The sequence below is a fragment of the Vibrio sp. VP6 genome, assembly GCF_028823755.1.
Classification (GTDB): domain Bacteria; phylum Pseudomonadota; class Gammaproteobacteria; order Enterobacterales; family Vibrionaceae; genus Vibrio; species Vibrio parahaemolyticus.
Window position 1 is genome coordinate 1 of record NZ_JAPEID010000027.1, and the last position, 57,671, is coordinate 57,671.

54 protein-coding genes and 1 pseudogene (1 of these 55 running past the window's edge) are annotated in these 57,671 nt (G+C 46.4%); 9 read left to right on the plus strand and 46 right to left on the minus strand.

The window, feature by feature from the left end; translation table 11 throughout:
* The 4 genes from OU793_RS16465 to fabB form a co-directional block, all read right to left on the minus strand.
* The coding region (locus OU793_RS16465; protein WP_342453744.1) for a FimV/HubP family polar landmark protein at nt 1–2,153 on the minus strand (2,153 nt) is incomplete at its 3' end.
* A gap of 198 nt (nt 2,154–2,351) precedes the next feature.
* Nucleotides 2,352–3,365, minus strand: coding sequence for an aspartate-semialdehyde dehydrogenase (locus OU793_RS16470; protein ID WP_005460137.1), 1,014 nt, complete (start codon nt 3,363–3,365; stop codon nt 2,352–2,354).
* On the minus strand, nt 3,362–4,495 hold the full coding sequence (locus OU793_RS16475; RefSeq protein WP_021453433.1) for a 4-phosphoerythronate dehydrogenase: 1,134 nt from the start codon (nt 4,493–4,495) through the stop codon (nt 3,362–3,364). The genes OU793_RS16470 and OU793_RS16475 overlap by 4 nt, the downstream gene beginning before the upstream one ends.
* 398 nt (nt 4,496–4,893) lie before the next feature.
* Nucleotides 4,894–6,105, minus strand: coding sequence for a beta-ketoacyl-ACP synthase I (fabB, locus tag OU793_RS16480; protein WP_005460738.1), 1,212 nt, complete (start codon nt 6,103–6,105; stop codon nt 4,894–4,896).
* Nucleotides 6,106–6,233: 128 nt separating this feature from the next.
* Between fabB and mnmC the strand changes: the two genes are divergently transcribed.
* On the plus strand, nt 6,234–8,252 hold the full coding sequence (gene mnmC, locus OU793_RS16485) for a bifunctional tRNA (5-methylaminomethyl-2-thiouridine)(34)-methyltransferase MnmD/FAD-dependent 5-carboxymethylaminomethyl-2-thiouridine(34) oxidoreductase MnmC (RefSeq protein WP_140103828.1): 2,019 nt from the start codon (nt 6,234–6,236) through the stop codon (nt 8,250–8,252).
* 103 nt (nt 8,253–8,355) lie between these two features.
* Here mnmC and OU793_RS16490 read toward each other — a convergent pair whose 3' ends face one another.
* From OU793_RS16490 to OU793_RS16500, 3 genes are all read right to left on the minus strand, one after another.
* The gene (locus OU793_RS16490; RefSeq protein ID WP_005494415.1) at nt 8,356–8,880 is read right to left on the minus strand and encodes an NADPH-dependent FMN reductase; all 525 of its coding nucleotides are present in this window, start codon (nt 8,878–8,880) and stop codon (nt 8,356–8,358) included.
* A 278-nt stretch (nt 8,881–9,158) separates the two neighbouring features.
* Nucleotides 9,159–9,422, minus strand: coding sequence for a YfcL family protein (locus OU793_RS16495; RefSeq protein WP_005479532.1), 264 nt, complete (start codon nt 9,420–9,422; stop codon nt 9,159–9,161).
* Between the two features lie 24 nt (nt 9,423–9,446).
* On the minus strand, nt 9,447–9,977 hold the full coding sequence (locus OU793_RS16500; protein WP_005457675.1) for an elongation factor P hydroxylase: 531 nt from the start codon (nt 9,975–9,977) through the stop codon (nt 9,447–9,449).
* A 332-nt stretch (nt 9,978–10,309) separates the two neighbouring features.
* On the opposite strand from OU793_RS16500, the gene OU793_RS16505 reads away from it, so the two are divergent.
* Complete coding sequence (locus OU793_RS16505) at nt 10,310–10,933, plus strand: trimeric intracellular cation channel family protein (RefSeq protein ID WP_005457667.1); 624 nt, start codon at nt 10,310–10,312, stop codon at nt 10,931–10,933.
* A gap of 70 nt (nt 10,934–11,003) precedes the next feature.
* On the opposite strand, the gene aroC is transcribed toward OU793_RS16505, so the two are convergent.
* Nucleotides 11,004–12,089 (minus strand): chorismate synthase, encoded by a 1,086-nt coding sequence (aroC, locus tag OU793_RS16510; protein WP_005479467.1) that lies wholly within the window; start codon nt 12,087–12,089, stop codon nt 11,004–11,006.
* 176 nt (nt 12,090–12,265) lie between these two features.
* Entirely contained in the window at nt 12,266–13,198 is a 933-nt protein-coding gene (gene prmB, locus OU793_RS16515; protein WP_005457652.1) for a 50S ribosomal protein L3 N(5)-glutamine methyltransferase, read from the minus strand.
* A gap of 62 nt (nt 13,199–13,260) precedes the next feature.
* Between prmB and smrB the strand changes: the two genes are divergently transcribed.
* Nucleotides 13,261–13,791 (plus strand): endonuclease SmrB, encoded by a 531-nt coding sequence (gene smrB / locus OU793_RS16520; protein ID WP_005457721.1) that lies wholly within the window; start codon nt 13,261–13,263, stop codon nt 13,789–13,791.
* 136 nt (nt 13,792–13,927) lie between these two features.
* Here the strand turns inward: smrB and sixA are convergent, their stop codons facing one another.
* The gene (gene sixA, locus OU793_RS16525) at nt 13,928–14,392 is read right to left on the minus strand and encodes a phosphohistidine phosphatase SixA (RefSeq protein WP_005457775.1); all 465 of its coding nucleotides are present in this window, start codon (nt 14,390–14,392) and stop codon (nt 13,928–13,930) included.
* 375 nt (nt 14,393–14,767) lie between these two features.
* Between sixA and OU793_RS16530 the strand changes: the two genes are divergently transcribed.
* Both OU793_RS16530 and OU793_RS16535 read left to right on the plus strand, forming a co-directional pair.
* Entirely contained in the window at nt 14,768–17,545 is a 2,778-nt protein-coding gene (locus OU793_RS16530) for an insulinase family protein (protein ID WP_140255445.1), read from the plus strand.
* 165 nt (nt 17,546–17,710) lie between these two features.
* A complete protein-coding gene (locus OU793_RS16535) occupies nt 17,711–17,965 on the plus strand; it encodes a hypothetical protein (RefSeq protein WP_005457697.1) in 255 nt (84 codons plus the stop codon).
* Between the two features lie 64 nt (nt 17,966–18,029).
* On the opposite strand, the gene fadJ is transcribed toward OU793_RS16535, so the two are convergent.
* Nucleotides 18,030–20,141: a fatty acid oxidation complex subunit alpha FadJ gene (fadJ, locus tag OU793_RS16540; protein ID WP_140103830.1), complete on the minus strand. Its 2,112-nt coding sequence runs from the start codon at nt 20,139–20,141 to the stop codon at nt 18,030–18,032.
* A complete protein-coding gene (gene fadI, locus OU793_RS16545; RefSeq protein WP_025626200.1) occupies nt 20,141–21,448 on the minus strand; it encodes an acetyl-CoA C-acyltransferase FadI in 1,308 nt (435 codons plus the stop codon). The genes fadJ and fadI overlap by 1 nt, the downstream gene beginning before the upstream one ends.
* A gap of 716 nt (nt 21,449–22,164) precedes the next feature.
* Here fadI and OU793_RS16550 point away from each other — a divergent pair.
* From OU793_RS16550 to OU793_RS16565, 4 genes are all read left to right on the plus strand, one after another.
* Nucleotides 22,165–22,740, plus strand: coding sequence for a sigma-70 family RNA polymerase sigma factor (locus tag OU793_RS16550; protein ID WP_005479482.1), 576 nt, complete (start codon nt 22,165–22,167; stop codon nt 22,738–22,740).
* Nucleotides 22,733–23,461 (plus strand): DUF3379 domain-containing protein, encoded by a 729-nt coding sequence (locus OU793_RS16555; RefSeq protein ID WP_140102917.1) that lies wholly within the window; start codon nt 22,733–22,735, stop codon nt 23,459–23,461. The genes OU793_RS16550 and OU793_RS16555 overlap by 8 nt, the downstream gene beginning before the upstream one ends.
* A 296-nt stretch (nt 23,462–23,757) precedes the next feature.
* Nucleotides 23,758–25,008: an outer membrane protein transport protein gene (locus tag OU793_RS16560; RefSeq protein WP_005457664.1), complete on the plus strand. Its 1,251-nt coding sequence runs from the start codon at nt 23,758–23,760 to the stop codon at nt 25,006–25,008.
* Between the two features lie 309 nt (nt 25,009–25,317).
* Nucleotides 25,318–26,646, plus strand: coding sequence for an outer membrane protein transport protein (locus OU793_RS16565; RefSeq protein WP_025541609.1), 1,329 nt, complete (start codon nt 25,318–25,320; stop codon nt 26,644–26,646).
* Between the two features lie 86 nt (nt 26,647–26,732).
* On the opposite strand, the gene OU793_RS16570 is transcribed toward OU793_RS16565, so the two are convergent.
* From OU793_RS16570 to fliH, 34 genes and pseudogenes are all read right to left on the minus strand, one after another.
* On the minus strand, nt 26,733–27,509 hold the full coding sequence (locus tag OU793_RS16570) for a VacJ family lipoprotein (RefSeq protein WP_011106038.1): 777 nt from the start codon (nt 27,507–27,509) through the stop codon (nt 26,733–26,735).
* A 250-nt stretch (nt 27,510–27,759) separates the two neighbouring features.
* Complete coding sequence (ccmI, locus tag OU793_RS16575; protein WP_159404045.1) at nt 27,760–28,977, minus strand: c-type cytochrome biogenesis protein CcmI; 1,218 nt, start codon at nt 28,975–28,977, stop codon at nt 27,760–27,762.
* On the minus strand, nt 28,977–29,462 hold the full coding sequence (locus OU793_RS16580) for a cytochrome c-type biogenesis protein (protein ID WP_005457737.1): 486 nt from the start codon (nt 29,460–29,462) through the stop codon (nt 28,977–28,979). The genes ccmI and OU793_RS16580 overlap by 1 nt, the downstream gene beginning before the upstream one ends.
* Nucleotides 29,459–30,013: a DsbE family thiol:disulfide interchange protein gene (locus OU793_RS16585; protein ID WP_005457723.1), complete on the minus strand. Its 555-nt coding sequence runs from the start codon at nt 30,011–30,013 to the stop codon at nt 29,459–29,461. The genes OU793_RS16580 and OU793_RS16585 overlap by 4 nt, the downstream gene beginning before the upstream one ends.
* A gap of 1 nt (nt 30,014) precedes the next feature.
* Complete coding sequence (locus OU793_RS16590; protein ID WP_005484508.1) at nt 30,015–31,991, minus strand: heme lyase CcmF/NrfE family subunit; 1,977 nt, start codon at nt 31,989–31,991, stop codon at nt 30,015–30,017.
* Nucleotides 31,988–32,473 (minus strand): cytochrome c maturation protein CcmE, encoded by a 486-nt coding sequence (ccmE, locus tag OU793_RS16595; RefSeq protein WP_005457727.1) that lies wholly within the window; start codon nt 32,471–32,473, stop codon nt 31,988–31,990. The genes OU793_RS16590 and ccmE overlap by 4 nt, the downstream gene beginning before the upstream one ends.
* Nucleotides 32,470–32,676, minus strand: a complete 207-nt coding sequence (ccmD, locus tag OU793_RS16600; RefSeq protein WP_005457743.1) for a heme exporter protein CcmD — start codon at nt 32,674–32,676, stop codon at nt 32,470–32,472. Before ccmD ends, ccmE begins: the two co-directional genes overlap by 4 nt.
* Before the next feature lie 11 nt (nt 32,677–32,687).
* On the minus strand, nt 32,688–33,431 hold the full coding sequence (locus tag OU793_RS16605) for a heme ABC transporter permease (protein ID WP_005457654.1): 744 nt from the start codon (nt 33,429–33,431) through the stop codon (nt 32,688–32,690).
* A 109-nt stretch (nt 33,432–33,540) separates the two neighbouring features.
* Nucleotides 33,541–34,209: a heme exporter protein CcmB gene (gene ccmB, locus OU793_RS16610; RefSeq protein ID WP_005457672.1), complete on the minus strand. Its 669-nt coding sequence runs from the start codon at nt 34,207–34,209 to the stop codon at nt 33,541–33,543.
* 1 nt (nt 34,210) lies between these two features.
* Entirely contained in the window at nt 34,211–34,828 is a 618-nt protein-coding gene (gene ccmA / locus OU793_RS16615) for a cytochrome c biogenesis heme-transporting ATPase CcmA (RefSeq protein WP_005457758.1), read from the minus strand.
* Nucleotides 34,829–35,027: 199 nt separating this feature from the next.
* On the minus strand, nt 35,028–35,519 hold the full coding sequence (locus OU793_RS16620) for a DUF2802 domain-containing protein (protein WP_025503818.1): 492 nt from the start codon (nt 35,517–35,519) through the stop codon (nt 35,028–35,030).
* A gap of 14 nt (nt 35,520–35,533) precedes the next feature.
* Nucleotides 35,534–36,028: a chemotaxis protein CheW gene (locus OU793_RS16625; protein ID WP_005438733.1), complete on the minus strand. Its 495-nt coding sequence runs from the start codon at nt 36,026–36,028 to the stop codon at nt 35,534–35,536.
* Nucleotides 36,029–36,063: 35 nt separating this feature from the next.
* Entirely contained in the window at nt 36,064–37,188 is a 1,125-nt protein-coding gene (locus tag OU793_RS16630; RefSeq protein WP_274647807.1) for a chemotaxis protein CheW, read from the minus strand.
* Entirely contained in the window at nt 37,178–37,957 is a 780-nt protein-coding gene (locus OU793_RS16635; RefSeq protein WP_005479466.1) for a ParA family protein, read from the minus strand. Before OU793_RS16635 ends, OU793_RS16630 begins: the two co-directional genes overlap by 11 nt.
* Nucleotides 37,958–37,965: 8 nt before the next feature.
* Nucleotides 37,966–39,075: a chemotaxis response regulator protein-glutamate methylesterase gene (locus OU793_RS16640; protein WP_025585844.1), complete on the minus strand. Its 1,110-nt coding sequence runs from the start codon at nt 39,073–39,075 to the stop codon at nt 37,966–37,968.
* Between the two features lie 24 nt (nt 39,076–39,099).
* Nucleotides 39,100–41,303 (minus strand): annotated as a pseudogene (locus OU793_RS16645) (chemotaxis protein CheA).
* A gap of 9 nt (nt 41,304–41,312) precedes the next feature.
* Nucleotides 41,313–42,053, minus strand: coding sequence for a protein phosphatase CheZ (locus OU793_RS16650; RefSeq protein ID WP_005457755.1), 741 nt, complete (start codon nt 42,051–42,053; stop codon nt 41,313–41,315).
* A 118-nt stretch (nt 42,054–42,171) separates the two neighbouring features.
* Nucleotides 42,172–42,540, minus strand: a complete 369-nt coding sequence (cheY, locus tag OU793_RS16655) for a chemotaxis response regulator CheY (RefSeq protein WP_021451399.1) — start codon at nt 42,538–42,540, stop codon at nt 42,172–42,174.
* Between the two features lie 45 nt (nt 42,541–42,585).
* Entirely contained in the window at nt 42,586–43,320 is a 735-nt protein-coding gene (locus tag OU793_RS16660; RefSeq protein ID WP_005457739.1) for an RNA polymerase sigma factor FliA, read from the minus strand.
* The gene (locus tag OU793_RS16665; RefSeq protein WP_005457698.1) at nt 43,313–44,200 is read right to left on the minus strand and encodes a MinD/ParA family protein; all 888 of its coding nucleotides are present in this window, start codon (nt 44,198–44,200) and stop codon (nt 43,313–43,315) included. The genes OU793_RS16660 and OU793_RS16665 overlap by 8 nt, the downstream gene beginning before the upstream one ends.
* 14 nt (nt 44,201–44,214) lie before the next feature.
* Nucleotides 44,215–45,726: a flagellar biosynthesis protein FlhF gene (gene flhF, locus OU793_RS16670; RefSeq protein ID WP_005457694.1), complete on the minus strand. Its 1,512-nt coding sequence runs from the start codon at nt 45,724–45,726 to the stop codon at nt 44,215–44,217.
* A gap of 28 nt (nt 45,727–45,754) precedes the next feature.
* Nucleotides 45,755–47,854, minus strand: a complete 2,100-nt coding sequence (gene flhA / locus OU793_RS16675) for a flagellar biosynthesis protein FlhA (protein WP_005494370.1) — start codon at nt 47,852–47,854, stop codon at nt 45,755–45,757.
* Nucleotides 47,855–48,083: 229 nt separating this feature from the next.
* Nucleotides 48,084–49,214 (minus strand): flagellar biosynthesis protein FlhB, encoded by a 1,131-nt coding sequence (flhB, locus tag OU793_RS16680; RefSeq protein ID WP_005457645.1) that lies wholly within the window; start codon nt 49,212–49,214, stop codon nt 48,084–48,086.
* A gap of 9 nt (nt 49,215–49,223) precedes the next feature.
* A complete protein-coding gene (gene fliR, locus OU793_RS16685) occupies nt 49,224–50,006 on the minus strand; it encodes a flagellar biosynthetic protein FliR (protein WP_005481059.1) in 783 nt (260 codons plus the stop codon).
* 8 nt (nt 50,007–50,014) lie between these two features.
* On the minus strand, nt 50,015–50,284 hold the full coding sequence (fliQ, locus tag OU793_RS16690; RefSeq protein WP_005457784.1) for a flagellar biosynthesis protein FliQ: 270 nt from the start codon (nt 50,282–50,284) through the stop codon (nt 50,015–50,017).
* A gap of 26 nt (nt 50,285–50,310) precedes the next feature.
* A complete protein-coding gene (gene fliP / locus OU793_RS16695; protein WP_025587919.1) occupies nt 50,311–51,180 on the minus strand; it encodes a flagellar type III secretion system pore protein FliP in 870 nt (289 codons plus the stop codon).
* On the minus strand, nt 51,167–51,580 hold the full coding sequence (gene fliO, locus OU793_RS16700; protein WP_005457659.1) for a flagellar biosynthetic protein FliO: 414 nt from the start codon (nt 51,578–51,580) through the stop codon (nt 51,167–51,169). Before fliO ends, fliP begins: the two co-directional genes overlap by 14 nt.
* A gap of 1 nt (nt 51,581) precedes the next feature.
* Entirely contained in the window at nt 51,582–51,992 is a 411-nt protein-coding gene (gene fliN, locus OU793_RS16705; protein WP_005457660.1) for a flagellar motor switch protein FliN, read from the minus strand.
* Between the two features lie 51 nt (nt 51,993–52,043).
* Nucleotides 52,044–53,090 (minus strand): flagellar motor switch protein FliM, encoded by a 1,047-nt coding sequence (fliM, locus tag OU793_RS16710; RefSeq protein ID WP_005457756.1) that lies wholly within the window; start codon nt 53,088–53,090, stop codon nt 52,044–52,046.
* A 7-nt stretch (nt 53,091–53,097) separates the two neighbouring features.
* Complete coding sequence (fliL, locus tag OU793_RS16715; RefSeq protein WP_005457696.1) at nt 53,098–53,601, minus strand: flagellar basal body-associated protein FliL; 504 nt, start codon at nt 53,599–53,601, stop codon at nt 53,098–53,100.
* A gap of 49 nt (nt 53,602–53,650) precedes the next feature.
* Complete coding sequence (locus tag OU793_RS16720; RefSeq protein ID WP_140118579.1) at nt 53,651–55,582, minus strand: flagellar hook-length control protein FliK; 1,932 nt, start codon at nt 55,580–55,582, stop codon at nt 53,651–53,653.
* Between the two features lie 174 nt (nt 55,583–55,756).
* On the minus strand, nt 55,757–56,200 hold the full coding sequence (gene fliJ, locus OU793_RS16725; RefSeq protein ID WP_005457733.1) for a flagellar export protein FliJ: 444 nt from the start codon (nt 56,198–56,200) through the stop codon (nt 55,757–55,759).
* Nucleotides 56,201–56,206: 6 nt separating this feature from the next.
* On the minus strand, nt 56,207–57,526 hold the full coding sequence (fliI, locus tag OU793_RS16730; RefSeq protein WP_020838662.1) for a flagellar protein export ATPase FliI: 1,320 nt from the start codon (nt 57,524–57,526) through the stop codon (nt 56,207–56,209).
* Nucleotides 57,527–57,529: 3 nt separating this feature from the next.
* Nucleotides 57,530–57,671 carry the final stretch of a flagellar assembly protein FliH gene (fliH, locus tag OU793_RS16735; protein ID WP_029856598.1) on the minus strand. 659 nt of this gene lie beyond the right edge of the window, so only the last 142 of its 801 coding nucleotides appear in the window; the start codon falls outside the window, past its right edge — the gene reads right to left on this strand; the stop codon is at nt 57,530–57,532.

Genomic DNA, 57,671 nt, shown 5'->3' on the forward strand with positions numbered 1-57,671 from the left:
TCACTCAGCAGAGCGTCGATATCTAAGCCAGATTCAAATTCTAACTCTGAGGCGTCTTCTTCAACCTGCGCGGTTAGCGGCTTTTCTTCCTCTGGCTCAAGCGCTTTATTTTGTTCCGTTTGAGGCTCAATCTCTTCAAAACCAAAATCAGCCACCAAGTCATCGTCTAACTGACTCTCATCAGCAGTGACTACCTCATCCTCACGAATCAAATCATCGAATGGGTCAAGCTCGCTCGTGGTCTCGTCTTCTAAAACGGGCTCATCATCGTCGTCTTGCAGTAACTCATCGAGTAAATCAACGCTGTTTTCGTCGAGTTCCTCAATTACTTCTTCAGCCTCAAAATCAGATAGCGCTTCCAATTCGTTGAGCGGATCGAACTCTTCCTCGGTTTCGTCTTCATCGAAATCGATCAATTCGTCGAGTAGCTCAGTGCTGTTTTCATCGATATCGGTGTCATCAGTCAAACCCGCCAGACTTTCGAGTTCATCAAGTGGGTCAAGCTCACTTGATGTTTCTTCTGCTGGTTGATCGTATTGAGCTAATAGCTTATCAATATCGTCATCCGACGCCTCTCCTGCCGAGAAATCCTCGTCTGAGACTTGCGGCTCTGGCTTGGTATCTTCAACGTCAAGATCTAAATCATCGTCGCCAAGTTCTGCGAATAAATCGTCCAGCATCGCTTGATCAACTCTGCCACTTGAAAGGTCTTCCGATGGTTCATCATCAGCAAGAAGTTTGGCAAATTCATCATCAGAAATAGCGTTATCGTCGTCGGACAAGTCGAAGCCTGTTTCGTCTTCGTCGAGCACTTCTAGTTCTGGCGTCACTTCATCAAGCGCACGTTCCATCTCTTCAAGGCCCAGCGCTTTCTCGTCGCCATTGACTTGAATGCCGCTCGTTGAAGAATCAAACTCGTCAAATCCAACGTCTAAATCACCATCATCGCCGATACCGGCAAATGGATCTTCGCCGTCATCGCCTTCTAAGTTGAAGTCTAGTTCTTCGTCATCTAGGTTCGCGAAGACATCCTCTTCAAGCTCAGCTTTCTCATCCTGCTCTAACAGCGGTTCAGAGTCATCATCACCAAACAAGTCATCATCTAGGCTGAGCTCATCATCAAGTTGGTCAGCGGCAGCTAAACCAATTGGTGCCGCAAGCGGGTCGATATCTTGTGTCTGCTGCTGCGCTGCTTCCTCTTCTTTCGCTTTCGAGCGACGACCAAGTAGCATGACAACCAACAATGCAAGCAGCGCACCTGGAATCAGGGCAGCGAGTCCGACTAGCCAACCATTGGATAGAATCTTATCCATCGTACTTGGCTGCAAGCGTTGCTGCTCAGCAACACGTTGGCGCTCTTCTGCCAACAGTTTTTCCACTTCCGAACGAATTCGCTCTTCGTCGTTAAGCTCGCTTTTGAGTGTTTCAACTTCGCTCTGAACTTGAGACAGCATGAGGCGCAGACGATGGTTTTTCTCTTCTAGTGATTCAAGCTCACTTTGCGAGCCCTGCAGCTTGTCTTTTAGATCACTAACCTGCTTTTCACCTTGCGGTGACGTCGAAACTGGTGGCACGTTTGCTGTCGTTTCAACAGGTTTAACTGGTTCAGGTTTTGGTGGAGTAACAACTGGCGGTTTTGGCGCAGTCGGTTCTTCAACAGGTTTAGGTTTAACCTCTATCTGTTTAACTGGAGCTGGCTTTTCTGGCTTGGGTTGTTTTAGTCGTAACTCATGCGCCTTCATAATGGCAACAGCTTGCTCAGTCGTCGCACTGCGAACTTGCTCTAATGAAGGAACACGAAGACGGCTGCCTGGGATCAGCTCGTGGATGTTTTGATTGTCAAACGCTTGAGGGTTGATTCGATAAATGGCGAGAAGCGTTTGTTGTACCGAGACATTACGTGACGGTCTTAGCTCAGAAGCAATCGACCACAGTGTTTGGTTTTCACCTGTAGGGCCGAAAAAGCGCGAAGGCTGAGTATTCTCAGGTGGAGTAGGTAATGCTCGTTCGATCTCTTCAGCATAGCTCGGAGATGATTGCACTTCACCAGACGGCCCAACGAGACGAATCCCTTCGGCTTGAACCACTGACGATGTCTGAGTCGCGCTCATCAACACAAGGGCTGCTAACAAACGCTTATAATTTTGACGCATAGAAGGCTCAGTTTTGTGCTAGAAACAATTTGAAATGGTGATCGGTTAAATATATCGGATATACCACGCAAAACTATAGCTTTGGGGGTAAAAAATGTGTGGCTCTCGCCATATTCGTACTAATCTCACACAAATTTACATCGTTCGAACAAAAAAGCCTCGCTTAATGCGAGGCTTTACGGTTCTTATACCACTAACTTAGTAGTAATCGCGGATCAGTACTTCGGCGATTTGTACAGCGTTCGTTGCTGCACCTTTGCGCACGTTGTCAGCTACAACCCATAGGTTTACGCCGCTGTGGTGGCTAATATCGTTGCGAATGCGGCCAACCATTACGTGATCTTTACCGCCCGCATCACGAACTTGTGTTGGGAAATCGTCACCGTGGAATACTTCTACACCTTCGGTTTGCTCAAGAAGGTTAATTACTTCTTGCGCGTCGATTGGTGAACGAGTTTCAACGTGAACCGCTTCTGCGTGGCCGTAGAACACCGGCACACGAACACACGTTGGGTTTACGGTGATTGAAGGATCGTTAAAGATTTTCTGAGTTTCCCACACCATTTTCATTTCTTCTTTGGTGTAGCCGTTTTCCATCATCTGATCGATTTGTGGAATACAGTTAAACGCGATCTGTTGTGAGAACTGCTTCTTGTCAGCTGGCAGACCATTTAGCAACTTAGCGGTTTGACCAGCCAACTCATCAATGCCCGCCTTACCTGCACCTGATACCGATTGATAAGTTGAAACGTTGATACGCTCAATACCGACTGCATCGTGGATTGGTTTAAGTGCGACTAACATTTGGATAGTCGAACAGTTTGGGTTGGCGATGATGTTACGGTTACGGAACTCAGCAATCGCTTCAGGGTTTACTTCAGGCACAACAAGAGGAATGTCGTACTCGTAACGGAAGTGTGACGTGTTGTCGATAACAATCACACCTTCATCAGCTGCGATTGGCGCCCATTTTGCAGATAGATCGCCACCAGCCGAGAACAGAGCGATGTGCGCTTGAGACCAATCAAACTCTTCTACGTTTTGTACGCGTACGGTTTTACCATTGAAACGGTAAGTCTTGCCTTCGCTACGCTCACTTGCCAATAGGAACAGTTCACCGACTGGGAACTTGCGCTCTTGAAGCACTTCTAAAATTGTTTCACCGACCGCACCGGTCGCACCCAAAATGGCAACATTGTATTGCTGGCTCATTGACTTACCTCAATCTGAAAACCTAGTTCTGCTAGTGGTGCAAGGTTGCATGTTTCATTTCCCACTAGCGTGACAGCGCTGTATTCGCGGCGATCCCAGTAGTTTTTACGCATCAGGTCAAACGCACCTGGCTTACTGATTTCACGACGGAAAAGAGCGTCATCTTTACGCACATCATAGATTAACTGTGTGATGTTATGCAGTGTTGCTTCATCCCATGCTCTGTCCAACATCATCGTTGGAACAGGCGCAGTTGGCAGTAAATCGCTGGCATGCGCACGTAATTCGTTATTTAAGAACTCACAGTAGCTATTGAAAATCATTGTCGTACCGCGAGCTTTCCCTTCCAGACCATAGCCTGCAACGTGAGGGGTTGCGAATGCTAGCAGAGGCAGAAGCTCCATATCAACCTCTGGTTCAAATTCGAAGACATCCAATGCTGCAGTGAAACCATCTTGTTTCATTAAACGTTGCTTCAATGCTTGGTTATCAACCACAGGGCCACGCGCCGCATTGATAAGAATTTGATCACCACGAAGACCGTTCAGTACTTTCTCGTCAATCAAATGATGCGTTGGGTACGGCCCGTCTTTAGTGATTGGCGTGTGTAGTGTGATGATGTCTGATTGTTCGATAAGCTCAGCTAACGGGGTAAAGCTGCGAGGATCCCCCGCCTCTTGCTTGAATGGGTCGTTGATAAGGACGTTGATGCCCATGCCTTTCAAGCACTTCTCTAGATAGCTACCCACTTGGCCCGCACCAATAATACCTACGGTTTTATCAAAGACCGAAAAACCTTGTTGCTGCGCGAGTACCATCATGACGCTAAATGCGTACTCTGCAACGCCAACTTTGTTACAACCTGGTGCTGCAGTAAAGAAAATGCCCTTTTCTTTCAAAAGAGCTTGGTCGACGTGATCCATACCCGCTGTCGCCGTACCAACAAACTTGAGCTTGTTCGCTTTGCTGATCAGTTCAGCGTTTACTTTGGTTACCGATCGAATCATCAGAGCATCGATATCAATAAGGTCATCAGCAGTCAGGGTACGACCCGGTTTTAGAATCACTTCACCAAGTTGGCTGAATAGCTCTTCAGCGTACGGCATGTTTTCATCAACAATAATTTTCATAGCGCCAGCGTTTTTAAGATCCATTTTATGAGTTTGTTTATTCGCAAAAAGCGAAGCTATGGCGATTGTGCCCTTTTCGGGAAAAATCTCAAGATATAAACCCAATAAACCTCAAAGCGGAGAATAGCTTGGTTTGTCGAGGTAGCAACAATCGGCATCACGGACTTCCCAACAGGGAAAGTACATGAGTAACACGAAAAAACGGAATGATGAGAAAAGAAAAAGCCCGGCTAAATTAGCCGGGCAAAGTTCCAGAACAAAAGGATCCTATCCCGCTCTCCTTGGGATAGAGTCTGCGTCTGTTCGATCAGTTTGACTGATCAAGCTCTGGAAACTGGTTTATTGGCGTTCACATCACAATAAACAACACCAACAAATTCAGTTAGCTTTGGTGTTGATTACGCTTGGTATTTTTTGATAACCAATGTTGCGTTGGTACCACCGAAGCCAAAGCTGTTTGACATGACTGTCGTTAGCTCTGCGTCGCGAGCTTCTGTCACGATATCCAGACCTTTTGCCGCTTCATCCAAGTTTTCAATATTGATGCTTGGCGCGATGAAGTTGTTGTCTAGCATTAGAGTCGAGTAAATCGCTTCGTGAACACCAGCCGCACCTAGAGCATGACCTGTCATCGCTTTTGTTGCAGAGATTGCTGGGCTGTTGTCGCCAAATAACTCTTGGATTGCGCCTAGCTCTTTCACGTCGCCAACTGGAGTAGACGTACCGTGAGTGTTAACGTAATCAATGCTGTCAACGTCTTGCATTGCCATCTTCATACAACGCACTGCGCCTTCACCTGAAGGTGCTACCATGTCGTAGCCATCAGAAGTCGCACCGTAGCCTACGATTTCGCCGTAGATTTTCGCGCCACGTGCTAGAGCGTGCTCAAGTTCTTCGATAACCAGCATGCCGCCGCCGCCAGAGATAACAAAACCGTCACGGTCTGCATCGTAAGTACGAGACGCTTTTTCTGGCGTATCGTTGTATTTAGTTGATAGTGCGCCCATCGCATCAAACATCATCGTTTGAGACCAGTCTAGCTCTTCACCACCACCTGCAAACACGATGTCTTGTTTGCCAAGTTGGATAAGCTCCATTGCGTGGCCGATACAGTGTGCAGATGTCGCACAAGCTGAACTCATTGAGTAGTTCACACCACGAATTTTAAATGGTGTCGCAAGACATGCTGATACGGTAGAAGACATAGTACGAGGAACCATGTAAGGGCCTACGCGTTTTACGCCTTTCTCGCGCATAATATCGGTTGCTACTGTTTGGTTTAATGCAGAAGCACCACCAGAACCAGCAACGATACCTGTACGATCGTTTGAAACTTGTTCTTCAGTTAGACCTGCGTCTTCAATCGCCTGCTGCATTGATAGGTATGCATAAGCAGCCGCATCACCCATAAAGCGCATCTGTTTACGGTCAATATGCTCCGCAGGGTTGATCTTTAGATCACCCCAAACTTGCGAACGAAGACCGTGTTCTTTGAACTGCTCAGACGCAGTGATGCCAGATTTGCCCGCTTTAAGAGACGCTAGAACTTCTTCGACGTTGTTACCGATACTTGAAACAATACCCATACCGGTGATTACGACTCGTTTCATTATGACATTCCTATAATTCAAAAATCCGCTAGATGATAACTAAGATAGTCAACAAAAGTGGTCAGCTTTCCCATAAATTCGTACAATCGCCCCATTCTTACCGCGCCAAATCACAAATTTGCACCATTATGACTTCAATTAAAAATGCTGAACTTGGTTGGAACGAAGCTGGCACGCCGGTTTCTGACCAATTTGATGATGTTTACTTTTCTAACGTAAACGGTCTTGAAGAGACACGCTACGTTTTCCTCAAACAAAATCATCTCCCAGAAAGATGGCAGGAATTTGACCAAAGACGCTTTGTTATTGGTGAAACCGGATTTGGCACGGGACTGAACTTTCTTGCTGTATGGCAATGGTTTAATGAATTTCGTCGCAACCACCCAGATGCAGCGCTAAAAGAGCTGCACTTCATTAGTTTTGAAAAATACCCGCTAAGCCTAGCGGATTTGAAAAAAGCACACGAAGCTTGGCCGGAGTTGGCTGAGTATGCAGAAAAGCTGCAAAAGCACTACCCTGCTGCCGTACCTGAGTGTCACCGAATTGTGCTTGAAGATGGCGCAATTACACTCGACCTTTGGTTTGGCGACATCAAAGACTGCATGCCGCAAGTCCCATACAACGAACAAGGTTTGATTGACGCTTGGTTTTTAGATGGATTCGCGCCAAGTAAAAACCCAGAAATGTGGAACCAAAATCTGTTCAACAACATGGCTAAGTTGGCCAAGCAAGACTGTACAGTTGCCACTTTTACCGCAGCGGGCTTTGTGCGTCGAGGATTGAACGAAGCTGGCTTTGCAATGAAAAAAGTCAAAGGCTTTGGCACCAAGCGTGAAATGATCGCAGGCTCGATGGAACAACGCGAAAAGCACTCGAACCATCTTGCGTGGTTCAATCGCACGGCCTCCAGCAATCTTGATTCGATTGCCATAATCGGAGGCGGTATTGCCAGCGCGGCGTTAGCGAAAACGTTGGTTCGTCGTGGCCAAAACGTCACGCTTTACTGCAAAGACACTCAACCAGCCGAAGGGGCTTCTGGCAACCGTCAAGGTGCCGTTTATCCTCTGCTTAATGGCCCGCATACAGGTGTATCTCGTGTGTTTGCGCCAGCATTTTTGTTCGCACGTCAATTTGTCGAGCAAGCAGCGCAAGAAATCGATTTTGACCATGATTGGTGTGGTGTAACTCAATTGATGTGGGATGACAAATCCACAGACAAACTAGAGAAAATGCTTGAGGGAAACTTCTCTCCAGAGCTCATTCGTAAATTGTCTGCAGAAGAAACGGCAGAGACAATCGGCTTACCCATCGATATGGCATCGGTTCATTACCCAATGGGAGGTTGGTTGTGCCCTGCTGAATTAACTCGCGGGCTGATTACTCAACTAGAAAAAACCGTTCTTTTTGAAGCGAAGTTCGAGCATCAAGTCGAGTCACTAACTTGGGACGAAGCGCGTGAGCTTTGGACATTAAAAGCGAACGGCCAGAACTTCGAACATTCAACCGTTGTAGTTGCTAACGGCAACGAGTTCCAAACACTAAGCCAAACTGAAGCCTTGCCGATGGGGCAAGTAAAAGGACAAGTGAGTCACGCGCCAGCAACGAAAACCCTATCTAAACTCAAAACTGTACTGTGTTACGACGGTTACATGACGCCTGTTAACCCAAATAACCAACACCTTTGCATTGGTGCCAGTTACGATCGCAGTCATTTAGACTATGAGTTTGATGAAAACGCACAACGAGAAAACGTAGAAAAGTTGGTCAAATGCATTCCAAATCAGGAATGGACCAAAGAAGTGGATACATCGGGCAATTTGTCACGCCAAGGTATTCGTTGCGTGAGTCGAGACCATCTGCCATTTGTTGGGAACGTAGGTGATTTCGAAACAATCAAAACGCAATATGCAGATTTGCAAAATAAACCAGAAGAAGAGGTTGAAGCGATTCACCAATTCCCTAACCTTTTCAGCTTCTTAGGTTTAGGCTCTCGAGGTCTAAGCTCTGCGCCTCTGTTGGCAGAAGTGTTGGCCTCGCAAATCTGTGGGGACCCGCTGCCACTCCCTGTCGATGTGCTGACAGAACTTCACCCAAGCCGTATGTGGGTACGCAAATTACGTAAAGGTAAAGCGATTACCGAGCTTTAAATCGGCACCAAACAGACAACTACATGGATATTAAGTAGATAACGAATAAGAGATTCCCAAGCCCGCGAAATCACGCATCAGGAATCTCTTTTTTAATGGCGTATTACTTGAGCAACGCGACGGCTTGTTTCACTTGCTCTGCAATTTCTTGATTTACAATCTCACCCGACTCCAAGTCAAAGTTCTCGTAAAAACTTGGTACTGAAACCGACGCTTTAACGTCCGATCCAAAAAATGGCGCTGAACCCGTTGCCGCCGCTAGCACGCTTTGTGCACCACCAGGGCCCGGTGACGTAGCAAGGTAAACTACCGGTTTATTTTGGAACACATTGCGCTCGATACGCGTTGCCCAATCGAACAAGTTTTTGTAAGCCGCAGCGTAAGAACCGTTGTGCTCTGCAAATGATACAACGATGGCATCAGCTTGCTCTAGCTCGCGTAAAAAAGCGATTGCGCCTTCCGCTTGGCCGATTTCTTTCTCTTTGTCTTCACTAAACATTGGAACGTTGTAGTTGTTTAAATCCAACACGTTCACTTGCGCGCCTTCTACTTGTTGAGCGGCGTAAGTAGCAAGCGTTTTGTTGATTGAGGTTGAGCTGGTAGATGCACCGAATGCAACAATTTTCATGGTTATATTCCTTTGTTCACGTTTTATGCTTTGCAGAATAAAAGTTAAACAGGCTGGCAACAACCACAAAAATCTTAAGGAGAGATTCGAATATTTCGAAGGAGTTGATTTCAACTAAAAGGCGGGATAACGATAGAAAAGATATGCTCAGAAATAGCCAAGAAGCACGCCTAGAATAAGGTGACGTTTGATATAACCCGTTGAAAAAATAGTCACAACAAGGTTAACAGGCTTTCATTCAGCTACACTGAGCACTCATTTACAGCAATTCGTAGATATTATGCTTGTGATTGTAGCTCTTGCCATAGATCACTAACAATCACGCGATCCGCAGGCGTCAGTTCTGCACGAGCTTCTTCTAGGCTGTTCGCGATACGAGATTTTAGCTCTTCAACATCGTTGATGCCGTCTTCTTCACAAGATGCGGCAGACAGAGAGATGTGACCACGTAGATAACCACCAGCAAACAGTTCATCATCAGATGCGTTTTCAATACGAGCATCAATCAGTTCTAGTAGTTTTTCTTCAAATTCAATAATCATGGAGTTTCTCTGAGGTTATTTGGGTTACTTAACGCTAAAATCAGACGCTTCCAGCGGCTTAGTTTGGTAAAACGCACGTAAGGCGTCCGAAAGCATTTTCACTCGCGGTGGCAAACCTGCTTCCAAAATACCTAATACTTCTTTATGCACTTTTTGCATAAAGCCAAGCCTATCTGGTTCAAAATCGCCGTGTAGATTGTCACAACTGACCGTAAAAGGGAAGCCAGCACTCGTGGCAAGAATCCATTCGTAAGCTTGAGGGCGAATTTCTACTTTTTCGAACTCAGCCTGTACGGCTTCGGTGCGTCCATCTGGCTCATACCAGTAGCCAAAATCTTCCATTAGACGACGTTCAGGACCAGCGACACACCAGTGCGCGATTTCGTGCAGAGCAGAAGCGTAAAAACCTCGAGCAAAAATAATACGATGGTGAGGATGCTCATCATCAGCTGGCAGATAAATAGGCTCATCACCACCAAGCTCTAGCGTGGTGTTGAATTGCTCAAGAAAAGTGTCATTGAAAATGGTGATTAGATCTTGGTATTCGTGGGTCATCGTCGAGTCTGTACTTCAAATTGACATGCGCTGCGCATTGTCGCTGTTTTTGCAAATAAGGTAAAGGCATCCCACAGTTTTGGTTATTAGTTGAATTTATCTGAACCGACCTTTCTCAATACAATTTCTCATTCGTCAGCGTACTCATTTACTAATACACTCTCGCCTTATTTTGGTGCCACTCAAATTGCTGTTTTTCAAGCAGTTTGATTATGAGCATGTTGCTGGTTTTAATCACTTTTTAAGACTGATTAAGCCGTTTGTAAGTGTTGTTACTGCCCTAACCATTTTGTAATGGATAAACGGTAACTTTTTACTTTGAGTGTTCCCCTATGTTGCTAAGTGTGTTGTATATCATTGGTATCACGGCTGAAGCCATGACAGGTGCGTTAAGCGCTGGTAGAAGAAAAATGGACTGGTTTGGCGTTATGTTGGTAGCGAGTGCGACAGCCATTGGCGGCGGCACAGTGCGTGACATTTTATTGGGCCACTATCCTCTTGGTTGGGTCAAGAATCCTGAATTTCTGGCTATCACCTGTGTTGCTGGCGTACTAACGACTGGCCTCGCGAAATGGGTGATCAAACTAAAAGGCTTGTTCATTCGTCTTGATGCACTGGGTTTGATTGTATTTAGCATCATCGGTACCAAGATCGCGATGGGCATGGGCTTGCACCCAGGCATCTGTATGGTGTCTGCATTGGTGACTGGCGTATTTGGTGGCTTACTTCGCGATTTGATCTGTCGCCAAACTCCGTTGGTACTGCATGAGGAGCTATACGCTTCTATCGCGTTGATTGCATCCGGCCTTTACCTTGCGTTACTGGAATTCAGCGTGCCAGACGTAACAGCAACCATTGTTACCCTTGTTGTGGGTTACGTACTTCGTATGGCAGCGGTTCGATTTAAGTGGCGTTTGCCTTCTTTCCAGTTGGAAACCGAAAGCTCGCTCCACTAAGTTAAGAAAAAGAACAAAAAAGAAAAGGTTGCTCCATGAGCAACCTTTTTTTGTATTTAGAGCACCAAACTTAAATCTTTGGTGTTTCTGTCGTTACGCCGTGGTTTTGCCCACGATGACGCAGTAAGTGATCCATCACAACAATCGCCAGCATGGCTTCAGCAATAGGCACAGCACGAATGCCGACACATGGGTCGTGACGACCTTTCGTGATGAGCTGAGTGGGTTCACCTTCTTTAGTGATCGTGTCACCCGGAACCGTGATGCTTGATGTTGGCTTAAGTGCAATATTCGCAACGATGTCTTGACCTGTTGAGATACCACCAAGGATGCCACCAGCATGGTTGCTACCAAAACCTTGCGGAGAAAGTGGGTCACGGTGCTGACTGCCTTTTTGGTTTACGACATCAAAACCATCACCGATTTCGACACCCTTCACCGCGTTGATGCTCATTAGCGCGTGCGCAATGTCTGCATCCAAGCGGTCAAACACTGGTTCACCAAGGCCAACAGGTACGTTGGTTGCAACAACCTGAATTTTCGCACCAATTGAATCGCCTTCTTTTTTTAGGTCGCGGATCAGTTGATCAAACGCTTCCACTTTGTCTGCATCTGGGCAGAAGAATGCGTTGTTTTCAATTTCGTCCCAGTCGACTTTATCAATAGAAACATCGCCCATTTGTGACAAGTAAGCGCGGATTTCTACGCCAAATTCATCTTTCAGATATTTCTTCGCGATTGCACCTGCAGCCACACGCATCGCAGTTTCACGGGCTGACGAACGGCCGCCGCCACGATAGTCACGAATGCCATATTTTTGGTGGTAAGTGTAATCAGCATGTCCCGGGCGGAACTTATCTTTGATGTCTGAGTAATCTTTTGAACGTTGATCGGTGTTTTCGATCAACAGACCGATTGATGTGCCTGTGGTTTTGCCTTCAAACACGCCAGAAAGAATTTTAACTTCGTCCGGTTCACGACGCTGTGTGGTGTAACGTGATGTGCCAGGACGACGACGGTCGAGATCCGTTTGCAGATCTGCTTCTGTAATTTCTAATCCCGGAGGACATCCGTCTACGATACATCCCAGTGCGATACCGTGACTTTCTCCGAATGTTGTCACTCGAAAATGTTGTCCGATACTGTTTCCTGCCATTACTTCCTCAAGTTATTGTCGCCACGCTCTCTGATTGAGCGCAACTGCTTTCCAATTCTTCGTGGATTCATAGTGGCTTTATTACGTTTTGATGTAAAGAGTTAATATCGATGAGTTATGCATAAAAAAACACCGAGCATCAGGCTCGGTGTTTTAAGGTTTTTTGGAAAGACGGATTAGTCTTTGTACAGTTTGAACTCTTCTGCACAATCAACCAGTTGCGCACGAGTCAGCATAAATACGCCGTGGCCACCGTTTTCAAACTCAATCCAAGTGAATGGAATTTGTGGGTACTGGTCCATCATATGGATCATTGAGTTGCCCACTTCACAGATCAAGATACCGTCATCAGTTAGGTAGTCTGGCGCGTTCGCAAGAATACGGCGAACCAATTTCAGGCCATCTGTACCCGCAGCCAAACCTAGCTCAGGTTCATGTGTGAACTCTTGTGGCAGGCTGTTCATGTCTTCTTCATCCACATAAGGTGGGTTAGACACGATGAGGTTGTATTTTTCTTTTGGCAGATCGCGGAACAGATCCGAACGGATTGGGAACACTTGTTGTTCCATGCCGTGATCTTGAATGTTTTGTTCTGCAACTTGAAGCGCGTCCGCTGAGATATCAATCGCGTCAACTTCTGCTTCAGGGAATGCGTGCGCACATGCAATCGCAATACAGCCACTGCCCGTACATAGATCCATGATTCGAGTTGGCTCTTCCACCAGCCAAGGTTGGAATTCCGCTTGAATCAATTCACCAATTGGAGAACGTGGCACAAGAACACGCTCGTCAACGAAGAACTCAAGACCACAGAACCACGCTTTGTTTGTTAAGTAAGCCGTTGGCGTACGCTCGTTAATGCGTTTTACTACTCGCTCAACAATGCGTAGACGCTCACTTGTAGTTAGGCGAGAGTTCAATACATGCGGAGGCACATCGATCGGCAAGTATAAGGTTGGCAGGATAAGCTGAACGGCTTCATCCCACGCGTTATCAGTACCATGACCGTAAAACAGGTTAGCTGCATTAAAGCGGCTAACCGTCCAACGAATCATATCTTGAAGGGTATGCAGTTCCGATACCGCCTCTTCTACAAAAATCTTATCCAAAATTGCCTCCGAAAAGCGCTACAATACTGCCAATAAAGTTTATTAATGAAATTGTTTACCTAATGAGCAAAAAAGACACCGAACATGATGACGATTTCGCCTTGTTTAAGGAAGCAGTACAGGGCGTAAAAAAGTTGCGACAGGATACCATAATCCAGCAACCAAAAAAAAATACTAAGCAAAAAGAAATCAAACGCTCAAACCGAGAAGCGAGTGATTCTGAGTTTTACTTTTCCGATGAGTTTGTGCCTCGATTAAACGAAGAAGGCCCAACTCGCTATGCTCGTGATGATGTTTCTACTTATGAAGTGAAACGTCTGCGTCGCGGTGTCTACGTGCCTGACGTTTTCCTCGATATGCACGGCATGACACAGCAAGAAGCTAAACGCGAACTTGGTGCCATGATCGCCTATTGCGTAAAAAACGAAATTCACTGTGCGTGTGTTCAACACGGTATTGGTAAACACATTCTGAAGCAAAAAGCCCCACTTTGGCTGGCTCAGCACCCTGATGTGATGGCCTTCCACCAAGCACCGTTAGAATTTGGCGGTGACGGCGCGCTGCTGGTTTTGCTCTCTATTCCAGAGAAGTAACACATACACTCTAAGAATAAGAAAGGCAGGATATTCCTGCCTTTTGTTTATCTATATCTAATTTTTAAATGCTCATTTTAGATGTCTGTCTATTGTGAGAGGTCGATTTATCTTTAGATAACGATGACTTAGATGCTTAAGGCGTAATATGCCAAAGCACCTCACCACGCTGTGTTTGTGGTTCGTATTCGATGCACACTAAACCAGAAGTTGGGAACATTGGAGGCGTCATCTCTTTCACAAACTCAGACGTCAAATAACCAACTAACGGCAAATGAGAAACAAACAATAGAGACTCTAGTTTCTCGACTTCAATGAGCGCGTTCGCAAAATCAAACACGCAATCCGATTGACCGTATGGTGTGATGTCGTCACTGGTCTCGATGCTTTTTGTCGAGAAAAACGTACTGATTTCTTGCCAGGTTTGCTGAGCACGGATGTACGGGCTCACCAACACTTTGTCAAATTGAGCAAAACCTTGCTCAGCACAAGCTCGTGCAACAGCCTCTGACTCGGTTCTGCCTCTTTGGGTCAGTTCTCTTGCTGCGTCTGAATCTGCGAAATGCTCAGCTTCGCCATGACGCATGATGAATATTTTCATGTTATTTCCTAGGGATAGCTAACGCTACCAAAAGGTTGACTGCTATCTTTATAGATAATCGGGGCTAATTTTAATAATGACGAAACAAAAATACTGATATAATTATCTGTTCATTATACCAATTCGCTTGCTAAAGATAGCGACTTTCTTAACAATCTATTAAAAAGAATATACTCAGTTCATCACATTCTACGATGAAGTAATGAACTCAGTGCATTCCTTCAAACAGCTCTACCCCATACGCAAAAGCGATGGGCCCAATGCAGTACTCTTACGAATAACAAAAATGCGGCAAGCAGTATTTGTCGAACGCAACATTTGCGCTACCCCCTTTGGGGTTCATAATTAATGTAATGCGAAATCTGGAGACGCATCGTGCACCTAAGTCCAAACGATTCAAACCAATACCGCTACCTTACTTTGAGTAATGGCTTGCGCGTATTGCTGATTCATTCTGATACAGCTCAACAGTCGGCAGCCGCCCTAGCTGTGAACGTTGGACACTTCGACGACCCAGTTGATCGTCAAGGTCTGGCTCACTATCTAGAACACATGCTTTTTTTGGGTACGGAAAAATACCCTAAAGTGGGCGAGTTTCAAAGTTATATTAGCCAACATGGTGGAACGAATAACGCGTGGACAGGAACGGAGCACACCTGTTTCTTTTTCGATGTCACTCCAAGTGCATTTGAAAACGCACTGGATCGCTTTAGCCAATTCTTTACCGCGCCACTGTTTAACGAAGAAGCATTAGATAAAGAGCGCCAAGCGGTCGACTCTGAGTACAAGCTGAAATTGAATGACGACTCGCGTCGCTTGTATCAAGTCAACAAAGAAGTCATCAATCCAGAACATCCATTTTCAAAATTCTCTGTCGGCAATTTAGATACGCTTGGCGACCGAGATGGTCAGTCTATTCGTGATGAAATTGTCGAGTTTCATCATTCTCAATATTCAGCCGATCTTATGACGCTGACGTTGTTTGGGCCTCAATCTCTTGATGAGCAGCAAGCTTGGGTAGAAGCCATGTTCGCTGACATCCCTAATCATCAATTAAGTGGTAAATCGATTAACGTACCGATTGGGACTGAAGACAGCACCGGAATTTTGGTTCAAATTGAGCCCATCAAAGAGTTTCGCAAACTCATTCTCACCTTCCCTATGCCGGGAATGGATAAACACTACGGCGTGAAGCCTCTCTCTTATTTCGCTCATTTGTTAGGTTACGAAGGCGAAGGGAGCTTGATGCTGCAACTGAAAAGCAAAGGCTGGATCACTTCCCTATCAGCCGGCGGCGGGGCAAGTGGCAGCAACTATCGTGATTTTACGGTCAGTTGTACACTCACACCAGTAGGGGTAGACCACGTTGATGACATCATTCAAGCTGTCTTTCAATATCTAACCATGATCAAACAAGACGGAATGAATGAGTGGCGCTACCTAGAGAAACAAGCAGTGTTGGAGTCGGCATTCCGCTTTCAAGAACCTTCACGCCCTCTCGATTTAGTTAGCCATTTAGTCATCAATATGCAGCATTATCAGCCGCACGATATTATCTATGGCGACTACAAAATGTCGGGCTATGATGAAGATCTGCAACGTTCTCTGCTGCAATATTTATCTGTCGACAATGTCCGCGTTACGCTGATCGCCAAAGGACTTGAGTACAATCGCACTGCGGAGTGGTATTTCACCCCCTACTCCGTCACTCCATTCAGTAGCGAGCAAAAACGCTTCTTCCAACAAATTGATCCGCGTTGGCAGTTTGTTCTGCCAGAGAAGAACCCGTACATTTGTTACGACCTCGACCCAATGCCCTTTGAAAACGGGGGCTCACTACCGGAGTTGATTGAAGATCTCGAAGGTTTTCGCCTGTGGCATTTGCAAGATGATGAGTTCCGAGTGCCGAAAGGCGTAGTGTACGTTGCGATCGACAGTTCTCACGCGGTCGCATCGCCTAAAAATATTGTGAAAACACGTCTTTGTGTCGAAATGTTTTTGGACTCACTAGCCAAAGAAACCTACCAAGCTGAAATCGCGGGCATGGGCTACAACATGTATGCACACCAAGGTGGGGTAACTTTGACGTTGTCGGGCTTCAGCCAAAAACTGCCGCAACTGCTTGAGATGATTTTACGCCGTTTCGCCGCTAGAGAGTTCAACCCGACTCGGTTCGAAACCATCAAACAACAATTATTACGTAATTGGCGAAATTCATCTCAAGATCGCCCAATTTCTCAACTGTTCAACGCATTAACAGGTTTGTTGCAGCCAAATAATCCTCCTTTCGCGACACTTGCAGAAGCGCTGGAAGAAATTGAAGTCGATGAGCTGTCGACATTCGTCGAGTCGATTTTGGCGGAACTCCACGTAGAAATGTTCGTTTATGGCGACTGGCAACGTCAACAAGCGCATGATATGGCAACAACCTTGAAAGATGCCTTGCGCGTAAAAGAACAGCGCTACGAAGAAGCACTGCGTCCGTTAATTATGCTCGGTCAAAATGGCAGTTTTCAGCGCGAAGTGCATTGTAATCAACAAGACTCTGCTGTGGTAATTTACCACCAGTGTGAAGACATCGAGCCGCGCAGCATCGCACTTTATTCTTTGGCCAATCACCTCATGTCGGCAACCTTCTTTCATGAGATTCGCACCAAGCAGCAACTCGGCTACATGGTCGGCACTGGTAACATGCCACTGAACCGTCATCCGGGGATTGTGCTTTATGTGCAATCACCAAACGCAGCTCCTGCGGAATTGGTCACCTCTATCGACGAATTTTTAAATGCATTTTACATGGTGCTTTTGGAGCTCAACGACTACCAATGGCACAGCAGTAAGCGTGGCCTTTGGAACCAAATCGCAACCCCAGACACGACTTTACGTGGACGAGCGCAACGCTTGTGGGTCGCAATAGGCAACAAAGATACCGAGTTTAATCAACGCGAAAAAGTACTAGCCGAGCTCAAAAAGCTAACAAGAGCAGACATGATTCGCTTTGTCGTTAACGAACTGAAACCGAGAACAGCAAACCGGTTGGTCATGCACTCGCAAGGCCAAGCACATGTCGATGCTCCTCGAATTCACTTAGGGCAAGAAATTGGTTCTATCGAAGAATTTCAGTTACGACCAAAAGATTGCGGTCTGGGCTAAGACCATCACCGTAATGGATAAAATGGGCGGAAGTCGAGCTGTAAAATATGTGAGAAACCCATCAATTTACTAATACGACTTGGATAGTCTTAACAGAAAATTGAAATTACGCGATTGCCGCTTATGCTCTAATTACCGCACAAAAAACATGTAGATGAGGCACTCATGAAGAAACTATTACTACTTGCTGCAGTACTATTACCATTCGCATCCGCTCATGCAGAAATCACAGTAAAAGGTGACGATTTTGAGTTGAGCAAAGATTGTGTTCGCCTAAGCGGTGACAATATTTCCGTCAAATCCGACGATTGTTCTTCTAAAAACTGGGATGATAAAGACAAAAAAGGAAATGCTAGCGTGCATGGCGATGACAACCCAGGTAAAGGGCATAACAAAGATAAAAAAGACAAGAAGAAATAAACACTTCTGTTCGAAAAAAGGCTTGCGCGATGCAAGCCTTTTTAATGTTCAGCGTTTCAAACGCTTAGTAGAAGGTACGACCTTCACCCGCTCTAGTCAGCAGTCCGTCGCATGGCGCATAACGATCGCCATATTTCGATGCAAATTCGTTCATTTTCTCAACCAGTTTTTTCAAACCGAATTGATCCATATAACGGAATGGCCCGCCAAGGAATGGAGGGAAGCCAATACCAAAAATCGCACCAATATCGCCATCGCGCGGAGAGCAAATAATACCATCATCCAAGCATCGTACTGCTTCATTAAGCATTGGCAGAACACAGCGCAACGCAATATCGTTATCGCTGAGCTTCGATTCTGGCGTCAGTTTGAGTAGCTTGTAGATGGATTTATCGACTTCTTTCTTCTTACCTTTGTAAGTATAGAATCCTTTCCCGCTCTTACGTCCTTTGCGACCGTCATTCAATAAGATATCGAATACATCAGGACCTTTGAATCGCTCGCCCAACTCATTGACTAGAATCGGCATGATCTTCGCGCCAATATCAACACCAACTTCATCAAGTAACGTGATTGGCCCGACAGGGAAGCCGAAATCCAACAGCGCACCATCTAACTTCTCAATCGGCTCATTTGCCAGCAAGATATGCGCAGCTTCATTCATGTAAGGCGCAAGAATACGGTTTACGTAAAAACCAGCTTTGTCCTTAACAACGATTGGGGTTTTGCCTTGCTTCTTAGCCAATGCGACAACTGTAGAAATGGTTTCATCAGACGTTGTTTCATGCGGAATCACTTCCACCAGAGGCATTTTTTCTACTGGGCTAAAGTAATGTAAACCGACGATGTTTTCTGGTCGCTCTGCCTTTTCTGCAATCTTGTGGATTGGTAACGAAGACGTGTTCGTAGCAAAAATAGTTTCAGATTTTGCGTTTGCTTCAATGTCCGCAACCATCTGTTGTTTTAGATCCAAGTCTTCGAAAACCGCTTCGATCACAACATCAATGTGGTTGTAACTTGTAAAGTCTACGCCACCTGACAGTTGCAACATCTTCGCCTGTAAATCGGCTTTCGACAGGATGCGACGTTTACGCTGCTTCTCAAACAACTTGTAGTTGTAGTTAAGCGCATTCAACACACCGTCATTGCTCACATCTTTGATTCGAACAGGCACTTTTGCTTTTGCTACCGTTACATGACTGATCCCAGCGCCCATTAAGCCGCCACCAAGAACACCCACTTTTTTCACCGCTGCAGGCTGTGCATCCGTGCCGTGTTCCTTCTTCATTTCAGTTGTCGCGAAGAAGATAGAGCGCAATGCCTTCGATTCGGAGCTCATCACAAGCTCACCAAATCGTTTCGCTTCTAGCTCTTGCCCTTGTGCAAAGCCTTTTTCCAGACCGTGTTGAATCACTTCAAGAATCGCGACCGTTGCTGGATAGTTGCCACGGGTCTTCTGGTTGGTTTTCTTCGCAGCTTGTTCGAAAACAAGCTTACGACCTAACCCACTGCCCGACATCAACTTCTCTTTCGTCGATTGCTTTTTCTTGCCCTTGTTCTTACCTTTGTCGATAAACTGTTTTGCTACGTCGAGCAAAATGGTGTCTGGGACACACGCGTCCACAACGCCCAGCTTTTTGGCTTTCTTCGCGCGAAGCTGTTTACCCGTTAGGATCAAGTCCAATGACGGTAACAGGCCAATCAAACGTGGCAAACGCTGAGTACCGCCAGAACCCGGTAATAGACCGAGTTGAACTTCTGGTAAGCCTAAGCGTGTCTTATCGGAATCCGTACAAACACGGTAATCACATGCAAGCGCAAGTTCTAAACCGCCACCCAAACATGGGCCGTGAATAGCCGCAACCACAGGGTAAGGTAAGTCAGACAGTTGTTGGAACAACTCTTGACCTTGTTTTGCCAATGCTTGTGCTTCATTCGCTGTGGTACATGCCTCCAACATACGAACATCGGCACCTGCCACAAAATTATCCGGTTTTAAGGAGTGAATGATCATCCCTTTGATGCCACTGGAGTCTTTTAGCTGAGCAAAAATTTCTTTCATTTCATCAGCAAAAGCTGCCTGTAGCGTGTTCATCTTTTCATTCGGTACGTCGATCGCTAACCATGCAATGTTCTGCTCATCAACGTTAAGACTAAATGCTTTTTGCTCGCTCATTACTCAACCTCCAGAATCATTGCAGCGCCAAGACCACCCGCAGCACAAGCGGTATTCAATGCAATACCACCACCACGACGTTTCAGTTCACGTAGAGTTTGCGTCATCATACGCGCACCCGTCGCCGCGAATGGGTGACCGTAAGCAATTGAGCCACCGAGCACGTTGAATTTATCCATGTCGATTTCACCGATCGCTTTCGAACGACCTAGGTTTTCTTGAGCAAACTTATCTGAGGCAAACATTTTCACGTTTGCCAATGCTTGAGCAGCAAACGCTTCATGCATATCGATCAGAGTCAGATCCGACAGTTCCAAGCCTGTGTTTTCGAGCACTTTCGCAGTCGCGTAAGTCGGTCCCATCAGCATGTCTTTTTCCACACCAATCGCTGAGAATGCGTAGCCACGGATGTAGCCAAGAATTTCCATGCCCAACTCTTTCGCTTTACCTTCGCGCATCAGCATCACTGCCGCGCCGCCATCAGTCAGCGGCGTACTGTTTGCTGCAGTAACACTGCCGTACTGGCGGTCAAATGCAGGACGTAACTTTGCATAGCCCTCTAATGTCGAGTCGTGACGAACGTTGTTGTCTTCAGAAATCCACTTTTTGTAAGGTTCAGGGAAAGCGGTCATCACCTCACCTTGGATTTTGCCTTCTTTCCAAGCTTGGGATGCTAATGTATGAGAGCGATGAGCTAGCGCATCTTGTTCTGCGCGTGAGATACCGTGCGTCTTCGCCATTTGCTCTGCCGTTTGTCCCATCGACAAACCCGTCGAGTATTCCGCGACGGCTGGCGGAACAGGCATGAGATCTTTAAAACTCAGACTCTTGAGAATATTGAGCTTCTGAGCCAATGTTTTGGTTTTGCTTAGAGCCAACAGGTTAGCAGCAAGTTTTTTGGACACACCGATAGGAAGTACAGAAGATGAATCCGCACCACCAGCGATACCAATTTCAATGGTGCCAGCCATGATGCTCTCTGCTACGTTTACCGCCGCTTGGAAGCTCGTCGCACACGCACGCGTCACGCTGTAAGCGTCGGTATGGATGTTCATCCCCGTGCCCAATACGATTTCTCGTGCTATGTTTGGTGCTTCAGGCATTTGAACCACTTGTCCAAACACCACTTGTTCAATTAATTTCGGATCAATATCTGTTCGAGCAAGCATTTCGCTTACTACCATTTTCCCTAAATCGACCGCTGGCACTTGGCTAAATTCCGTGCTTTGACGAGCAAAGGGAGTTCGAAGCCCCGCGACAATAGCAACACGCTCACCATTGCGTGTTTTTACTTCCTGCTTGCCCATTGTTTCTCCTTAAATACAAGAGGTCTGACCTGATGCATTGTAATCAATTTGTTAAATTTATCAAACGTGCGTTTAAATAAACGTGAAGCAAGTAGATCAATTGCTCTAGTTCATTGATTATATTGAATAACTATAGAAGCTAAAAACGGCAGAAAGTGTGTGGCAGGTAAAATTGAAGCAAAAAAAAACCACACATAACTGTGTGGTCGGAATATCTATAAAACAATTAACTTACGCCAATTGAAAATTAATCAGTTTCCTGATTAGGAGAAAGTAAAGTCAGCCTTCAAAAGGAAGTGTCATCTTGCTCAACATGTTAGTCACAAGGACTAACGAGATGACAAGATGTACTATAACCCCTTCACTGCTTGAGATTTTGAAATAGATCAATTTTATGGTGATTTTACGATCTTTGAACGCATCTAAATGCCTCCTCTATTCAAGTCCATTCACAAGCTTGCTACTCAAAATACGCATCAGATACATAAATCCAATGCATTTAACCAAGTCATTGATAACTAAATGATGATATTGTTAACAAGTAAAACTGCATCACTGGAGATAATATCGGTTATTTGTGTATACACTTTTATATACCGACTTAGCTTGTAACGAATGGATTTATCACTCGATACTGGCTTAGATTGGCTTAGCCATAAGTGATGGAATAGAAGTAAAGTCATGCTCAAAATGTATAAGAAATACACAGAGCGAGGATGGAGGCTCCTGTGGCCATATTAAAAATGTTTGGAAAGAAAAATTCCAACAGTCCGGTCAACTCTGATATGGACAAACAAAGAAAATATGAAGCGCTCGTCCGGGGCTATCACCGCGATTTGTACCGTTATGCATACTGGTTGTGTAAGGACAAAGCAATTGCGGAAGATTTAGTGCAAGAGACCTGCTTACGTGCATGGAAGTCTCTCGATAGTCTTCAAGATGAAAAAGCTGCGAAATCTTGGCTTATTACTATATTAAGGCGAGAAAACGCGCGTCGCTTCGAACGCAAACAATTTGATTTAGTTGATATCGATGACTACGGCAATGATGCTAAGGTCAGCGACGATCCGCATCATCAACAAGAATGGCTTCAAGCACAGATTATGAGGTTGGATGTGGAATATCGTGAACCTCTGTTTCTTCAGGTTATTGGTGGTTTCAGTGGAGAAGAAATCGGCGACATTCTTGATTTAAATAAGAACACAGTCATGACTCGACTTTTCCGAGCTCGAAATCAACTTAAAGAGATGTTGGATTCTCAAGATACTAAGAGAGGACAAAAAAATGGATGATTTAGAATTTCGTCGTCGTATTTTGTCGGATCCAAAACAGAAGGATGAAGAGATTCTACAAGCGTTGGCCGCTAGCGATGCCAACAGTAAGTTTGTTGATGACGTTTTGGATCTCGACGCGAAAATTAAGCAGGCCATGAATGTGGATGTGCCAGAGGATCTTGCTGATAAAATCTTGTTTAGCCAAACCTCTAGCGCGCTTGACGAAAAAGTCGTCAAACCCAACTTTGTCCGCAAAGCCATGGCGCTTGCAGCTTCTGTTGCCTTTACCGCAGGTTTACTGGTGGGGCAAATCAACTGGGGTAACATTCTGGTGCCTCCTGCGCAAGCCAGTCTCGCAGATACAGCTATTAAACATGTCATTCATGAAGAGGCATTTGTACGCCATTTAGATGAAAACGTGCCGAGTTCCCAGATCAATGCGAAGATGTCGCCATTTCATTATCAGTTTAGTGGCAACTTCCCGTACCACGTTTACTACCTAAACCACTGTGGATTTGGTGAAGCTAATGCTTTGCACATGGTTTTTCAGGGTGTAAAGGGCAAAGTAACGCTCTTTATTACGGGAATTTCTAGCCAACAATCGGCAGATTTTGAAAAGGATGGTATGACAGGTATCGTCCAACCCGTAGGTTCAACCAGCATGATTTTAGTCGGCGAACAAGGTGAAGACATTGACGCTATCGCCACTAAACTGGCGCCTATGCTAAAACCAATGTAACAACTTCACCAACTTTAGCTTAGAAACATTGAAATGCCGTCAAATACTCTCATTTGGCGGCATTTTTGTATTAATCGCTCACAAAACATTCACCACGTCAATTGCTTTTAGAGCTTAAACTCTAAATTATGCAATTTAAGTGCAATTTCCCGTCTTTTAGACATCATTTCCGCAATTTTTATTCAATTTTATCTAATGGTCGGATTTGTCTAGCCCACTCTTGATACTACTATCTGCGCCACTGAGCAAAAGCTCAATTTATCGTCCAGAGAGACGAATCTAATAAGGAAAAACAAATGACTCAGAATACGCGTCTGTTTAAAAAGACTCTCCTAGCAGTAACGGTAGCTTTTGCCTCAGGTCAATCGATGGCAGCAGGTTTCCAAATTAACGCTCAATCAGCAACTGGCATTGGCCGTGCGTTTGCTGGTGATGCAGTAATCGCCGATAACGCGTCAGTAATGGCTCGTAACCCAGCGGCAATGGCTCTTTTTGATAAAATGGAGCTGTCACTTGGTTTTGAAAGCATTACTTCAATGATTGAAGTGAAAGATGCGAAATACAGAAATTTCATGGGTCAGAGCGTTGATGTTGCTGACACAGATGATGTGGGCGACACGTCAATCGCGCCAAACATTCACCTAATCGTTCCAGTAAACGACAAGTTTGCTTGGGGCGTAAATGCTTACTCAAACTTCGGTACTAAAACTGAGTTTTCAGATAACTACACAGCAACTGAATACGGCGGCTTAACTGACGTTAAGAGCGCAAACTTTGGTCTTGCTGGCTCTTACCGCTTAAATGAACAATGGAGCTTTGGTGCAGGCGTTGATTTAATCTACGGTCAAGGCACGATGAAACGTACAACAAGCTCTTCTATTCCACTTGTTGGCGGCAAAAAAATACTAGATGTAGATAAAGCTGATGGTTGGGCTGTTGGTTTCAACGTTGGTACCGTGTACGAACTGGATGAAAACAACCGTTTTGGTCTAGCGTATCGTTATAGCCCAGAATTTACGGCAAAAGACGATAAAGGTCAGGAAATCACTCTACCTCTACCAGATATGGCTGAATTTTCTGGCTTCCACAAAATCCAAGATACCAAGTTTGCCGTACATTACAGCATCCAATACATTGGTTGGAAAGATTTCGACCAAATTGATTTTGAAAACCTAAATCAAGGGTTGCTTAAAGGTGGTTACTCGAAAGACTATCAATGGCAAGATGGCTGGCACTACGCAATTGGTGGTACTTACTACCTAAACAATAACTGGACACTTCGTGCTGGTTACATGTACGACACCAGCGCTCAAGATAAGGTAACATCTATCTCGGTACCAGATTCAGATCGTCAGTGGTTCTCAACAGGTTTCTCTTACCATATCGACAACAGCTCAAACATTGATTTTGGCTTCACATACTTGCTAGGTGACGATGTAAAAGTCAATGAGAATACTCAATTGGCCCCTGGTCTTTCTACAGGTGTAACAGCTACAACGCACGCAGACGCTATCCTGTTTGGCTTACAATACAGCCGTAGCTTCTAAGAAAATTCCTTATATTTAATGTAAGTAAACTCTATATAAAAGGCTGGATTTCCAGCCTTTTTTCTTATCTAACACTTATCGTCCGCTCAATTTGAGTGAACACGTGTATCTAAAAATCACAATTAGACCTCACAGGTGTTCGCTGAGTTTTTTTCATTCTACTATCATAGTTAGATTATAAAACCATAAACAAACAACAAATTAGAACAAAACACCAAATACATTCATGTTCCGGATTTTCATTTCTAAAGTAATAACTCTACCTTTAGACTTTTGCACCACGTTATAATTAATTCAGCGAACATCAGAATGAAAACCAACAAGACTTTCCTATCAACAGCAGTAGCACTTAGCCTACTTGGCACTTCAGGCATTGCAAATGCAGCAGGCTTCCAATTAGCTGAATACTCTGCAACAGGTCTAGGTCGTGCTTACGCTGGTGAAGCGGCAATGGCTGACAACGCAAGCTCACAGTGGCGTAACCCAGCAATGCTCACTTACCTAAAAGGCACTCAAGTGTCTGTTGGTGCCATCTATGTAAATCCAAACATTGACATTAATGGCAATGTTGATTTTCATGGAAACAATATTCCTGCATCTTCAGATGACTTCGCACATGATGCGATCATTCCAAACTTTTACCTATCACACCAATACAACGACCAGTTCGCAATCGGCCTAGCATTTGGTACGAACTACGGTATGGAGACGGATCTGGGTAAAGGCTTTGCTGCCTCTCATTTCGGCAACGAAGCAAGCGTCACCACAATGGAAGCGAACCTAAACGCCGCTTACAAAATCAATGAATCAGTAAGCATTGGTGGTGGTGTCCGTTACATTATCGGCGAAGGCAGCTTTGGGGCAGCAGCACCTAAAAATAACGTAGTTGGGATGCATCCTGAAACTAATAAACCTATCAGCGTTCCTCAAGGTACTGCTCTAAAATACATGGAAGGTGACGATACGGCTTGGGGGTGGCAATTGGGTACAGCGTGGCAGATCAATGAAAACAACCGCATCGGTTTCACGTACAAATCTGAGGTTGAGCTGAAGCTTGAAGGTCATGCTGAGGGCCTTGGTTTTGGCTTCGGTACTCCTAAGCTTCCACAGCTGCGTGACAATGGCTACATGTACCTAAACCTACCAGCAACAGCTGAACTAGCGAGCTTCCACCAAGTAACAGACCAACTTGCGTTACACGCAAGTTTCAACTGGACTGACTGGAGCTCTTTCGAGAAGCTAGAAGCTCACCTAGAAACCGCTGGTACACACATGGTGAAAGTGGAAAACTGGGAAGATAACTACCGCTTTGCAGTTGGTGCGACTTACCAACTTCAACCTAAGGTAGCCCTACGTACTGGTATTGCATACGATACGTCTGCTGTAAGTGATAAAAACCGCACGATCACTATTCCAGAAACAGACCGTACTTGGTTAAGCATCGGTGCAACTTATGACTGGACGAAAGACTTCAGCCTAGACGCTGGCTTCACTTACATTATCGCGAAAGACGCACCAATCGTTGAGTCTCGTGGCTATAAGTCAGACGATTCAGCTGAAGTAGTTGGCGGTCAATTCGTTGGTGAAACAACGGGTAACGTTTGGCTAATCGGTGTTCAAGCGAACTACCGTTTCTAATTACTCGTTAAAAATCGAGAGACAAAAAAGGCTTAGCACTTGCTAAGCCTTTTTTATTGCGTTCATTTTATTTGAAACATCAACGATTAGAATTCATCTAGATATTCGTCTAACAACGCTTCTTCTTCCGGATTCACTTCTTCTACCGTGTCGATTTCTGCTTTAAAGTTTTGACGCTGAATGTAGACATCTCGAGTCAGTACATAAGGATCTGGGGAACTATCAAGCTGTGCTTCTTGCGGTACAAGCAACGCTCGTTTTTCCAAACCTTCTAATGCCCACTTCCCTAAACCAGCCCAAATATTCAAGTAAGATAATGGGAGATACATACCATCGACGGTATCTGTCACTTCTCGCAAAGTATAAGGACCATAACCAGGTATCATAAAGTATGGGCCATTCCCTACGCCATAATGACCAACAGCACTGCTGAACTCTTTATTGTCGTACTTGGTGATACCCGCCGCAGTTGCGATGTCAAATACACCGAGAATACCGAACGTAGAGTTAATCCAAAAACGGTTAAAGTGATCCACCGCTTTGCTACCGTTACCCATCAAAAGGTTGTTCACCATGCTTGATGGTTCATCAAGGTTTGACAAGAAGTTGGCGATACCGGAACGAATAGGCACAGGTGTGTATTCAACGTACGCGATCGACACAGGACGAACCAAATACGGATCTAAGTACTCGTAGTTGATTTCCCACATCGTGCGGTTAAAGCCTTCTAACGGATCATACACATCAGAAGTCGTTTGATTTGTCTCTCCTTCACTTGTTACTGCCTCCTCAGGCGCACTCGAACAGCCAACAAGACCAAGTGCTAACAGTAACATTAGGTAGGATTTACCCTTGTTATACATTCTATGTTCCATAACGACTATTAATATACTTAAGTAACCTCATTTAAAAATGTATGACCAACACCAAAAAGCAAATGCAGGAACAACCAACAAACTCAATGTTAGCGATAAATACATTTTAGAAGTCACTTGAGTATATAAACAAAGGCCAGCAAATGCTGGCCTTCGTCATTTTACTTGATAGTTTAGAGTCATACCACTAAATGGACCCGACATTGACTAAGTGTCATATATCAGAGACAACAACTAACTATTGATACTGTTTATCGATGGTCACTGCAACCGGTTGACCGAATTCAACCACATCGCTTTCGCCATGCCAATCTTGATCGCGCGTTGCAACATTGCCATCAGAATCAGCACGTACACGCACGATAAGTTTTTCTAACGATGATAGTTTTTGCCCTTGCATCATCGCATTACCGTCATCTAGCACCACTGTTCGTGGGAACGAACCAAGTGGATAGCGAGCGGCTGCAACCGGCATTGGTGAACCATCAGCACGATGAATTGAGACAATTAATACCGCGTTAGGATCAAGTTGTGCTTCAGGTGCGACATTAATCGTTACTGCCACGCTTTTATCCGGAGAAACCACTTCACCCATTTGTTTGCGTGCATGGTCGATACTGCGTGAAAGGCTTTCGTAACGGCTATCGTCAGGACCGATCATCTGCTGCATGATGCCCCAGTATTTAATTGCTGCGGGGTAATCTTTACGTTCAAATGCATCAAATGCGAGCAATGAGAACACGCGTAAATCCACGTAATCTTGTTGCATGAGCTTACCAAGTAAAGAACGAGCCGTTGCTTGGTCCATCTCGTCTTGAGAAAGCATTAACGCCTGAGCGTAACCTAACATAACGTCAGGATCTTTTGGCTCAAGAGCATACGATTTCTTCATAGAATCGATGGCTGTCGTCACATCGCGGTTCGCTAATGCAATACGACCGAGTAGCAACCAACCGGTTGAATCTTCTGGCTGATAATGCAGGCGCGTGCGCAGTGCTAACGTTAAATCAGCCATTTCATCATCGCTCAGAGGTTCAGAGGACGACGACATCAGCTTCTTAGAAAGCTCTGGCAAGTTAGACGTAACCTCTTGCCATTTCACAACATCTTGAGATGCGCCAAACTGGTAATAAAGCCCGTAACTTAACGCAACCGTAAGAATCACAGAAGGAATAAGCACTGCCATCGGCGAGACTTTGGTTTCCTGACTCATTTTCTGTGCAGGAATATCATCCAAAAGTGACTGCTTAAGATCAGAAATCAGATCTTCTTGACTCTCGACAAGACCTTCTTCTGTTTCTTCTTGAAGCTCAGAAAGACGATCTTTATAAAAAGCTTTGTTCAACTCATCACGTAAGATGTCGTCGTTGTTTGCTTTCTGCTTCAGAAGAGGCAGCGCAACTAACGCACAAGCAATCAACGTAAGAATAACGGTGGAAATCCAAAATAGAGTCATTACTTATTATCTCCGTTATTCTCTTCTTCAAGCAGTGCTTTTAAACGCGCTTCTTTTTGCTCGTCCCATTTCTCGTCGTTGTTTGCCGTGACTTTTGCTTTTGACTTTCGGCTACGGAGCACGATCAAACCAAAACCGCCCAAAACCACAGCCAGTGGACCAAGCCATAAAATCGCTGTCGACATAGTGAATGGCGGATTGTAAGTCACGAAGTTGCCGTAGCGCGCGATCATGTAATCGACGATCTCTTCTTTTGACTTGCCCTCTTTCGTCATTTCGTAGACCTTGTGGCGCAAGTCTTGAGCAAGTTCGGCATTCGAATCAGAGATGGTGTTGTTCTGACATTTAGGGCAGCGCAATGTGTGTCCTAGCTCTTTGAACTGTTGCTCCTGCTCTAAGTTGTCAAACTCATACACTTCAATTGCAGCATGTGCCGCCAACGAGAATGTTAGGGCTGCAAACACTGCTAAAATCACTTTTCTCATTGCTTCGCCTCCTCAACCAGCTGGTTGTACATTGGTGCTAACGTGTCAGCCCAATTTCGAGGGTTAACATCACCTACATGACGGTAACGAATGACACCATTCGCATCGATAATGAAGGTTTCCGGTGCGCCGTACACACCAAGATCCAGACCCAACATACCGCTGCCATCGAACAAACTAATTAGGTACGGGTTACCTAAATCGTTCAACCAACCGATCGCTTTGTTTCGATCATCTTTGTAGTTCATACCGATGATCTTCACGCCTTTACCAGCAAGTTCGTTGAGATATTTATGCTCTGCGTAGCAAGTAGGACACCATGTAGCCCACACATTTAACAGCAGAGGCTCACCTTTAAAAATCGACTGATCGTACTGTTTACCCGGTTCGGCCAAGTCTTCTAAGTGAAACTTAGGAACAGGTTTGCCAACTAAAACAGATTCCAGCTTTGTTGGGTCGTCCCCATCTTGGTTACGAACCAACTGTGTTGCGAAGATCCCCGCCAGAACTAAGAAAGCAACCAACGGGATAAACAAGATTTTCTTATTCATTTTATGCTACCTGCTCGTTTGACTTTGCGTTCTTTTTCGATGACTTACGGAAGCGGTAACGCTTATCAGAAATCGCTAGGGCGCCGCCTAATGCCATGATCAAAGAGCCAGCCCAGATCCAACGTACGAACGGTTTGTAGTAAATGCGCACCGCCCAAGAACGGTTATCTTCCAAACGCTCACCCATTGCGATGTATAGGTCACGAGTGATGCCACGGTCAATGGCCGCTTCTGTCATCATCGACTTAGCGGTGCGGTAGAAACGCTTCTCGGCATGAAGTGTATTGATGTACTTACCGTCGTGCGTGATTTCGAAATCAGCGATGTAACCATCGTAGTTCGGACCGTCTTTATCACGAAGACCCGAGAAGTAGAAATCATAACCTTCGATTTGGAAGTGTTCACCTGGCGCTAAACGCACATCACGCTCAATGCTGTAGTTTTGTACCATAGCGATACCAATGATCGTCACAGCAAGACCGATATGACCAAACATCATCGCCCAGTGGCTACGTTGAAGCTTACGAACACCTTCAGCAAAACTGTGACGGTGCGTCGCACGCTCATGCAATTCGAACGCATGCATTGCCACGATCCAAATCGACATAACCCAGCCGATGTACGCCATCACTGAGAAGAAATCAGCAAATAGGAATACACAAACCGCCGCCAACGCCAGAGACACAGTGCCCGACACAAGCATAGGCTTCACAATCGAAGATAACTGGTCACGCTTCCAACGGATAAGAGGACCGATACCTAGCAAGAAGGCAAACGGCATCATGAGCCATGCAAATAGCATATCGAAGAATGGGGCACCGATAGAAACCGAGCCCAAACCAAGCTGCTTGTGAACCAATGGCAACAACGTACCAACTAAAACAACCACAAGTGCAGCAATCAGCAAAACGTTATTGGCCAGAAGTGCGTTTTCGCGTGACACTAAATCAAAGTTACCACGAACACGTACCGCCGCACCTTTCACCGCGAATAGCAGTAAAGAGCCACCGATAACGAAGACAAGGAAACCAAGGATAAACATACCGCGAGAAGGATCGGACGCAAACGCGTGTACCGACACCAAAATGCCCGAACGAACTAAGAAAGTACCTAACAAACTCAACGAGAATGCAGAGATCGCTAGCAATACTGTCCAAGCTTTAAATGTACCGCGTTTTTCCGTTACTGCTAGCGAGTGCATAAGTGCAGTACCTGCTAGCCAAGGCATAAAGGATGCGTTTTCTACTGGATCCCAGAACCACCAGCCGCCCCAGCCAAGTTCGTAATAAGCCCACCAAGAACCTAGTGCGATACCCAAAGTTAGGAATACCCAAGCCGCCGTTGTCCAAGGACGAGACCAGCGCGCCCATGCTGTATCAAGACGACCTGTCATTAGAGAAGCAATCGCGAACGAAAACGCAACAGAGAAACCGACGTAACCCATGTACAGCATTGGTGGATGCACAATCAGCCCTGGGTCTTGCAGAAGCGGGTTCAAATCTCGACCATCAACAGGGAAGAACGGTAACGTACGTAGGAATGGGTTTGACGTTAAGATGATAAACAGTAGGAAACCTACTGAGATCATACCCATTACGGCAAGTACACGTGCAACCGACTCTTGTGGCATACCGCGACTGAATGTAGCAACCGCGACAGTCCAACCTGCTTGGATAAGCACCCAAAGCAATAGGGAACCTTCGTGTGCACCCCATACCGCTGTCAAACGGTAGTACCAAGGCAGTTGGCTGTTTGAGTTACTTGCTACGTATTGCAGAGTGAAGTCGTTAGTATAAAAACCCCAACACAAAATCACGAACGAGAAAAACAGCATGATGAACATCGACCAAGACAGCGGTCGAGCGGTATTCATCAGCATCGTATTATTGTTTGATGCGCCCCATAGCGGCAGTACAGAAAGCAGTACCGCCATCGCTAAAGATAAAATGAGGGCAAAATGGCCGATTTCAGCAATCATTCGCCGCTTCCTTGTTTTTGTTCACTGCTGTATTGCAATGGTTCATGCGTTTTCTTCATGGCTTCTGCAATTTCAGGTGGCATGTATTCTTCGTCGTGTTTAGCGAGAACTTCAAACGCTTCAACTGTCGTTGCGTCTTTTAGAACACCTTGCGCAACGATGCCCTGCCCTTCACGGAACAAATCAGGAAGAATACCTTCGTAAGTGATCGTTACTTTTGGACCCACATCATGCAGATCAAAGCTCACTTTAAGAGAGTTAGGATCACGACGAACCGAGCCTACAACCACCATACCACCAATACGAAGACGCTGACCAACCTCAGGTTTAGTACCATCTGGCTTACCGTTGACCAGTTCAGTCGGCGTGTAGAAAAGGTCCATATTTTGGTTAAGCGCATATAGCATCAAACCGATGGTGGCACTGATACCGATAAAGATCGCCAGAACAATACCTAGCCTCTTTTTACGTCTCGGGTTCATAAGGTGTTCTCCATATTCTTCGCTGCGTCAATACGCGCTTGACGGTCAATTTTCGCTTTCACTTCTTTCATTAATGCATCACCGCGACGTAGACTGGTGATTAGAAGGATAAGCATTGATAAAAAAGTAATGCCGAACGCGCTCCATACGTATGACGCATAGCCACCCATGGCAAAAAAGTCGCTCAGAGATTCAAAGTGCATCGTTAATTACCTCACTGAGTTTTGTCTGTTGCGAGATCGCGAACCCAAGGGCGATGACTTTCTTTACTGATGATTTCGTTACGGAAACGCACCATAGTCACAGCACCAAAGAAGAACGCAAAACCAAAGATATTCAGCAACAGTGGCCAAAGCATGTCGGATGAAATTGAAGGTTGTTCGAATTTCGTAATTGTTGCGCCTTGGTGAAGCGTGTTCCACCACTCAACAGAGAAGTGGATGATTGGCAGGTTCACTACGCCAACAATCGCCAAAATACCCGCTGCTTTTGCAGCCGTTTTTTGGTCATCAAACGCGTGGTAAAGTGCTATCACACCAAGGTAAAGGAATAGAAGAATAAGTTCAGAAGTAAGACGAGCATCCCATACCCACCAAGTGCCCCACATCGGTTTGCCCCAAACGGCACCGGTCAGAAGAGCAATAAAGGTGAATACTGCGCCGATCGGTGCCATCGCAAGAGCTGCCATATCTGATAAGCGAACTTGCCAAACCAAACCGATAAAGGCCGCAATCGCCATCGACATGTACACACCCATAGACCAAATAGCAGATGGAACATGAATATAAATAATTCGGAAACTGTCACCTTGTTGGTAATCAGAAGGCGCAAACGCCAGTCCCCAAACGGTACCTACCGCTAGGCATACGAGGGCCAATACAGAAAACCAAGGTAAGAACTTACCACTCAAACGGTAAGCTGCTTCTGGCTTGGCATAAGGATGTAGCCATTTCCACATGTTTAGTTCTCACTCTTACTTCAGGGACACTGTCTAAGGGGTCGAGACCGTAGCAGTGCTTTAATAATAATTCTTTGATCAAGCGTCGTGTTAATGACACTTTATTGAGTTAGTTAACACTAACTCGCAACGCGGCACTGATTGCAAATGGCGTGAGAGTTATCGCGCCCATTAACATTGCACCTAAAATCGCCAGTTGACCGTTATACGCCATACCTAACGCAGCAGCATCAATCGCCGATGTTGCGAAAATCAGAATTGGGATATAGAGCGGAAGAATAAGCAAACTCAAAAGAACGCCGCCCTTTTGTAACCCAACTGTCAGCGCCACACCAATAGCACCGATAAAACTCAGTGTCGGGGTGCCAATCATTAACGTGAGCACCACAGACAACCAAGTGTTGAAATCCAGAGAAAGTAATACTGCCAATAGCGGGCTGATCAAAATCAGCGGTAATCCCGTTAGCACCCAATGAGCTATGACCTTAGATATCACCACAAGTTGCAAGGGAATTGGCATGAGCATCATTTGCTCTAACGCACCATCTTGAAAATCATCACGAAATAGACGTTCTAATGATAATAATGCCGATAGCAATGCGGCAACCCAAACAATGCCCGCTGCAATACGTGCTAACAAATTAGGTTCAGGCCCAATACTCAATGGAAACAAAGTAATAACAATAATAAAGAACCAAAGCGGGTTCAAAATGTCGGCTTGGCGACGAAATGCAATCAAGAGTTCGCGGCGAATAATAGTTGTCATGGCCGAAATCATATCAATCACCCAATTTTATTTTTCTAAGTTTAGGGCTGTCAGCAAACATATCTTGGTGCGTCGTTAACATCACAATGCCACCGTTATCGGCATGCTGAGCAAACAGAGCTTCAAGCACTTTGACACCTTGTTTGTCGATTGCTGTTAGTGGTTCATCCAAAATCCACAAAATCTGCTTACTTAGCCAAAGTCTAGCCAAAGCAACGCGACGCTGCTGACCCGCAGAAAGTTGTGCTACAGGTACATCTTCTCGCCCCGCAAGCCCCACTTGGGTTAAAGCAGTAAAGATTTCTTCATCGGAAGTGCTGTTATTTTGAATAGATTGGTAAAAACGTAAGTTTTCAAATGCGGTGAGTTCGCGCTTTACGCCAGTTTGATGGCCGAGAAATAGCAAGTCTTGGTGGAAGACATCACGAGATTTTTCAACCTCTTCACCTTTCCACTTGATCATTCCTTCTTCTCTATCGCCTAACCCTGTAATAATGCGCAGTAGCGTCGTTTTACCTGTGCCATTACGCCCTTCGATCTGGACTAACTCACCAGGCTTAATTTCAAATTGCAGGTTTTCAAACAGGACCCTTTCATCACGGATCGCAGTCAGGTTAGACACTTCTAACATAGGGCTTCAACTTCATAAGGAACGAAGGGCTATATTAACACAGCTTACTTGTGACAAAACAGGATAAGAAAGCAGGGATGTATGTAAGTTCATGTATTTTTGTTAACTTACTGTCACACTTTGATAAAATTAACCATAAGTGGCTATAAGTTTTTATTTTAGATATAAAAAAAGAAGCCGAAGCTTCTTTTTATTCTCTTTATCGTCGACGCCCACGTGGTGGGTAATTCGAATCATCGGAAGGTTGACTGCTTAATGGCGGGATCTTCTCTTTTCCAGCCAGTTTTTTCTGCAAAGAGAGCATCAACTCTGCTTCTGCTTTTGGCAGTTCACACTCTTCGATTAGCTCGTTGATATCAGCCCCTAACTGCACCATTTTGGTTGCTCTACTGTATAAGCGACCATCAGTATCAGCGTGTTCGAGTTCGCGAATTCGCTCATTAAGATGTTGGATGATATCTTGCTGCTCAGTTACTTTTTGGCCAAGGCCAACTACAACCGAACGTACCTCTAGTAGCTGTTTGTTCAGCTTCTGCACTTCTTTATCCGCGTGTCGTGCCTGCGCTCGCTGTTGGTCCATTTGCTTTTGCAAACTAGCACGAATGCGCAGCTGCAACACAACCAACACCAATACAATAAACGCAACGCCACCCGTGAGGAATGGTACAGATAAAAAAGTATCTTCAGCCATCATCATTCAGCCAATTATAGGTGAGCCATCTCGTCCCATTCGTCGTCAGTTAGCAGCTTGTTCAAATCAACAAGGATCAGAAGCTTACCGTCACGGTTGCTTACACCTTGGATGAATTTCGCGCTTTCGTCTGTACCTACAGAAGGCGTAGTGTCGATCTCAGAAGAACGTAGGTAAACCACCTCAGCAACGCTATCTACCAAGATGCCGATAACTTGACGCTCTGATTCGATCACGATGATACGTGTGTTATCAGTTACTTCGCCTTCCATCAAACCGAAGCGTGAACGTGTATCGATAACCGTTACAACGTTACCACGTAGGTTGATGATACCTAGTACGTAATCTGGCGCACCTGGAACTGGAGCAATTTCAGTGTAACGAAGAACTTCACGAACTTGCATTACATTGATGCCGTACGTTTCTTCTTCTAGTTGGAACGTCACCCACTGAAGAACTTCGTCATTCGATGTATCTTTCTTCACTTCTACTTCAAAAGCTTGAGACATAGTTAATCCTCGTTAATGTCGTTCCCGACTTAAATCTAATTCAGTGATTTTACATCTAAACCGGCGTTTAGCATGTCTATAAGTGCTTGGACATGAATTAAAGCACACATTTTTTCTTTCACCATGCCCGCTAGCCAAGGGCGTTTACCCGCTTGTTCTCGCCAACGAACATTGTCGCCATTTAGGGTTTCCGTACCCAATAGTTGGTTACTGGCCAAACCCCACATGCTTTCACCAAGCATGACAACGTATTGGTAGTTATCTTTGTATTCATCCCCACGGAGTTTGTCTGCCATCACCCACTTTGCAGTGTCGACGACATCAAACTGCTGTTCGCGGTTCGTCTGTAAACCTAAGTACCAGGCTGGTCGACCAATAAGGTGGTTGAGCTCGGTAATGCGATGAATGCCACCCAATTCATCGAGCGGTACGGCAAATGTCACTTCGTTGACATCAAAGTAAAGCACTTGAAAATCTTCACTTCTTTGCGTGCCTTCCCACGTATTGGGGATCGCGGGGCTCGCCTCGGTTTCCAGTTGCGTTTCGGTTTGCTGTTCTATCGCGATGTCTTGTTCTATCTCAGGAACAACTTCTACCGCTTCGACTTGAGCTACCTCAGTTTGAATGACTTCAGAAACAGGCTCTTCTATCACCCATTCTTGAATTTCTTCAACCACTTCTATTGGTGACTCAACAGCTACTTCAACGTCTGGTTGTATCGACTTTGCGTGAATCGCAATGTCGATGGTGTTCTGTTCCAAAATGTCGTCTATGTCTAACTCATCTACGACATTGGTCGATTCGAGTTGACTCAATAACCTTTGAACGTCTTCTAAATTCGGCGCTTCCAGTTGCGGTGCGTAGTTTTCGCAAAACTGGTAAGAGTCTGACTCTGCGTATTGCATCTGGAGCTCTGGCTCTGGCTCTGGCTCTGGCTCTGGCTCTGGCTCTGGCTCTGGCTCTGGCTCTGGCTCTGGCTCTGGCTCTGGCTCTGGCTCTGGCTCTGGCTCTGGCTCTGGCTCTGGCTCTGAAGAGGATAGTTCCTGAGCGAGCAAGTCAAGCTCATGTTCGAGATCAGTCACCTCAACTTCTTCACCGAGTAATGCGCTGAAGTAATCATCAAGCGCCTGCTCGCTGGAAAGTACGCTGTTACTGCTCATCGAACGCTAACCTCTCCAAGTAAATCAATAGCTGTTTGTACGCAAACACACCACGGCTACCGGATGCAAAGTGCGACGCTGGTAAGTGTTTCAAACTTGCGTCTCGGAACTTGGTGTCAATCGGTACTGCGGAAGTCCACACTTGGTTCGGGTAGTCTTTTTTCAGTTGCGTCAAAGTCTGCAACGAAGCGCGAGTTCGCTTGTCGTACATGGTTGGTACGATGGTGACTTTGAACCCATCTGGACGTGATTTCTGCATGATCGTCAACGTACGAATCATACGTTCCAAGCCTTTCATCGCGAGGAACTCAGTCTGTACTGGGATCAAGATACGATCACTCGCCGCGAGTGCATTAACCATCATCACACCAAGGATTGGCGGACAATCGATCAACACGTAGTCGTAATCTTGCGAAACCGCTTGAAGTGCGCGCTTCAAAATCAACCCCATGCCACTGCGGTTACCCATTACGCGGTCTAGCGTAGCCAATGACATGTGCGCAGGAATGATGTCCATTCCTTCCAGCTCGGTTTCTAAGATCAACGGCTTAACCGTATCGCGAGTGAACGTCTTTAGCTGAAACAGATCGAACAAGCTTGATGACACGGTATCTGAGTCGTAACCAAGATAAGTCGTCAGTGACGCATGAGGATCGGTGTCGACCATCAATACACGATGACCTTTCTGACTCAACAAACCTGCTAGTGTCACTGTTGATGTGGTTTTTCCTACCCCACCTTTTTGGTTAGCTACACTCCAAACGATCATGATTTATCCTACGCTAAACCCACTTCCACCAGCATGCGTTCTGCAATTCGGTCAAGAGGTAAATCTTCAGAAGAAATGCCCGCTTTAGCAACAGCTTGAGGCATACCGTAAACCACACAGCTTTCTTCGTCTTGTGCCCAAATGGTTGAACCTGCCGATTTCAGCATACGTGCACCTTCTCGGCCATCTGCACCCATTCCGGTGAGCACCATAGAAAGCACTTTGTCGCCGTAAACTTTCGCCGCCGAGCCAAAGGTCACATCCACACACGGTTTGTAGTTCATGCGATCACCGCCATCAATGATGCGAAGGCGAGCAGCACCTGCACGACCATCAATCATCATTTGCTTGCCGCCTGGCGCTAGGTAAGCCACACCAGCTTGTAACACATCACCGTCTTGTGCTTCTTTCACTTGGATCTTACACAACGTGTTCAATCGACTTGCAAATGCCGCCGTAAATGTCGCAGGCATATGCTGAATCAGCACGATTGGATGTGGGTAGTTCATCGGCAGACGAGTAAGAATTTTTTGTAAAGCAACTGGGCCACCAGTGGATGTGCCAATCGCAGTTAACTGGTATTTCTTACCCGATGCGCGGAACTTGGTTGCTGCCGGTCGAGCCGGAGCCGATGCGGCAGGCGCAGCGGTTCTTGAAGCCAATGGGCGTGCAGAACTAGTTGCAGCAGCTGGACGCGCTACAGGACGGCGCATGAAAGCACGCTTAGAGGCAATTTGAATGACACGTTGCTGAAGCAGCGAAACCGCTTCATCGCGGTTACGTGCAATATCTTCAAACTTCTTCGGTAAGAAGTCCAGAGCGCCAGCGTCCAACGCATCAAGAGTTGCTTTCGCCCCATCATGAGTCAGGGACGAAAACATCAGAATTGGCGTTGGAGATGCAGCCATGATTTCACGCACAGCCGTAATGCCATCCATAACTGGCATTTCAATATCCATGGTGATGACGTCCGGCTTGAGAGCTTTGGCTTTTTCGACCGCTTCTCTGCCATTTACCGCAACGTCAATCACTTCTAGGCGCGATTCTGAGTTGATGATTTCGCTTACGCGACGACGGAAAAAACTCGAATCATCAACGACTAGTACTTTAATCGCCATTTTGTTCCTTTTCTTTACGTCAGCTTAGATGCGCGAAGCTGCTGCGTATTGCTTCAATAGATCTGGCACATCAAGAATCAATGCAATGTGACCATCACTGGTAATCGTCGCACCAGCCATACCAGGTGTACCTTGCAATAAGTTATCTAATGGCTTGATAACCACTTCTTCTTGACCGATAAGCGTGTCGACGACAAAACCAACGCGTTGGCTGCCGATCTGCACAATCACAACATGACCATGACCGATGCGTTGCTCCACGCGAGGAGACTTAGACGCCAACCAGTTTTGTAGGTAGAACAGTGGAATAGACTTATCGCGAACGATGATGGTTAACTGACCATCTACCACGTTGGTGCGGCTTAAATCTAAGTGGAAAATCTCGTTTACTGACGCAAGTGGTAGTGCAAACGGATGACCGCCAACACCCACCATTAAGGTCGGCAAAATCGCTAGAGTCAGTGGCACTTTGATGGTGATCTTCGTGCCCTTGCCTAGCTCTGAATCGATGTCGATAGAGCCGTTTAAGGTGTTGATCGCCGTCTTAACTACGTCCATACCCACACCGCGGCCTGAAATATCAGAGATTTTCTCTTTACTTGAGAAGCCAGGGGCGAAGATAAGGTTAAAACACTCTTTATCCGATAAACGCGCTGCTGCATCTTCGTCCATCATGCCGCGTTTTACCGCAATGCCACGAAGTTTATTAGGATCCATACCGCCACCGTCATCAACGATAGCCAATTCGATATGGTCACCTTCTTGTGAAGCAGATAAGATGACTTTACCAGTGCGCGATTTACCCGCTTTTACGCGGTCTTCTGGCATTTCAATGCCGTGGTCAACCGAGTTGCGCACCAAGTGGATCAATGGATCCGCTAGCGCTTCTACTAGGTTTTTATCGAGATCGGTTTCTTCACCGCGCATTTCCAGCACGATGTCTTTATTTAGGTTACGCGCCAAGTCACGTACAACGCGAGGGAAACGGCCAAATACTTTCTTAATTGGCTGCATGCGCGTTTTCATTACTGCACCTTGAAGGTCTGCAGTAACAACGTCTAGGTTTGCCACAGCTTTCGACATTTCTTCATTGTCGCTGTTCAAACCAAGACTTAATAAGCGGTTACGCACCAACACGAGCTCACCCACCATGTTCATGATGGTATCTAGCGTTGATGTATCAACACGTACCGTCGCTTCTGTTTTGACTCCTCTTTCACCGCCACAGGTTTTGCTGCTGGCTTAGGAGCAGAGGCTGGCGTTGAAACCGGAGCAGGCTGTGCAACAGGTGCTGGTTTTGGCGCTTCTGGAGCTAGAGCGGAAGCAGGCTTAGTTGCCATATCAAGCTCTTCAAGCGTTGGGCCTTTGCCCGCACCGTGTAGCTCGTCAAGCAGCTTCTCAAACTCTTCATCGGTCATCAGGTCGCTATCGCCTGAAGCAGCTGAAACCGCAGGAGCAGCAGGTTCTGGTGCTTTAGGCGTCTCTACAGGAGCGGCAGTTGCTGCTGAAGGGCTCTGACCAACACCATGCAATTCATCGAGAAGACGTTCGAATTCGTCATCGGTGATATCGCCATTGTCCAGAACAGGCGCACTTGCTTGAACAGGTGCAGCCGCTGCTGGAGCTGGTGTCGATGCGCCTGGTGCAGCACCTTTACCGTGCAGCTCATCAAGAAGCTTTTCAAACTCGTCTTGAGTAATTTCGTCGACAGAACCTATAGAACCCGCCTCCGTTGTGTCGGCTGCAGGGGCAGCTGGCACTTCGTTAGCAGGTTCTGGGATAATTGGTTCTGGAGTAACGATAGGTTCTTCAACCACTGTAGCTACTTCGTCTTCAGACTCAGGCTTACATAGACGGTGCAGTTCATCCAGCAACGCAGGGTCTGCAGCTTCTAACGCTTCTCGATCTTGCACAGCTTGGAACTGGGTATTTACCGTATCCAACGCCTTCAACATGGTATCCATGAGGCTTGGCGTTACAGAACGTTGGCCATTTCGCAACACGTCGAACACGTTCTCTGCACCGTGGCAGGTGTCGACCAGTTCTGCTAAGGATAGGAAACCGGCACCACCTTTCACGGTATGGAAACCGCGGAAGATAGCATTAAGTAAGTCTTTGTCTTCTGGATTGTTTTCTAACTCAACCAGCTGCTCAGAAAGCAGCTCTAGGATTTCTCCGGCCTCAATTAGAAAGTCCTGAAGGATATCTTCGTCTAAATCGTAGCTCATACGTTACCTTTAAAATCCAAGACTGGACAACAAGTCATCGACTTCGTCCTGCGATGAAACCGCATCTTCTCTCAGTTCTGGATGAAGAATAGGGCCTTCGGCTTCGCTTGATTGTTTAATCTTTTTATCTGCCGGTTCTGACAAAACTTGAACCTGTTCTGCTGGTTTTTGGCCAGAGAATACGGTGAGGATTTCCACCAAACGGCCTTCTACTTCGTTTACCAGCGTAATTACGCGACGAATAATTTGACCCGTTAAGTCTTGGAAGTCTTGCGCCATAAGAATTTCGGTCAACTGACCGCGCAATTCAGTGCTATCACCTTCGACCTGAACAAGCAGTTTGTCGATACGGTGACACAGAGCTTTGAATTCGCTTAATTCAATGCGCCCGTACATGAGTTCATTCCATTGAGGACGAACTTGTTGAAGGCAATCATGCAGGTTATCGGCGATTGGAAGGCAGCAATCTACTGCATCCATCGTCTTGTTTGCTGCCAGTTCCGTTTTCTCGATCACATAGTGCAGACGATCCCGAGCATTCGGGATTTCATCTTTAGCTATTTCGGTCATGCGTTGATCGAGGTTGAACTGCTTTAGTGAATCATGAAGGTCTCGAGTCAGTGTTCCGATTTCTTGCAAAACCGGATTCTCTGTACCTTCATATAGCGAGGCAACAAGCATGTTCGCTTGATCTTGTTCCCCGTTTTCTAGCATTTGAACGAGCGACTTCGCCTGCTCTAGTGAGATCATTCTGAATAGACCCTTTTACGTTTAGTTCTTCTTATCGCTTCGAAAACGTCAAACGAGTCATTTTATGTGTATGTATTATTTGGAATAAACGACTCGAATAACAAAGAGAAAGAGAGAGTTATAAACGTTCGAAAATTTTCTCTAATTTTTCTTTTAGTGTTGCAGCAGTAAATGGCTTAACAATGTAGCCGTTTACACCTGCTTGAGCAGCTTCGATGATCTGCTCACGCTTCGCTTCAGCCGTGATCATAAGTACAGGAAGGTGCTTAAGCTCTGCATCGGCACGGATGTGTTTAAGCAGATCGATACCTTGCATTCCTGGCATATTCCAGTCGGTTACAACAAAATCGAAGTCACCTTTTTTCAGCATTGGTAATGCAGTTAAACCGTCGTCGGCTTCTTGAGTGTTATTGAAACCCAAGTCACGAAGCAGGTTTTTAACAATACGGCGCATTGTTGAGAAATCATCAACAATAAGGATCTTCATGTTTTTATTCAAAATTGCCTCCACTGAATCGTAAAATCAGTGTTTTTAGTCATTTTGTGTCCACGCACTGAGCTTGGTGCGTAAACGTTGCATCGCTTGGCTTAGTATTTGGCTTACACGAGATTCGCTTACACCTAATACATCACCAATTTCTTTCAAATTGAGTTCTTCGTCATAATAAAGCGAAAGTACTAAAGCTTCACGCTCTGGAAGCTGTTTTATTGATTCAACCAGTGCTTTTCTGAACGATTCATCTGCAACCCCCTTAAATGGGTTGCTGTCATCAGTTTCATCTGCTGGTGAAATCACATCATCAGAAACGCCTAAATCTTCAATACCAACTAATCTTGAGCAGTTTATATCGGTCAGAGCACTATGATATTGATCCAGTGACATCCCGAGATGTGCTGCTACTTCAGAATCTGTCGGATCACGATTTAACACGCCTTCCAGCTCTGCGACCGCTTGATTAATTTCGCGATTATTCTTATGAACAGAACGCGGTACCCAGTCACCTTTGCGCATGTCATCTAACATGGCGCCACGAATGCGGATACCAGCATAAGTTTCAAAGCTCGCACCTTTAGAACCATCATAATTCTGCTGAGCTTCGATAAGACCGATCATGCCGGCCTGAATTAAATCCTCTACCTGAACACTCGGCGGTAAACGGCCTAACAGGTGGTGAGCAATACGCTTAACCAACACAGAGTAGCGTTCAATGAACGCTTGCTGACTATTAAACTTGCCATGCTGGTCATAGGTTATCGCTTTATTCACCAAAAGGGTCCTCTGCGAATTCGGTACGATTTAGCAACCTTTCCACAAAAAATTCCAAGTGTCCACTTGGTGTTTTCGGCAGTGGCCACATCAGCGCTTTGTTTGCCAATGAGCTGATAGCTAAAGCCGCAGGAGAGCGAGGGAACGCATCAACGACAATTTTTTGTCTTTTTACGGCTTGTCGTACTTTATCATCTAATGGAATACATGCTACGAGCTCAAGGCTTACATTCAAGAACCGCTCTGTGACTAGCGTCAACTTTGCAAACAATTCTCGACCTTCTCGGTAGCTTCTGACCATATTTGCAACAACTTTAAAGCGTTGGACTTGGTGTTCTTTGCTCAAAAGCTTAATTAGTGCATAAGCATCAGTGATAGAAGTCGGTTCGTCACAGACTACTACAACTACATCTTGAGCTGCACGAGAAAAACTAATAACCATATCAGAAATGCCAGCTGCTGTATCAATTAGCAGGATGTCCATTTCATCTTCAAGACTACCAAATGCGCGGATGAGTCCAGCATGTTGAGCATGAGAAAGCTCTGTCATGCTTTGTGTGCCAGAAGTTGCAGGGATTATCTTTATACCATAAGGGCCTTCAACAATCGCATCTTTTAGCTCACATTCACCCGCTAGCACATGTCCCAGGTTACGTTTTGAACGAATTCCGAGCATTACGTCAACATTAGCCAGACCTAGGTCAGCGTCGAGAACCATCACCTTCTTGCCTTGGCGAGCCATGCAGATCGCCAGACCCAGCGTTACGTTAGATTTCCCCACACCACCTTTGCCGCCAGTAACAGCAATCACTTTTGTCAACGATGGTTGTGTTAAGCGACGGAGGCCGCTTGCTTGATCGTGTATCATATTCTCAGTCATAGTAGTCCGCCGCCCTAGAGTCCTTCGTTGTCACTGTTCCAAAAGTGAGGTTCGTTCTCTGTCGACTTCTCTAACAGTTCGTTTGCTTTCGCAAGCATGTATTTTGGTTGTGCTATCACAATGTCTTCAGGCACGCGCTGGCCATTAGCTATGTAAGCCACTGGCATTGCGTTTTGAATCACCACACTAATGAATTCACCTAAACTTAATGACTCATCAAGCTTAGTGAGAATACAACCCGACAGCGGAATGCGTCGGAAGTGATCCAGAGTTTCTTGTAGAACTCGACGTTGTGCGGTAGCTGGCAAAACAAGGTAGCTATGAATCACTTCACCACTCTCTTGCATTAGGGTATCGAGCTGCTCGGAAAGCCTCACATCTCTTTGTCCCATCCCTGCCGTATCGACCAAAATCAGTCTTCTGTTTCTTAGCTGATATATAACATCGGCTAATTCGTTAGAATCTTTAGCAACTCTTACAGGACAACCCATAATTCTCCCGTAAATGGAGAGTTGCTCATGCGCACCTATGCGATATGTATCTGTTGTCACAAGGGCCACATTGTCGGCACCGTATTCCATGGCTGCGCGTGCAGCAAGCTTCGCGACAGTTGTCGTTTTTCCGACGCCTGTAGGGCCAAGCAATGCAACCACACCACCACGTTTTAAAATATCTTGCTTTGGTATGTTAATTTGATCCGCAACGAGTGACAGCAACGCCTTCCACGCACGTGCAGGCTTGGTGTCTTCTGGGATGTAACATGCCATTTGGTCTGCAAGCTCAGGAGACACGCCCATACGCTCTAAGCGTTTGATAAGCATGGCTCTTAATGGCTCACGACGTTCCACTTCTTGCCACATTAAGCCGGAGACTTGATGTTCCAGCAGACGACGAATCGAGGTCATCTCTTCGCGCATGTTCTCCAGCTCTTTTGCTGACTCGTCACGCTCTTCAGAGGATGGGCGACGACGGTCATAGCGCGTAGGATCTAACTTTGGCGTTGGTCGCTCAAAACGGTTATCTTGAGCAATCAATTTCGCCAAAGGAGAGTCCGGCTGGTATGGCACGGGCTTTTCTTGGTTGTAGCTTTCGCGGTGCTTATTTTGGCGTTGCAATAGGGCTGATAACGAATCTTCGTTTTCCGCAACATGATCGTCAGATTCTGCTGCGCCACCACTGTATTGCTTCAGCATGTTCGCGAATCGCTGTGTCATCGAGCCTGATTTTTCTTTGCTGTTTTGTAGGCTAATTTTATCTTCATCTAAACTGCGATCTTGAAAACGATCGGCCGCTGATGACGACATTTGACGATGTTCGTTATAGCGATTCGATTGAGAAGCACCACGATTTGATTGCGAAGAAGCACTGGATGAAGACGGATTGGATTCATTATCCACTGCAGCAACAATCGCTACACCGCCTGCCACTTTCTTGTTTGACATGATCACCGCATCTGCACCCAACTCCTCTTTCACTTGGAGCAGCGCTGATCGCATGTCTTTGGCAAAAAATCGCTTTATTTTCAAACTATGAATCCATTAATGATGCGTGAGATTAATTACCCACGGCTTGCACAATTCTGATCTGTTTTTCATCCGGTATTTCTTGATAAGACAGTACCCGGAGATTAGGTATTGTGTTTTTCACAAACTTAGCCAGTGTGGATCGCAACACGCCAGACGTAAGTAGAACGGCAGGTTCGCCCTTCAACTCTTGCTCTTGCGTTGCATGGCTTAGTGAAGACTGCAAACGTTCAGCGAGTCCTGGCTCAATGCCAGCAGATTCGCCTCCCGAGGCTTGCATAGTTTGATGCAATATTTGTTCCAGCTCAGGAATCAAGGTAATCACAGGCAATTCTGGCTCTATACCATTGATTTCCTGAACAATTAGGCGTTTCAGACTGATTCGAACCGCCGCTGTTAATATGTCAGGTTCTTGACTCTTACTTGAGTACTCAGCCAAGGTTTGTACGATGGTACGAATGTCGCGAATTGGAATGGCTTCATTCAACAAATTCTGCAACACTTTCACCACCACACCTAATGGGAGTTGATCCGGTACGAAGTTCTCCACCAATTTCGGTGCACTTCGGCCTAGCATCTCCAATAAATTCTGTACTTCTTCATGACCAATCAACTGCGATGCGTTGTTGGTTAATAACTGACTTAGATGCGTTGCCAATACCGTCGATGAATCCACCACGGTATAACCGAGAGCCTGAGCGTGCTCGCGCTGCTCTTCACGAATCCACACGGCTTCTAGGCCGAATGCCGGGTCCATGGTCGGTTCGCCATCAATCATGCCGTAAACCTGACCAGGGTTAATCGCCAGTTCTTGATCTGGGCGAATTTCCGCTTCACCCACCGCAACACCCATCAGGGTAATTCTGTAGCTGTTTGGCGTCAGCTCAAGGTTGTCGCGAATGTGTACAGCTGGGATCAAGAAACCAAAATCTTGTGAGAGCTTTTTACGAACGCCTTTCACGCGCTCTAATAACTCTCCGCCTTGGTCACGATCCACCAGCGGGATTAATCGATACCCCACTTCTAAACCAATAATATCAACAGGTTGAACGTCATCCCACGACAACTCACGTTGAGAAATCGGCTCGCTGCCATCTTCTGCTTTCGCAGGTAATGCTGGTTCTTTTGCTTTCTGCTTCTGACGCTTGTCAATCAAGTAAGCACCCGTGCCAGCAGCAACGGCCAACGTTAAGAAAGCAAAATGCGGCATGCCCGGTACGATACCCATCACGCCCAAAATTGCCGCCGTGATCATCAACGCTTTCGGGTTGTCGAACATTTGGAAAACCAGCTGCTCGCCCATGTCTTCATCGGTGTTTTGGCGCGTTACCATCATCGCCGCTGCAATCGACAGCAATAACGATGGAATTTGAGCAACCAGACCATCACCAATCGTTAGCAAGGTATAGATTTGGATCGCTTCACCAAAGCCTAACCCGTACTGCGCCATACCAATCGACAGACCGCCGATGATGTTGATAAACAGAATCAAAATACCGGCTATCGCATCGCCTTTTACAAACTTGGACGCACCATCCATTGAGCCGTAGAAATCTGCCTCTTTGGTCACTTCAAAACGACGCACGCGCGCTTGCTCTTGGTCGATAAGGCCTGCGTTTAAGTCCGCATCAATCGCCATCTGTTTACCAGGCAACGCATCAAGGGTGAAACGAGCGCTCACCTCAGAAATACGCCCCGCACCTTTGGTCACAACCATAAAGTTAATGATCATCAAGATGAGGAAGACGACCAAACCGACTGCGTAGTTACCGCCAATTACAACGTTACCAAACGCCTCGATAACGTTACCTGCCGCATTGCCCCCTTCATGGCCGTGAAGTAACACGACACGAGTAGACGCAACGTTCAGCGCCAAACGCAACAACGTTGCGATCAGCAGTACCGTCGGGAACGCGGCGAAATCTAACGGGCGGCGTGTGTATACCGTCACCAACAACACCACCATGGCTAAGGCGATGTTAAAGGTGAAGAACATATCCAGTAGGAACGCGGGTATCGGTAATACCACCATCGCAAGGGTGGCCAAAACCATGACAGGCGCGCCAATAGCTGGCATCTCACGCTGACGAATTCGTGGCAATTTATCTGCAAACGGCAGGCTTAACTTCATACTGCGAGGTATCTCAATCGAATTGAAGCGTCACGCGAATACGCACTTTAATACGTATGTCTAATGTTTATACGCGACCACTTTCGCCTAAAAGTTTAGGTATAGTTGATAATTAGTCGACTTAAGCAATCTATGTACCAAAATCAACGCCAAAATAATGACTCAAAGCTAAATAACAGCACAATCCATTGATTGTTTTATATTTTTCTTAATTTTGCTTTTTGCACGATTAATGACGATGTTCCGGCGGGATTGGCAAGTCATAATCTTGAATTTTCGGTCGCTGACCACCACGTTTGCGGTACTGTTTTAACTGGAACACAAACGCCAGCACTTGCGCGACCGCGGTAAACAGACCGTCAGGAATTTCTTGTTCCAACTCAGTGGTATGGTAAAGCGCACGTGCAAGTGGCGGAGCAGGCACAATCGTAATGTCATGCTCACGTGCCACTTCTCGAATTTTCATCGCCATGTGATCCGTACCTTTCGCAATCACGACTGGCGCACGATCTGTTTTCTGCTTATAACGCAGCGCCACTGAATAGTGCTCCGGGTTGGTGACAATAACGTCAGCTTGAGGCACATCGGCCATCATCCGGCGTTGTGCCGCTTCCCTTTGCAGCATACGAATACGACCTTTCACCTCTGGCTTACCTTCGGTTTCTTTGTATTCGTCTTTCACTTCTTGCTTGGTCATCTTCAACTGATCGGCGTGCTGCCAAATCTGGAACGGTATATCGATGGCCACAACAATCAATAACGAGCAGCTGATCAACAAGATGAAGTTGAGCAAAATATCCAGCGCGTGGAAAATGTTCTGCGGGTAAACATCCATGCTAAGTTGGATCAAATCCGCTTGCGACGCTTGGATCAAATACATGGCAACGCCTGTCACCAACACCACTTTCAAGATCGATTTGATCAGCTCTACCCAACTTTGCATGCCCACCATGCGTTTTAAACCGCTCAGAGGGTTCATTTTAGACAGCTTAGGCATTGCCGCTTCGGCAGAAAAGCTAATGCCCCCAACCCCTGCAGCACCAATCGTCGCCGCCACAAACAAAGTGATAAGGATGAGAAACAGTGGAAAAAGCAAATCTGTCATTGCGCCTAATGCGATATCAAATAGCTTTGTGGTATCAAAGATTTCGTCGCGTTTGAGGTCGAACAAACGACTCATAATGGAAAACAGCGAACGTGCGAGTGACTCGCCAAACCACATAAGAGCGATAGCACCCACAATCAGCACTGACGCCGATGCGAGCTCTTTGGAGCGTGCGACCTGCCCCTTTTCTCTGGCTTGTTGTAACCGTCGGGGCGTGGCTTCTTCGGTGCGTTCCTGACCGTCTGACTCTGCCAAACTAGCCTCCTAACAATCCAAGCGAATGAGGCTACAAATCTGCTCCTCACCCAATGCCCAGTACAATTCATAATGACTGTATAGACCAGCCAAGATGTACCAGCAAATCAATAGACCCACCATCAATGCAAACGCAAAGCCGAGCGAGAAAATGTTCAGCTGAGGCGCGGCACGCGTCATTACACCAAACGACAAGTTGATAGTAAGCAGCGCGATGATGCCTGATAGCGACATACTCAGAGCAGTTTTGAACATAATGCCAAGCCAACCCGCCATATCACGAAAATCCACCGCGGTAAGCGTGCCCGACCCTATCGGTAGGGTTTTAAAGCTGAACACCACTAGTTGCAGCATTTTTAAGTGACCATCGGTTGCGAGGAAAAACATGGTGGTCAAGAACATGAATAATTGACCAAGCAATGGCGTGTTCTGACCATTGGCAGGATCGACCATCGACGCAAAACCTAAGCTCGATTGCATACCAAGGATTTGCCCGAGCAACACAAACGTTTGGATCATAAATTGCGTCACCATGCCCATCGCGACGCCAATGATCATCTGCTCTGCGATGGTCATAAAACCACGAAATGAGAGCAGTTGAATGTCTTGCGGAACGGCAGGAATAGCTGGCATCACGGCAAAAGTAATCGCAAGGCCGAGATACAAACGAATACGAGGAGAAACAAAGCGAGCGCCAGTAACGGTCATTACCATCAACATCGACGAGATACGAACGTACGGCCAAAAATAATTGGCTATCCAGTCTAAGATGATTTGAGTAGGATACTCCATACCAGCCTCTAGTACAGAACCTGAGGCAAGCGCTCAATCAAGCCGAAGAAATATTCCATCAGCATTTGCGTCATCCAGTGACCAAACAGCATCAAAGCTAACAAAGTCACGATCAAACGAGGTAAGAAGCTTAACGTCTGTTCGTTAATTGACGTCGCGGCTTGAAAAATCGCCACGACCAAACCGATGAGCAAACTAGGGATAATAATGGCACAGACCATGATCAACACCATCCACAGTGCCTCACGGAAAAGCTCGACAAACATTTCAGGAGTCATGTCTTACCTCTTTTCTCTGTGCCAATCTAAAGGGCGAAACTGCCGGCTAAGGTCGACAATATCAAGTTCCAACCATCCACCAACACAAACAGCATCAACTTAAACGGCAGCGATACAATCATTGGCGATAGCATCATCATACCCATGGCCATCAAAACCGATGCCACCACCAAGTCGATGATCAAGAACGGCAGAAACAACATGAAACCGATTTGGAACGCCGTTTTCAGCTCCGAGGTGATAAAAGCGGGAATCAACACCGCCATCGACACATCTTCTGGATTGGTTACTTGCTCGCCCGACATATTTACGAAGGTTTCCAAATCCTTAATGCGCGTTTGCTTAAGCATGAAGGCCTTCATCGGCACTTGCGCTGCATCGAATGCTTCGCGCGCTGTCACTTGTTCGTTGAGGTATGGCTGGATAGCCGTGTCATTGATTTCGTTGAGCACAGGAGACATGACAAAGAAGGTCAAGAAAAGCGCGATGCCAATGATCACCTGATTCGATGGTGTTTGTTGTAAGCCCATCGCCTGACGCAGAATCGACATTACCACCACAATTCGGGTGAAAGACGTCATCAAAATCACCATTGCTGGCAAGAAACCCAGCATGGTCATTAAGGCGAGAATTTGCAACGTAACAGAATAGTCTTCACTGCCATCCGGATTGGTGGTCATGGTGAAAGCTGGAATACCAGCACCGTTGCCAACCGACATAGAGCGACTTGCTCCGGTATCGCTTTGCATGGCCTGAACCGTCACACTGCTCCCTTCTGCTAAATTCGCAGGCAGCGGTGATTCCTCTGCCTCAGCAAACGAAAATGAAGAAAACAGCACGCCAACCAGTAGCACCACAGTGCTAAAAAGCAGACGGATTGGATTACCCTTTGTCATTTTTCTTGATCAGTTGGCTGAACTGACTGGCAAAAGCATTGGTCGCCAACTCTTCCTCTTTCAATGGCTTTTCTAGCTTGGCTAAGGTTTGGATCGATTGACTGGTGATGCCCACCAAAAACTGCTCTTCTCCAACCTGAACCACAGCGATTCGCTCTTTGGTGCCGACAGGTAATTGGCTCACGATGCGTAAACCTTTTTGCTGCCCTAACGCCGGCACTTGCATGCGTTTAAGCAACCATGCCAACAGCAAAATGACACCAATAACCAGCACAAGTGAACCCAAGGTGGTCGCTAAATCGAGATTACTTGGTGCAGCCGCAAATGCATAAGGAGCACTCAGCATTAAACCGAGTGCTCCTGTGATTTGCTTCAATCTCTTTGTGATTGAACTTGTCATATTAACGCAGCTTTTTGATGCGTTCAGTTTGGCTGATCACATCAGTCAAACGGATACCAAACTTGTCGTTCACTACCACGACTTCACCATGCGCAATCAACGTACCGTTAACCAAGACATCAAGCGATTCACCCGCTAGGCGGTCTAGCTCTACGACCGAACCTTGGTTCAATTGCAATAGGTTACGAATGCTGATTTGCGAACGTCCCACTTCCATCGAGATGGTAACGGGAATGTCCATGATGGTATCGAGTTTACGACGTTCATCGTCGGTAATTGGTCGAGAAGTATCTTTCAGCTCTTCCAGTGGCGCTGCCAATACTTCATCTACATCAATAGAAGGTGCAGACGGGTCTTCGCCAAGAGCGGCTGCCCATTCGTCTGCTAGCTTTTGATCGTCACTTGGTTCCATTTTTCTATCCTGTGTTAAGCCTTACTCAATCAAATCAACGAGTAAGGAGTCTTAATCATCTCTATCATCGTCATTCTCAAGCTCAGACATGATATCTTTGCCCAAGAAGGCTAAATCAGTTTTCACTACGTGTGGGCGTTCAATCTCTTGAGAGACTTGCACTGCAAGCTTGTCTTCAGAGCGACCCATTTTTACGCGGTAAGTCGGTAAATCTTCGATAAACATGGTAGCGTGCTCAGGCATTTCAATCGGAATAATGTCGCCTGGTTGCAGCTCCATCAAATCGCGCAACGATATATCTTTTTCCAGCAAGTTCACTCGGAAGTTTACCGGACAGTCCATGATCTCTTCGCGCAGCGCTGAACTCCAACGTACGTCAGTTTCCATCTTGTCCGACTGAACACCAGCATCGAGCAACTCGCGGATTGGCTCGACCATGGAATACGGCATTACGACATGGAAGTCACCGCCACCGCCATCCACTTCAATATGGAATGAGCTCACGACAATCACTTCGGTCGGGCTCACGATGTTTGCCATACTTGGGTTTACTTCAGAATCGAGGTATTCAAACTCGACGCCCATGACTGGCGACCACGCTTCTTTGTAGTCTTCAAATACGATTTTCAGCAGTAGCTGGATAATGCGACGCTCAGTTGGCGTAAATTCACGGCCTTCGATTTTGGCGTGGAAGCGGCCATCGCCACCAAAGAAGTTTTCTACCAGAATGAAGACGAGACGTGCTTCCATGGTAATCAATGCCGTACCTTTAAGAGGACGGAAGCGAACCATGTTCAAACTGGTTGGCACGTACAACGTATTTTGGTACTCGCCAAACTTCATCATCTGTACGCCGTTGATCGACACTTCGGCCGTTTTGCGCAGCATGTTAAACAGGCTGATCCGCATGTGTCGTGCAAAACGCTCGTTAATCAGTTCGAGCGTTGGCATTCGACCACGGACAATCCTGTCTTGAGACGAGAAATCGAAACTGACGGCACCTTCCGTGTCGTTATCTAAGGGCTCATCAATGTCATCAACATCATCAACCCCGTGCAGTAGCGCATCAATTTCGTCTTGGCTTAATAGATCGGTCACGTTTTACCTATTGAATAACAAAATCTGTAAACAGTACTTTTTCAATCACTGGCTTGCCGACCGCAGCATTTAAAGCTGCTTTAATATCTTCGGAAGCTCGGTCTCGCAGTTCCACTCGACCCGTTGGAGAACGAAGCTGCTCTACCGTTGCCGATGCAAATGTTGATAACAAAGAGCTCTCAACCAACGGAGAATGGTAACGCGCCAACTGCTCATTCTCAGAGCCACGTACCATAAGCTGCGCTTTGATTTGCACCAGTCTATCGCGACGGTCACCCGTCACGTTAAAAATGAACGGTTGCGGAAGATTCACGTACGCAATTGGGTTAGCCGCTGCGGCCTGTGTTTGCTGCGACTCCGCCTCTGCGGCTTGAGCCGAATCATCCGATCCCATTAAAAAGAACGCCGCCGCGCCACCACCACCGAGCAGAACCACGACTGCAATAATGATGATCAGTAGCTTGCTTTTACCTTTTGGTGCATCGGCACCTTGTAGCTGTTCTTCTGCCATTGTTTTCTCTAGTTATTTGTTCTTGTTCAAGATGGTTGAGGTTACGACATTAGGCGTAAAAACTAATTCCATCACGCTTTGAAACCACATTCAAATCAAGATTCACGTCGGCATCAAAGTTTTCGTCTGACTGGCCAGAAAAACCGCGTCCAGACGTGCCTTGGCCATTTTGTTCAGCCGCTGCGTAACCACTTTGCTGTTGTCCACTGCTTTGCTGCTGAACCGAGGAATCCGCCAGTTGCATCCCTTGTTGAGCCAACATTTCACGTAAACGAGGCAACGTTTGTTCAATAATGTCACGCGCTTGGGGGTTGGTAACCGTAAAATGCACGTTGGCCAAATCGTTGTTCATCGTCATGCGAATTTGCATACGGCCAAGCTCTGGTGGGTCAAGTCGGATGTCGAGGTTCTTCAAGTTCTTCGACATCATCATTTGTACTTTTTCCGCCACTTGCTCATTAGCGAGCTCTTTTGTTAATTGCAGAGGCAGTTGCGCTTGCTGAGCGGCTTCCGCTCGGGTTTGCTGTTGGGCTGCTACACCTTGTTGACCTGCTGCCGCTTGCAGCTGTCCTGCTAATCCGTATTGCGACTCTGGCTTATCTTGCTGGCTCGCCGTAGCTTTCAACGCACCTGCACTTAACGCGGCATTGATCGCTTTGTGGCTCACTTCCCCATTAGCAGCCATTTGAACTGCTGGGTTGAAATTATTCGCCACCAGCGCATCAGGCATTGGTGCGGATGCAAGTTTATCGGCATGTTGAGCCATTGGCGCTTGCGCAGCGGCGTGCTTCATCTCTTGCGCGTTTACGTATTGTGCTTGTTGCCCCATCGCGACTGTAGCGGCTGTTCGTTCACTGCCGTTTCGTACATTGTTATGCTGCGTTGTATTTTGCTCCGCAAGAATGGCTTTCACGTCCGTAGGCAGCGCAACCAACTGGGCTAGCTCTTGCTCAGGAATATCCGCGACGACGTCACCCGTTCTCAAACCTTCAATGACATTGATTTCTTGTTCGCTCAGAGGTTTGCCTTGCGCCAACTTGGTATCAATGACTTCCAGCTCATCAATTGAAACCAGCTGAACCGCCTGACCTTCAAAGCCGAGCGTCTCAGGGTCAAGTGACACCGAACCATCCAATGCACCTGAGGTGTTCGCCTGAGCTTGTTGCATTGCTGAAGTATCCATTACAGGAGGCGCAGTCAGGTTTTGCCATTCAGTTGATTGAGATTGTAGCTTCTCAATATCAATCGGCTTTCCATTGGCATCTAAGATTGGTTCCAGTTGCTGCTCGGCCGCCAAATTTACTTGCTCAACAGAAGGCGTCGATTGCAACGCTGCTAGCGCTTTTGCGTCATCTGTTTCGACCAGTTTCGACACTGGAGCAGAGAAAGAGGTTGCTTGCGTCGTCTGTAGAGGCAAACCCTTGCCGCTATCAACAAAAGAATCATTGGTTTGCAATGCTTGGTTCGCTTGTTCAATACGACCGAGTAGTTGCTGACCTTCTCCCATCGCACTGGCCACCGCTATCTTATCTTGCGAGTCTGTGTTCTGAGCGCTTTGTTTTGAATCCAACTGAGCCTCTGACTCCATTGGCGACAAAGCTTGCTTCGCTACGACGGGGGCTTTACCTTCTTCTTGAAATGCTTCCGAAGTTTGCTCGGATTCGTCAGCAACGGCTTTTACGCCTTCATGCTCTAGCAATGCATCAGCCGCTTTTCCGTCGACACTCTCACGGTTCGCGACTGATTCTTGGCTCTCGCCATTCTTCTCGACCGTTTCACCTTCTGTGGCGCTAACGTCGGTCTTTGCATCTGTACTTGCTGTTTGAGTGACCGCTTTTTCTGCTTTTTGTGAACCTGTAAAAACTCCCGCTAAGGTTTCAAAAAAACCTTTGCTTTCAGAGCTTTCTGTAGGTGCTTTTGCGGAAGACTCAGAAACCGAGGTCTTGCTAGTCGCAGAAACATTAGACAAATTCACATTCATAAAAACTTTCTCGTTTTTAGCTACGCCTTTTTATGGCGTGACCAGATTGCCCATCAGAGGCAAAATTAGATAATTAAACCATGAATTTGCAAAAATCACGCCAACGCATAAGGCTATTTTCCTGACGAACAACGCACACGAAAAGAGTGGAAGCGAGATCAACTCCAACAAAAATTAGAACGGCTTGGCCTTACGGCTAAACAACAGCGTGGAAAACTCATCCATTTGCTTTTGCTCACGTTTGGCTTCCGCGATTTGCTTTTCTTTCGCTTTCTTTTCGATCATCCACTCGTAAGACATGCGTTCTTGGCGCATCTTGAGCCAGTAGTCTTTGCAGTTTTCGACTTGTTCTTTGAAGTGATGCTCTGCTTGCTTTTGCTTTGATAGTGTCTCGTCAAGCTGACATAAGAATCGGTTGAGATGCCCGTATTGGCTGGCGGTTAAACCCGCTTGACCACGATCCACCAACTGCTGGCAGTAATCGAGACGATATTTCTCGATTTGCTCAACCTGACGGTAATAGTCTTCAAGCTCAGAGCGCGCTTTGTTCAGCGCAAGTACGGCTTGGTCTTCGCGCTCTTTGGTCTGCTCAAGTAGGAATTCCATCGCATTATTCATACGCTATTACCCACCCAAAATACTTCTGAGCATATTGACGCACATGTCGTATGGCACCGATTCTTTCATACGCTGCTGCAAGTATTCGTCTAGCTTCGGCTTTAATGTAAATGCGCCATCGATAGCCGGATCGGTGCCCGGCTTGTACGCCCCAATCGACACCAAATCTTGATTTTTGCGACAAATAGACAAGACCTGACGTACCGCTTTCGACATCAACACATGTTCTTCGGTGGTGATCTGAGGCATCACACGGCTGACCGATTTCTCGACGTCAATCGCAGGGTAATGACCCGCGTCTGCCATTTCACGCGACAAAACAATGTGACCATCGAGAATGGCACGAGACGCATCGGCGATCGGGTCTTGCAGATCGTCACCTTCGGTTAAAACGGTAAAGAAAGCGGTGATCGAGCCTTGCTCTGGGCTGCCATTACCCGCACGTTCCACCAGCGCAGGCAACTTGGCAAATACCGAAGGCGGATAACCTTTGGTGGCTGGCGGTTCACCAACCGACAAGGCAATTTCACGCTGCGCTTGAGCAAAACGGGTCAGTGAATCCATCAGCAACAGTACATCCAAACCTTGGTCGCGGAAGTACTCGGCAATCGTAAGTGCCGTTTGACACCCCTTCAAACGCATCAACGGAGATGCATCAGCTGGTGCAGCCACCACAACTGAGCGACGACGTCCGTCTTCGCCCAAAATCTCTTCAATAAACTCTTTAACTTCGCGTCCACGTTCACCGATCAGACCTACCACCACCACTTGCGCCGTAGTGCCTCGTGTCATCATGCCTAGCGTGACCGATTTACCCACACCAGAACCCGCAAACAAACCAATACGCTGGCCTTTGCCTACCGTCAACAAACCGTTGATCGCTTTTAAGCCAACATCGAGTGGTTCAGAGATCGGTTTTCGTGCCAGTGGGTTGATGGGTTCCGCATTAAATGACGCACGGTGCTCAGTGTAAATCGGGCCAAGTCCATCCAGCGGATTGCCCACGCCATCAATAACGCGGCCAAGCAGCTCCATACCGACAGGCAAACCTGCTTCGCTGGTAAGTGGCGTCACTTTTGCACCGGGCAAAATACCGGTGATTTGCTCACTCGGCATCAAATACAAGTTGTCACCAGAAAACCCAACTACTTCGGCTTCCATGTGACCAGACATGGTTTCAACCAAACATAGACTGCCGATCGGCGCACGACAGCCCGTTGCTTCTAAGGTCAAACCAACAACGCGCACCAATTTGCCAGAAGCGACCGGGCGCGTGGTTAAGCCTTCAACTTTGTAGTTTTTGAGGCGATCGGCCAAAGCTTGCATGGATTACTCGCCCTCTTGGTGACGGTTCGCGCCACAAAAGCTGTGCAGCACACTCTTGATGCGCTCTTCCATGCGGTAGTTAATGCTCGATTCGCCTGCTTCGATTTGCACATCGCCACGATTAAGTGATGGCTCAGAAACCAGT

Excerpts from the sequence above, each read along its gene's own strand:
- sixA (WP_005457775.1), bottom strand. The coding sequence starts at position 14,392 with ATGAAAATATTCATCATGCGTCATGGCGAAGCTGAGCATTTCGCAGAT.
- OU793_RS16565 (WP_025541609.1), top strand. The coding sequence starts at position 25,318 with ATGAAAACCAACAAGACTTTCCTATCAACAGCAGTAGCACTTAGCCTA.
- OU793_RS16635 (WP_005479466.1), bottom strand. The coding sequence starts at position 37,957 with ATGATCGTTTGGAGTGTAGCTAACCAAAAAGGTGGGGTAGGAAAAACC.
- cheY (WP_021451399.1), bottom strand. The coding sequence starts at position 42,540 with ATGAAGATCCTTATTGTTGATGATTTCTCAACAATGCGCCGTATTGTT.
- fliP (WP_025587919.1), bottom strand. The coding sequence starts at position 51,180 with ATGACAAAGGGTAATCCAATCCGTCTGCTTTTTAGCACTGTGGTGCTA.
- flhA (WP_005494370.1), bottom strand. The coding sequence starts at position 47,854 with ATGAAGTTAAGCCTGCCGTTTGCAGATAAATTGCCACGAATTCGTCAG.
- OU793_RS16640 (WP_025585844.1), bottom strand. The coding sequence starts at position 39,075 with ATGGCGATTAAAGTACTAGTCGTTGATGATTCGAGTTTTTTCCGTCGT.
- fliQ (WP_005457784.1), bottom strand. The coding sequence starts at position 50,284 with ATGACTCCTGAAATGTTTGTCGAGCTTTTCCGTGAGGCACTGTGGATG.
- fadI (WP_025626200.1), bottom strand. The coding sequence starts at position 21,448 with ATGGGCAAGCAGGAAGTAAAAACACGCAATGGTGAGCGTGTTGCTATT.
- fabB (WP_005460738.1), bottom strand. The coding sequence starts at position 6,105 with ATGAAACGAGTCGTAATCACCGGTATGGGTATTGTTTCAAGTATCGGT.
- OU793_RS16490 (WP_005494415.1), bottom strand. The coding sequence starts at position 8,880 with ATGAAAATTGTTGCATTCGGTGCATCTACCAGCTCAACCTCAATCAAC.
- fliR (WP_005481059.1), bottom strand. The coding sequence starts at position 50,006 with ATGGAGTATCCTACTCAAATCATCTTAGACTGGATAGCCAATTATTTT.
- OU793_RS16590 (WP_005484508.1), bottom strand. The coding sequence starts at position 31,991 with ATGATTGCTGAAATCGGCCATTTTGCCCTCATTTTATCTTTAGCGATG.
- fliJ (WP_005457733.1), bottom strand. The coding sequence starts at position 56,200 with ATGAATAATGCGATGGAATTCCTACTTGAGCAGACCAAAGAGCGCGAA.
- OU793_RS16665 (WP_005457698.1), bottom strand. The coding sequence starts at position 44,200 with ATGACTGAGAATATGATACACGATCAAGCAAGCGGCCTCCGTCGCTTA.
- fliL (WP_005457696.1), bottom strand. The coding sequence starts at position 53,601 with ATGGCAGAAGAACAGCTACAAGGTGCCGATGCACCAAAAGGTAAAAGC.
- OU793_RS16650 (WP_005457755.1), bottom strand. The coding sequence starts at position 42,053 with ATGATCTCACTAGAGCAGGCGAAGTCGCTCGTTCAAATGCTAGAAAAC.
- OU793_RS16605 (WP_005457654.1), bottom strand. The coding sequence starts at position 33,431 with ATGTGGAAATGGCTACATCCTTATGCCAAGCCAGAAGCAGCTTACCGT.
- ccmI (WP_159404045.1), bottom strand. The coding sequence starts at position 28,977 with ATGACTCTATTTTGGATTTCCACCGTTATTCTTACGTTGATTGCTTGT.
- smrB (WP_005457721.1), top strand. The coding sequence starts at position 13,261 with ATGAGCAAAAAAGACACCGAACATGATGACGATTTCGCCTTGTTTAAG.
- ccmD (WP_005457743.1), bottom strand. The coding sequence starts at position 32,676 with ATGCACTTTGAATCTCTGAGCGACTTTTTTGCCATGGGTGGCTATGCG.
- OU793_RS16555 (WP_140102917.1), top strand. The coding sequence starts at position 22,733 with ATGGATGATTTAGAATTTCGTCGTCGTATTTTGTCGGATCCAAAACAG.
- fliO (WP_005457659.1), bottom strand. The coding sequence starts at position 51,580 with ATGACAAGTTCAATCACAAAGAGATTGAAGCAAATCACAGGAGCACTC.
- ccmB (WP_005457672.1), bottom strand. The coding sequence starts at position 34,209 with ATGATTTCGGCCATGACAACTATTATTCGCCGCGAACTCTTGATTGCA.
- OU793_RS16505 (WP_005457667.1), top strand. The coding sequence starts at position 10,310 with ATGTTGCTAAGTGTGTTGTATATCATTGGTATCACGGCTGAAGCCATG.
- mnmC (WP_140103828.1), top strand. The coding sequence starts at position 6,234 with ATGACTTCAATTAAAAATGCTGAACTTGGTTGGAACGAAGCTGGCACG.
- ccmA (WP_005457758.1), bottom strand. The coding sequence starts at position 34,828 with ATGTTAGAAGTGTCTAACCTGACTGCGATCCGTGATGAAAGGGTCCTG.
- OU793_RS16630 (WP_274647807.1), bottom strand. The coding sequence starts at position 37,188 with ATGAGCAGTAACAGCGTACTTTCCAGCGAGCAGGCGCTTGATGATTAC.
- ccmE (WP_005457727.1), bottom strand. The coding sequence starts at position 32,473 with ATGAACCCGAGACGTAAAAAGAGGCTAGGTATTGTTCTGGCGATCTTT.
- aroC (WP_005479467.1), bottom strand. The coding sequence starts at position 12,089 with ATGGCAGGAAACAGTATCGGACAACATTTTCGAGTGACAACATTCGGA.
- OU793_RS16535 (WP_005457697.1), top strand. The coding sequence starts at position 17,711 with ATGAAGAAACTATTACTACTTGCTGCAGTACTATTACCATTCGCATCC.
- fadJ (WP_140103830.1), bottom strand. The coding sequence starts at position 20,141 with ATGAGCGAGCAAAAAGCATTTAGTCTTAACGTTGATGAGCAGAACATT.
- OU793_RS16560 (WP_005457664.1), top strand. The coding sequence starts at position 23,758 with ATGACTCAGAATACGCGTCTGTTTAAAAAGACTCTCCTAGCAGTAACG.
- OU793_RS16550 (WP_005479482.1), top strand. The coding sequence starts at position 22,165 with ATGGAGGCTCCTGTGGCCATATTAAAAATGTTTGGAAAGAAAAATTCC.
- OU793_RS16585 (WP_005457723.1), bottom strand. The coding sequence starts at position 30,013 with ATGAATAAGAAAATCTTGTTTATCCCGTTGGTTGCTTTCTTAGTTCTG.
- OU793_RS16720 (WP_140118579.1), bottom strand. The coding sequence starts at position 55,582 with ATGAATGTGAATTTGTCTAATGTTTCTGCGACTAGCAAGACCTCGGTT.
- OU793_RS16500 (WP_005457675.1), bottom strand. The coding sequence starts at position 9,977 with ATGACCCACGAATACCAAGATCTAATCACCATTTTCAATGACACTTTT.
- fliN (WP_005457660.1), bottom strand. The coding sequence starts at position 51,992 with ATGGAACCAAGTGACGATCAAAAGCTAGCAGACGAATGGGCAGCCGCT.
- OU793_RS16495 (WP_005479532.1), bottom strand. The coding sequence starts at position 9,422 with ATGATTATTGAATTTGAAGAAAAACTACTAGAACTGATTGATGCTCGT.
- OU793_RS16620 (WP_025503818.1), bottom strand. The coding sequence starts at position 35,519 with ATGGCTGAAGATACTTTTTTATCTGTACCATTCCTCACGGGTGGCGTT.
- OU793_RS16475 (WP_021453433.1), bottom strand. The coding sequence starts at position 4,495 with ATGAAAATTATTGTTGATGAAAACATGCCGTACGCTGAAGAGCTATTC.
- OU793_RS16625 (WP_005438733.1), bottom strand. The coding sequence starts at position 36,028 with ATGTCTCAAGCTTTTGAAGTAGAAGTGAAGAAAGATACATCGAATGAC.
- OU793_RS16570 (WP_011106038.1), bottom strand. The coding sequence starts at position 27,509 with ATGTATAACAAGGGTAAATCCTACCTAATGTTACTGTTAGCACTTGGT.
- OU793_RS16470 (WP_005460137.1), bottom strand. The coding sequence starts at position 3,365 with ATGAGCCAGCAATACAATGTTGCCATTTTGGGTGCGACCGGTGCGGTC.
- fliI (WP_020838662.1), bottom strand. The coding sequence starts at position 57,526 with ATGCAAGCTTTGGCCGATCGCCTCAAAAACTACAAAGTTGAAGGCTTA.
- OU793_RS16580 (WP_005457737.1), bottom strand. The coding sequence starts at position 29,462 with ATGAGAAAAGTGATTTTAGCAGTGTTTGCAGCCCTAACATTCTCGTTG.